The sequence below is a fragment of the Peribacillus sp. AS_2 genome (assembly GCF_026891895.1).
GTDB lineage: Bacteria > Bacillota > Bacilli > Bacillales > DSM-1321 > Peribacillus > Peribacillus frigoritolerans.
The window spans coordinates 1-57,671 of record NZ_JAPTGA010000017.1; the positions used below are offsets into that span (position 1 = coordinate 1).

At 39.0% G+C, this 57,671-nt stretch carries 55 protein-coding genes, 1 pseudogene and 1 riboswitch (1 of these 57 running past the window's edge); of the genes and pseudogenes, 8 read left to right on the top strand and 48 right to left on the bottom strand.

Annotation, left to right across the window (positions count from 1 at the left end; translation table 11 throughout):
• Nucleotides 1-301: 301 nt before the first annotated feature.
• Nucleotides 302-1,188, top strand: a pseudogene (locus tag OTG27_RS26850) (transposase); the annotation flags it as partial.
• An 18-nt stretch (nt 1,189-1,206) separates the two neighbouring features.
• On the opposite strand, the gene OTG27_RS22740 reads toward OTG27_RS26850, so the two are convergent.
• The 26 genes from OTG27_RS22740 to pdxS all read right to left on the bottom strand — a co-directional run bounded on the left by OTG27_RS22740 (nt 1,207) and on the right by pdxS (nt 25,966).
• Nucleotides 1,207-1,485 (bottom strand): HNH endonuclease, encoded by a 279-nt coding sequence (locus OTG27_RS22740; protein WP_268938228.1) that lies wholly within the window; start codon nt 1,483-1,485, stop codon nt 1,207-1,209.
• Nucleotides 1,486-1,501: 16 nt separating this feature from the next.
• Nucleotides 1,502-1,906 carry a hypothetical protein gene (locus OTG27_RS22745; protein WP_034306917.1) on the bottom strand — a complete coding sequence of 135 codons (405 nt, stop codon included), beginning with the start codon at nt 1,904-1,906 and terminating at the stop codon, nt 1,502-1,504.
• A 63-nt stretch (nt 1,907-1,969) separates the two neighbouring features.
• Nucleotides 1,970-2,725 carry an exodeoxyribonuclease III gene (locus OTG27_RS22750; protein ID WP_268938229.1) on the bottom strand — a complete coding sequence of 252 codons (756 nt, stop codon included), beginning with the start codon at nt 2,723-2,725 and terminating at the stop codon, nt 1,970-1,972.
• 74 nt (nt 2,726-2,799) lie between these two features.
• The gene (cls, locus tag OTG27_RS22755) at nt 2,800-4,305 is read right to left on the bottom strand and encodes a cardiolipin synthase (RefSeq protein WP_268938230.1); all 1,506 of its coding nucleotides are present in this window, start codon (nt 4,303-4,305) and stop codon (nt 2,800-2,802) included.
• 126 nt (nt 4,306-4,431) lie between these two features.
• Nucleotides 4,432-5,868: a glycogen synthase GlgA gene (glgA, locus tag OTG27_RS22760; RefSeq protein ID WP_268938231.1), complete on the bottom strand. Its 1,437-nt coding sequence runs from the start codon at nt 5,866-5,868 to the stop codon at nt 4,432-4,434.
• 23 nt (nt 5,869-5,891) lie between these two features.
• A complete protein-coding gene (gene glgD, locus OTG27_RS22765; protein WP_057277565.1) occupies nt 5,892-6,998 on the bottom strand; it encodes a glucose-1-phosphate adenylyltransferase subunit GlgD in 1,107 nt (368 codons plus the stop codon).
• 17 nt (nt 6,999-7,015) lie between these two features.
• Nucleotides 7,016-8,182 carry a glucose-1-phosphate adenylyltransferase gene (locus OTG27_RS22770; protein ID WP_034306925.1) on the bottom strand — a complete coding sequence of 389 codons (1,167 nt, stop codon included), beginning with the start codon at nt 8,180-8,182 and terminating at the stop codon, nt 7,016-7,018.
• Nucleotides 8,182-10,122 carry a 1,4-alpha-glucan branching protein GlgB gene (gene glgB / locus OTG27_RS22775; RefSeq protein ID WP_241636245.1) on the bottom strand — a complete coding sequence of 647 codons (1,941 nt, stop codon included), beginning with the start codon at nt 10,120-10,122 and terminating at the stop codon, nt 8,182-8,184. The genes OTG27_RS22770 and glgB overlap by 1 nt, the downstream gene beginning before the upstream one ends.
• A gap of 246 nt (nt 10,123-10,368) precedes the next feature.
• On the bottom strand, nt 10,369-11,382 hold the full coding sequence (locus OTG27_RS22780; RefSeq protein WP_098936436.1) for a glycoside hydrolase family 15 protein: 1,014 nt from the start codon (nt 11,380-11,382) through the stop codon (nt 10,369-10,371).
• A 448-nt stretch (nt 11,383-11,830) separates the two neighbouring features.
• Complete coding sequence (locus tag OTG27_RS26795) at nt 11,831-11,998, bottom strand: AzlD domain-containing protein (RefSeq protein WP_374941284.1); 168 nt, start codon at nt 11,996-11,998, stop codon at nt 11,831-11,833.
• A gap of 131 nt (nt 11,999-12,129) precedes the next feature.
• Entirely contained in the window at nt 12,130-12,648 is a 519-nt protein-coding gene (locus tag OTG27_RS22785) for a mismatch-specific DNA-glycosylase (protein WP_268938232.1), read from the bottom strand.
• A 944-nt stretch (nt 12,649-13,592) separates the two neighbouring features.
• Nucleotides 13,593-14,492 (bottom strand): sulfite exporter TauE/SafE family protein, encoded by a 900-nt coding sequence (locus tag OTG27_RS22790; RefSeq protein ID WP_098864581.1) that lies wholly within the window; start codon nt 14,490-14,492, stop codon nt 13,593-13,595.
• A gap of 152 nt (nt 14,493-14,644) precedes the next feature.
• Entirely contained in the window at nt 14,645-15,277 is a 633-nt protein-coding gene (locus tag OTG27_RS22795) for an NAD(P)-binding protein (protein ID WP_095679687.1), read from the bottom strand.
• Nucleotides 15,258-16,019: a sirohydrochlorin chelatase gene (locus tag OTG27_RS22800; protein ID WP_268938233.1), complete on the bottom strand. Its 762-nt coding sequence runs from the start codon at nt 16,017-16,019 to the stop codon at nt 15,258-15,260. The genes OTG27_RS22795 and OTG27_RS22800 overlap by 20 nt, the downstream gene beginning before the upstream one ends.
• Nucleotides 16,019-16,795, bottom strand: coding sequence for a uroporphyrinogen-III C-methyltransferase (gene cobA, locus OTG27_RS22805; RefSeq protein ID WP_057277558.1), 777 nt, complete (start codon nt 16,793-16,795; stop codon nt 16,019-16,021). The genes OTG27_RS22800 and cobA overlap by 1 nt, the downstream gene beginning before the upstream one ends.
• Nucleotides 16,796-16,814: 19 nt before the next feature.
• Nucleotides 16,815-17,030 (bottom strand): DUF3906 family protein, encoded by a 216-nt coding sequence (locus OTG27_RS22810; protein WP_268938234.1) that lies wholly within the window; start codon nt 17,028-17,030, stop codon nt 16,815-16,817.
• Nucleotides 17,031-17,050: 20 nt separating this feature from the next.
• A complete protein-coding gene (locus OTG27_RS22815; protein WP_034306938.1) occupies nt 17,051-18,676 on the bottom strand; it encodes a nitrite/sulfite reductase in 1,626 nt (541 codons plus the stop codon).
• A 16-nt stretch (nt 18,677-18,692) separates the two neighbouring features.
• On the bottom strand, nt 18,693-19,292 hold the full coding sequence (gene cysC, locus OTG27_RS22820) for an adenylyl-sulfate kinase (protein ID WP_048680807.1): 600 nt from the start codon (nt 19,290-19,292) through the stop codon (nt 18,693-18,695).
• A gap of 43 nt (nt 19,293-19,335) precedes the next feature.
• Entirely contained in the window at nt 19,336-20,484 is a 1,149-nt protein-coding gene (gene sat / locus OTG27_RS22825; RefSeq protein WP_268938235.1) for a sulfate adenylyltransferase, read from the bottom strand.
• A 52-nt stretch (nt 20,485-20,536) separates the two neighbouring features.
• The gene (locus OTG27_RS22830; RefSeq protein ID WP_057277554.1) at nt 20,537-21,253 is read right to left on the bottom strand and encodes a phosphoadenylyl-sulfate reductase; all 717 of its coding nucleotides are present in this window, start codon (nt 21,251-21,253) and stop codon (nt 20,537-20,539) included.
• Between the two features lie 169 nt (nt 21,254-21,422).
• Nucleotides 21,423-21,566, bottom strand: coding sequence for a YezD family protein (locus OTG27_RS22835; RefSeq protein WP_082609336.1), 144 nt, complete (start codon nt 21,564-21,566; stop codon nt 21,423-21,425).
• Nucleotides 21,567-21,722: 156 nt separating this feature from the next.
• Nucleotides 21,723-21,831: riboswitch (SAM riboswitch) on the bottom strand.
• A 279-nt stretch (nt 21,832-22,110) separates the two neighbouring features.
• On the bottom strand, nt 22,111-22,644 hold the full coding sequence (ssuE, locus tag OTG27_RS22840) for an NADPH-dependent FMN reductase (protein WP_268938236.1): 534 nt from the start codon (nt 22,642-22,644) through the stop codon (nt 22,111-22,113).
• Nucleotides 22,645-22,831: 187 nt separating this feature from the next.
• A complete protein-coding gene (locus tag OTG27_RS22845; RefSeq protein WP_034306949.1) occupies nt 22,832-23,419 on the bottom strand; it encodes a TetR/AcrR family transcriptional regulator in 588 nt (195 codons plus the stop codon).
• A 167-nt stretch (nt 23,420-23,586) separates the two neighbouring features.
• Complete coding sequence (locus tag OTG27_RS22850; RefSeq protein WP_268938237.1) at nt 23,587-24,333, bottom strand: SDR family NAD(P)-dependent oxidoreductase; 747 nt, start codon at nt 24,331-24,333, stop codon at nt 23,587-23,589.
• 144 nt (nt 24,334-24,477) lie between these two features.
• The gene (gene pdxT, locus OTG27_RS22855; RefSeq protein ID WP_063576142.1) at nt 24,478-25,077 is read right to left on the bottom strand and encodes a pyridoxal 5'-phosphate synthase glutaminase subunit PdxT; all 600 of its coding nucleotides are present in this window, start codon (nt 25,075-25,077) and stop codon (nt 24,478-24,480) included.
• Nucleotide 25,078: 1 nt separating this feature from the next.
• Complete coding sequence (pdxS, locus tag OTG27_RS22860) at nt 25,079-25,966, bottom strand: pyridoxal 5'-phosphate synthase lyase subunit PdxS (RefSeq protein WP_268938238.1); 888 nt, start codon at nt 25,964-25,966, stop codon at nt 25,079-25,081.
• Between the two features lie 135 nt (nt 25,967-26,101).
• On the opposite strand from pdxS, the gene pdxR reads away from it, so the two are divergent.
• Entirely contained in the window at nt 26,102-27,496 is a 1,395-nt protein-coding gene (pdxR, locus tag OTG27_RS22865) for a MocR-like pyridoxine biosynthesis transcription factor PdxR (protein WP_268565908.1), read from the top strand.
• 859 nt (nt 27,497-28,355) lie between these two features.
• Here pdxR and OTG27_RS22870 read toward each other — a convergent pair.
• From OTG27_RS22870 to OTG27_RS22905, 8 genes are all read right to left on the bottom strand, one after another.
• Complete coding sequence (locus OTG27_RS22870) at nt 28,356-29,687, bottom strand: D-serine ammonia-lyase (RefSeq protein ID WP_268938266.1); 1,332 nt, start codon at nt 29,685-29,687, stop codon at nt 28,356-28,358.
• A 101-nt stretch (nt 29,688-29,788) separates the two neighbouring features.
• Nucleotides 29,789-31,537, bottom strand: coding sequence for an aminodeoxychorismate synthase component I (gene pabB, locus OTG27_RS22875; RefSeq protein WP_268938239.1), 1,749 nt, complete (start codon nt 31,535-31,537; stop codon nt 29,789-29,791).
• Nucleotides 31,538-31,630: 93 nt separating this feature from the next.
• On the bottom strand, nt 31,631-32,653 hold the full coding sequence (locus OTG27_RS22880; protein ID WP_268938240.1) for an LLM class flavin-dependent oxidoreductase: 1,023 nt from the start codon (nt 32,651-32,653) through the stop codon (nt 31,631-31,633).
• 91 nt (nt 32,654-32,744) lie between these two features.
• A complete protein-coding gene (locus tag OTG27_RS22885) occupies nt 32,745-33,743 on the bottom strand; it encodes an LLM class flavin-dependent oxidoreductase (RefSeq protein ID WP_268938241.1) in 999 nt (332 codons plus the stop codon).
• A 280-nt stretch (nt 33,744-34,023) separates the two neighbouring features.
• Nucleotides 34,024-36,270: an AAA domain-containing protein gene (locus tag OTG27_RS22890; RefSeq protein ID WP_268938242.1), complete on the bottom strand. Its 2,247-nt coding sequence runs from the start codon at nt 36,268-36,270 to the stop codon at nt 34,024-34,026.
• A gap of 232 nt (nt 36,271-36,502) precedes the next feature.
• Complete coding sequence (gene pepF, locus OTG27_RS22895) at nt 36,503-38,299, bottom strand: oligoendopeptidase F (RefSeq protein ID WP_034311115.1); 1,797 nt, start codon at nt 38,297-38,299, stop codon at nt 36,503-36,505.
• Between the two features lie 117 nt (nt 38,300-38,416).
• Nucleotides 38,417-39,043 carry an FMN-dependent NADH-azoreductase gene (locus tag OTG27_RS22900; RefSeq protein ID WP_187049447.1) on the bottom strand — a complete coding sequence of 209 codons (627 nt, stop codon included), beginning with the start codon at nt 39,041-39,043 and terminating at the stop codon, nt 38,417-38,419.
• Nucleotides 39,044-39,221: 178 nt separating this feature from the next.
• Nucleotides 39,222-39,950: a YqcI/YcgG family protein gene (locus OTG27_RS22905; RefSeq protein ID WP_268938243.1), complete on the bottom strand. Its 729-nt coding sequence runs from the start codon at nt 39,948-39,950 to the stop codon at nt 39,222-39,224.
• A gap of 136 nt (nt 39,951-40,086) precedes the next feature.
• Here OTG27_RS22905 and OTG27_RS22910 point away from each other — a divergent pair, with 136 nt between their 5' ends.
• A complete protein-coding gene (locus tag OTG27_RS22910) occupies nt 40,087-40,341 on the top strand; it encodes an alpha/beta-type small acid-soluble spore protein (RefSeq protein ID WP_098864592.1) in 255 nt (84 codons plus the stop codon).
• Nucleotides 40,342-40,464: 123 nt separating this feature from the next.
• On the opposite strand, the gene OTG27_RS22915 is transcribed toward OTG27_RS22910, so the two are convergent.
• Both OTG27_RS22915 and OTG27_RS22920 read right to left on the bottom strand, forming a co-directional pair.
• Complete coding sequence (locus OTG27_RS22915; RefSeq protein WP_268938244.1) at nt 40,465-41,676, bottom strand: iron-containing alcohol dehydrogenase; 1,212 nt, start codon at nt 41,674-41,676, stop codon at nt 40,465-40,467.
• A gap of 127 nt (nt 41,677-41,803) precedes the next feature.
• Nucleotides 41,804-42,691: a R2-like ligand-binding oxidase gene (locus OTG27_RS22920; protein ID WP_268938245.1), complete on the bottom strand. Its 888-nt coding sequence runs from the start codon at nt 42,689-42,691 to the stop codon at nt 41,804-41,806.
• Between the two features lie 138 nt (nt 42,692-42,829).
• On the opposite strand from OTG27_RS22920, the gene OTG27_RS22925 reads away from it, so the two are divergent.
• A complete protein-coding gene (locus OTG27_RS22925; RefSeq protein ID WP_268938246.1) occupies nt 42,830-43,516 on the top strand; it encodes a helix-turn-helix transcriptional regulator in 687 nt (228 codons plus the stop codon).
• Between the two features lie 293 nt (nt 43,517-43,809).
• Nucleotides 43,810-43,947, top strand: a complete 138-nt coding sequence (locus OTG27_RS22930; RefSeq protein WP_156500305.1) for a hypothetical protein — start codon at nt 43,810-43,812, stop codon at nt 43,945-43,947.
• A 149-nt stretch (nt 43,948-44,096) separates the two neighbouring features.
• Here OTG27_RS22930 and OTG27_RS22935 read toward each other — a convergent pair whose 3' ends face one another.
• Nucleotides 44,097-45,185, bottom strand: a complete 1,089-nt coding sequence (locus tag OTG27_RS22935) for a branched-chain amino acid aminotransferase (RefSeq protein ID WP_268938247.1) — start codon at nt 45,183-45,185, stop codon at nt 44,097-44,099.
• A 643-nt stretch (nt 45,186-45,828) separates the two neighbouring features.
• On the opposite strand from OTG27_RS22935, the gene OTG27_RS22940 reads away from it, so the two are divergent.
• Both OTG27_RS22940 and OTG27_RS22945 read left to right on the top strand, forming a co-directional pair.
• On the top strand, nt 45,829-47,097 hold the full coding sequence (locus OTG27_RS22940) for an L-lactate MFS transporter (protein WP_268938248.1): 1,269 nt from the start codon (nt 45,829-45,831) through the stop codon (nt 47,095-47,097).
• Between the two features lie 528 nt (nt 47,098-47,625).
• Nucleotides 47,626-48,693 carry an AI-2E family transporter gene (locus tag OTG27_RS22945; protein ID WP_268938249.1) on the top strand — a complete coding sequence of 356 codons (1,068 nt, stop codon included), beginning with the start codon at nt 47,626-47,628 and terminating at the stop codon, nt 48,691-48,693.
• A gap of 240 nt (nt 48,694-48,933) precedes the next feature.
• Here the strand turns inward: OTG27_RS22945 and OTG27_RS22950 are convergent, their stop codons facing one another.
• Complete coding sequence (locus OTG27_RS22950) at nt 48,934-49,386, bottom strand: YueI family protein (RefSeq protein ID WP_268938250.1); 453 nt, start codon at nt 49,384-49,386, stop codon at nt 48,934-48,936.
• 225 nt (nt 49,387-49,611) lie between these two features.
• Between OTG27_RS22950 and OTG27_RS22955 the strand changes: the two genes are divergently transcribed.
• Complete coding sequence (locus OTG27_RS22955) at nt 49,612-50,355, top strand: L,D-transpeptidase family protein (RefSeq protein WP_268938251.1); 744 nt, start codon at nt 49,612-49,614, stop codon at nt 50,353-50,355.
• 620 nt (nt 50,356-50,975) lie between these two features.
• Here OTG27_RS22955 and OTG27_RS22960 read toward each other — a convergent pair.
• From OTG27_RS22960 to OTG27_RS23005, 10 genes are all read right to left on the bottom strand, one after another.
• Nucleotides 50,976-51,104, bottom strand: a complete 129-nt coding sequence (locus OTG27_RS22960; RefSeq protein ID WP_255256757.1) for a hypothetical protein — start codon at nt 51,102-51,104, stop codon at nt 50,976-50,978.
• A gap of 110 nt (nt 51,105-51,214) precedes the next feature.
• The gene (locus OTG27_RS22965; RefSeq protein ID WP_082201133.1) at nt 51,215-51,664 is read right to left on the bottom strand and encodes a nucleoside 2-deoxyribosyltransferase; all 450 of its coding nucleotides are present in this window, start codon (nt 51,662-51,664) and stop codon (nt 51,215-51,217) included.
• A gap of 297 nt (nt 51,665-51,961) precedes the next feature.
• Nucleotides 51,962-52,282, bottom strand: coding sequence for a hypothetical protein (locus tag OTG27_RS22970; RefSeq protein ID WP_053535156.1), 321 nt, complete (start codon nt 52,280-52,282; stop codon nt 51,962-51,964).
• A 110-nt stretch (nt 52,283-52,392) separates the two neighbouring features.
• A complete protein-coding gene (locus tag OTG27_RS22975) occupies nt 52,393-52,674 on the bottom strand; it encodes a DUF4190 domain-containing protein (protein ID WP_063577730.1) in 282 nt (93 codons plus the stop codon).
• 442 nt (nt 52,675-53,116) lie between these two features.
• A complete protein-coding gene (locus tag OTG27_RS22980) occupies nt 53,117-53,767 on the bottom strand; it encodes an amino acid ABC transporter permease (RefSeq protein ID WP_034307000.1) in 651 nt (216 codons plus the stop codon).
• A gap of 14 nt (nt 53,768-53,781) precedes the next feature.
• Nucleotides 53,782-54,420, bottom strand: coding sequence for an amino acid ABC transporter permease (locus OTG27_RS22985; RefSeq protein WP_034307002.1), 639 nt, complete (start codon nt 54,418-54,420; stop codon nt 53,782-53,784).
• Nucleotides 54,421-54,527: 107 nt separating this feature from the next.
• A complete protein-coding gene (locus OTG27_RS22990) occupies nt 54,528-55,355 on the bottom strand; it encodes a transporter substrate-binding domain-containing protein (protein ID WP_098866701.1) in 828 nt (275 codons plus the stop codon).
• 23 nt (nt 55,356-55,378) lie between these two features.
• Nucleotides 55,379-56,107 carry an amino acid ABC transporter ATP-binding protein gene (locus OTG27_RS22995; RefSeq protein WP_034307008.1) on the bottom strand — a complete coding sequence of 243 codons (729 nt, stop codon included), beginning with the start codon at nt 56,105-56,107 and terminating at the stop codon, nt 55,379-55,381.
• 437 nt (nt 56,108-56,544) lie between these two features.
• Nucleotides 56,545-56,955 carry a hypothetical protein gene (locus tag OTG27_RS23000; RefSeq protein WP_268938252.1) on the bottom strand — a complete coding sequence of 137 codons (411 nt, stop codon included), beginning with the start codon at nt 56,953-56,955 and terminating at the stop codon, nt 56,545-56,547.
• 265 nt (nt 56,956-57,220) lie between these two features.
• Nucleotides 57,221-57,671, bottom strand: partial view of an AEC family transporter gene (locus OTG27_RS23005; protein ID WP_268938253.1) — the 3' end only. The gene runs 452 nt beyond the window's last position; only the last 451 of its 903 coding nucleotides appear in the window; the start codon falls outside the window, past its right edge; its stop codon occupies nt 57,221-57,223.

Genomic DNA, 57,671 nt, shown 5'->3' on the forward strand with positions numbered 1-57,671 from the left:
CTCGATGAAAGTTGAGTTTGTCTACAGTTTTTTATGGCTTGTACAATTTGGACGTTGCTTTCCACTCCAGGCACTCGCTTTCCGCGGGCGGTCCGGGAGCCTCCTCGGCTTTCGCCTGCGGGGTCTCCCCTGGACACGCTTTTCCCGCAGGAGTCTCGAACACCCGTTCCAATCAACTTTGTTTTAACTTTTAGATAGAACACTTTTGCCTAGAGTCATTTTTGTTTTAAAATAGAAGTATTAGAACCTGAGGTAATGAGGATGCTTTCTAAACATGATTCTATTCAGCGAGATCACTTGAATAGAGGCTGCCATTGACTTCACTTTCATTTATGACTTGGTGAAAGATATGTAATCAGTAGGACGCCCAAGTTATTGATCCAGTTATTTTAATTAAACTGACTTTCATTCAATATTCCTTCGGTATTCGTTCCATGCGTAAAATGATTGAAGAAGTTGAAACAAATATGGCTTACCATTGGTTCTTAGGTTATGGTTTCCATGATAAAGTACCTCCTACTCCACGTTCGGGAAAAATTATAAGCGACGCTTTAAAGATACAGAACCTGTTTGAACAGATTTTCAATCGCATTTTAATGACAGCTACTAATAAAAAGTTAATAAGTGCTGAACACGTTTTCGTGGATTCCACACATGTGAAAGCCAGTGCGAATAAACGGAAATTTGAAAAGAAAACGTCTTCAAGAAGAAATCATTCCAGATCGTGAAAACCATGGAATTACAAGCTACCTATTTAAGAGAGAAATCATACCCGCTTTACATTATACACATCCTCGGACAAACTTCCGCAAACAGGACTATGTCGATGAATATATTGATTGTTACCTTTACCCTTCGGGAGAGCTATTAAAGTACTCAACAACAAATAAATAGGGCTATCGCGAGCATAAATCCCCAAAACACATCTGTGCAACATGCTCATTTTTATCTCGGTGAACAGAAAGCAAAGACGGTCAAAAAGTGGTGACTCGGCATATCTGGCATACATATGTGGAAGAAGCAGATCATATGCGTCATCATCAAGATGTAAAACCTATATATGCGAAACGTAAAGAAACGATTGAGCGTGTATTCGCAGATGCAAAAGAAAAGCATGGTATCCGTTGGACTTCTTTAAGGGGACTTAATAAATTGTCGATGCAGGCGAAAGGGGTTCGGAATTTTTAATTCCGAACCCCTTTTGCTTTATTTCGTTTTTGATTTTCTTATTTTCACTGCCCTTGTTACCGGTTGTTTTTTAATCCACTTTAAATATTTTTTTAATGCTTCATCATCTTTTAACAAAAGCACGGTATTTAGTCGGATGGCCAGTTCTCGGTTTGAATACAGTGCGTGAATCTGTTTGTGGCAAGATTTACAGAGATAGGCTATGGGTAAATGGCTTCCGCCAAATTCTCTAGGTGTTAAATGATGGATGGTCAGTTCTATCTCATACCTGTCACAAAGCTCACAAGTACCTATCATTACATTACTCGGCCAATTATGGCTTTACTGATTTTCCTTCTTCAACAATATGAAACATCAAATGGGCAAGATGATGGATTGGTCCGTACTCTTCATTGTCATCATCTTCTTCATCCTCCACTTCCACTTCATCCATCCCTTGTAAATAAAGTGCCATGAACTCATAAAAATCATTTTTAGTAAAGGAGTAACAATCACTTGGATCCTGATTATCTTCTTCATACTGTAAAACTAGATGGGATAAATCACCCTCATCATCTTCAGCATCAAAAAATACGAAATAACCGATATTTGTATCCAGTTCAAATAATCTGCGAAATCCGCGTGATGTTGCTTTTTCAAACTCAGCCGACGTCAATTTTTGCACTTGCATGCTGTCTACATTATCTTCTTGATGAAAGCCCACGATAAATGTGTTCATAATCAAACCTCCTGTTGAATATGGATAACCATTAGTATCCCCATTTAACCGAATTTATTCCATTTAGAGGTTTGTTTCTAAAACGACCGGGCAATGATCGCTGCCCATGACATCGCAGTGAATGTTTGCCTCTATTAAAGAATCCGCCAGACGTTTTGAAACAATGAAATAATCGATTCTCCACCCAATATTCCGCTCCCTGACTTTTGCCATATATGACCACCAAGTATAAGAGCCTTCCTGGTCTGGATAAAAATGGCGAAATGTATCGATAAACCCTGAATCAAGTAATTCAGTCATCTTTCCACGTTCTTCATTTGTAAAACCGGAATTCCCAATATTGGGTTTTGGGTTTTTCAAGTCGATTTCCTGGTGTGCGACATTGAGGTCACCACAAAAGATAACCGGCTTCACCAGGTCCAGTTCCTTAAGATATTTTATCATCTCATCTTCCCATTCGAGACGGTAATTCAATCTTGATAAATCCCTTTTTGCATTGGGGGTATAAACATTCACCATATAAAAACTCTCGAATTCCAGTGTTATGATCCTGCCTTCCGGCTCCTCTTCCAGCTCTCCTACACCATATTTCACTGAAAGCGGTTTTTCCTTCGTGAAAATGGCTGTGCCTGAATATCCTTTTTTCAGTGCATAATTCCAATATTGATGGTACCCTTCCAACTCAAGTGAAATCTGCCCTTCTTGAAGCTTAGTTTCTTGAAGGCAGAAAATATCTGCATCCACGTCTTTAAAGTAATCTAAAAATCCTTTTTTAACACAAGCCCTAATTCCATTAACATTCCAGGAAACCAATTTCATATTATCTTAAATTCTCCTTATGGCAATTAATTTCTTTACATTTCAACTATACTATTTATCTGCTTTTTTTCCCATTAGAGTACATTCGAAAACAATCTGGCAAATGATTCTTTTGAACGTTCCAGTAAACCACGATTGTTATACCCGATAGGATCTAGTTTGTCACTATCCATCATATCCTCTTTGTAATGAGTGATGAGATCTTCAATGGTACGGCTGCCCATAAGAAAGACATTCACTTCAAAATTCAGGTGGAAACTCCTCATATCCATATTTGCCGTTCCTATGGAAGCCATATCACCATCTACGATAATAATTTTCTGATGTAGAAAACCTTTTTTGTACGAGTATACCTCTACGCCGAATTGAAGCAGCTCACCGAAATAGGAGCGACTGCCGTATTGGGTTAAAAACCCATCATTTACTGCCGGAACCATAACCCTAACTTGTATCCCCTTAATTGCGGCATGTTTAATTGCTGCTTTAATCGCTTGATTTGGTACGAAGTATGGACTTGCAATCCAGATTGATTTTGTGGCGTTCGTGATAAGTGAATAGTAAAAATCACTCATGATCCCCTGTTGTGTATCAGGTCCGCTCGCTACCACCTGGACAGCTCCATCCCCTTGTACCACTTTATTCTTGAATTCTGGACGTCCTTGCAATACATCTTCGCCGCTGACATATTCCCAATCCAAAAGGAAAACGGTATGAAGCATATATACCGCTTCACCTTTAAGGATCATATGTGTATCTCTCCAAAAACCAATGCTTTTATTTCGGCCTAAATATTCCTCTCCTACGTTTAAACCTCCTACAAAGCCAACTTCCCCATCTATGATGATGATTTTGCGGTGATTCCTAAAATTGAATTTTTGATTGAAAAAACCGTGTTTCAATGGCGAAAAGGGATAGGCTTTAACCCCTGCATTTTTCATCCGTTTAACCTCATTATTTGAGAGGCTTAAACTTCCTGCCGCATCAAAAATGAATAAAACCTCCACACCATTTTTTGCTTTTTCAATAAGGATATCTATAATTTCAGTACCAAGCCTGTCGGACCGAAAAATATAGTATTCAATATGGATGAATTTCTCAGCTTTTCTTAATTGTTTTATGATTTCTGTAAACGTTTCGTTGCCATTTTTCAATACTTCCGTTTTCGATGATGTACTAATGGTGGTCTCAGATGCATTTTTGGCAAAAGCTGCGAATGATTTCTGATGATCATTCAAGAACGATAAATCTGGAGAGGATACCTGTGTAACAAGACTCTTCCATTCTTCTCGATCTTTTTTCCTTTTACTTCGGAATAAATACCCCTTTAAATAGAGCTGACCTGAGAAAAGATAAAATACATATCCAAATACCGGGAAAAACAAAAGCACATACATCCATAAAAGTGTCTCGTGGGCAAATCTATTTTCGAGCATTAGTGAAAATAGGGTGATAAACATGACCAAAATATATAATCCAATAAAAAATAGCTTCACGTCGAAGCTAACTGAAGTGAACAGGATCATATAAACTGAAGCAATTAATATAAATAAAAATACAATTTCCATCCTTCTTCTTTTCATCTTTTCATTCTCCTACACAGCAATATTTTATATATAAATATCATATACCCATATTTGATGGTAAAAGAAACAAAACACTTACGAAAACCATGTTCGCAAGTGCTTTGTGTATTACCTATCCAGTTATCACTTCATGACAGGAATCAAACTTTCATACAGCTCCATATACTTTAATGACGATGATGTCCAACTGAAGTCTAACTTCATTGCATTTTCGGCCATTTTCCTCCATCTTTTCGGCTGGAATTTGTACAGGCCAACAGATTGCTCAATTGTATGGAGCATATCGTGTGCATTATAATTCGTAAAACTGAAGCCATTGCCTTCACCAGTAAATTGGTTATACGGTATGACCGTATCACGAAGTCCGCCAGTTTCCCTCACTAAAGGCAGTGTACCATAACGCAGTGCCAAGAGTTGGCCGATACCACATGGTTCGAATTGTGATGGCATCAGGAATAAATCAGAACCTGCATATATCCTTCTTGCTAACCCCTCATCAAAATATGTATGGACTGAAACCTGATTTGGATATTGGTCAGCTAAATGACGAAATGCCGATTCATATTGCTCTTCACCCGTACCTAAAAGAATGAATTGAACTCCTTGGTTCATCATTTCATGAAAAACATGGAGAACAAGATCTATTCCTTTTTGATCAACAAGCCTCGTTACCATTGATAAAATCGGGACGTCATCATTGACAGGAAGACCCAGCGATTCCTGTAGCTGACGTTTATTCTCCATCTTACCCTCATAAGAATCAAATGGAACAGCAAGATGTTCATCTGCTGCAGGATTATATTCCTCATAATCGATTCCGTTGATAATCCCTTTAAGTTCACCTTTTCTCTTACGTAAAAAACCATCCAGATTTTCCCCGAAATAAGGTATCTGAATTTCTTCCGCATAACTTGGGCTTACCGTTGTGACTATGTTAGAAAAAGCCAGGCCGGCTTTCAAATAACTTACATTCCCATGAAATTCAAGACCATCGATATTAAAATATAACTCACTCAAATCGAGTAATTCAGCTAATACAACTTTAGGATAAACTCCTTGATAGCGTAAATTATGTATCGTAAATATCGTTTTAATATCTTGATAGAATGGATGGTTATGATAATGGGCTTTCATTAAAACGCTGACAAGGCCCGTTTGCCAATCATGGCAGTGTATAACATCCGGTTTTTCTTCCAAATAGGGTAATGCCTCTAAAATGGCACGGGAAAAGAAGGCGAACCTTTCGCCATCATCGAAGAAACCATAACTACCATGCCTTTTGAAATAATATTCATTATCCAGAAAATAATATGTAATTCCGTTAGCAACAAGTTTTTCGATGCCGCAAAATTGCTGGCGCCAGCCAACAGGAACTTCAATACTCGTCATATGTTCCAATTCCTGTTTGAATTGGTTAGGAAGATCCCCGTATTTAGGTAGGATGACACTTACATGGACTCCCTGTTTTTTCAGCGCTTTCGGGAGCGCGCCTATAACGTCTCCGAGCCCTCCCGTTTTTATAAAAGGGGCGCATTCTGAAGCAGCAAATACAACATTCATTGCCGCACCTCCTCTATCCTCTATTAAATTACTTCCGCTTTTTTTATTACAGTAGGCTGTTTTAAACCAATGACTGATTTTTCACTAGTAACTCTCACTTCTTTATCAGTTATGATATTTTCAACGATGGCTCCTTCTTCAATCACGCCTTTTTGCATGATGATGCTATTTCTTACTATCGCACCCTTTTTCACCTTTACCCCACGGAAGAGTATACTGTTTTCGACAATCCCTTCAATATCACAACCATTGGCTATCAATGAATTGGTAACCTTCGAAGAACTTGAGTATTTGGTCGGTGCCTCATGTTTGATTTTCGTATAAACATCCCAAGTATCCCCGAAGAAAGAACGGATTACCGAAGGGTTCAGGAAATTCATATTACTGGCATGAAAGCTTTCAATCGAATGGATGAATGGCATATCACCTGTAAAGTTATAGCCTTTTACGGTAAAACGATGAAGATTTGCTTTCACAGCGTCTTTCAAAAAGTCATATTCCCCACTGGCAACACAGCTTTTGATCAAATTCACCAATAGCGATTTACTTATGATGAAAGTTTCTAGACAAACATGGTCACCAGGTCTAGGGATTGTATAAAAGCTAATGTCAGTTATGTCTTCATCCGAATCTACCGAGCAGGTGTGATAGATTGGTTTTTCAATCAATTCCCCTACATAATCCTTATATACCACCGTGATATCCGCTTTATGTTTTTTGTGATAATCAAGCACTTCATTAAAATCCAATTTGCATACATGGCTTCCTGGGGAAATGATGACAGTATCTGCCTCTGCACGTTCGAAAAAGCTGAGATGATCATAAAATTGCTTCATATCGCCTGTTACCGTTTCATCCGGATGGATAGGGGGCAAGATGTATAAGCCTCCTGAACGCCGATCCAAGTTCCATTCTTTACCTGAGCCAAGATGATCCATAACTGAAAGATACTTTTCTTTTGGGAAAACGGCTACTTTTGAAACATCTGCATTAATGAGATTCGACATAGTAAAGTCAATCAAACGGTAGCGTCCACCAAATGGCACAGATGCTACATTACGGTGAGCAGTCAGATCTTTTAAATGTTGTCTTTCATTGATTAAGTTTATAATACCCAACACATTTTCCATAGCATCTTCCCCTTTTTCTAGTTAAGAGTGATCTTTTTTTTGTTTGGATTGATAATGGTCTGATTTTCACCAATTAAGGTAATATCGGATGTCACCGCTGAATTGCCAACTACGGCACCATCTTCTATAACACAATTACTAGCTATGATGCTTCTTTCTATATGAACGTTTTCACCAATCGTGACATTAGGCATGATGACTGAATCTTTTATGGTTGAACCATAGCCCACCTGTACATTATAGGATAAAACCGAGTGTTCAATGTTCCCATGTATCATGCATCCTTCATTGATAAGCGACTGACTGACCTCGGCATCCGGTGATATATATTGCGGTGGATGATTTGCATTGCGGGCAAAAATTTTCCATTGCTGATCATTCAACTGGAAATTTGGCGTATCCTCCAATAAGTCCATATGTGCCTGCCAAAGGCTTTCGACCGTCCCAACATCTTTCCAATAATCATTAAAACGGTAGGCATATAGCTTTTTTCGATCTTCAAGCATTTTTGGAATGATGTTGCTGCCAAAATCGTTGGAAGAATTTTCGTCTTTTTCATCATTGATTAAATACCGTCTTAGGGTTTTCCAATTGAAAAGGTAAACTCCCATGGAAGCAAGATTACTTTTTGGGTATTTTGGTTTTTCGTCAAATTGTGTGACTTTATCATCATCATTGGTATTCATGATTCCGAAACGACTTGCTTCCTGCCACGGCACTTGAATGACCGCTATTGTTGCCTCTGCATTTTTTTCAATGTGATAATCCAGCATCTTACTGTAGTCCATCTTATAAATATGGTCACCAGAGAGAATCAGTACATGTTCCGGATCATAGTTATCAATGTATTGGATATTTTGATAAACAGCATTTGCCGTCCCTTTATACCATTCACCGCCTTCTTTCCCTTGATAAGGGGGAAGTACGGAAACTCCGCCAACATCCAAATCAAGGTCCCAAGCTTTGCCATTACCAACATAATCATTTAGAATCAATGGCTGGTATTGGGTCAGTACCCCAACCGTATCTATACCAGAATGAGTGCAGTTACTTAATGGAAAATCGATGATTCTATATTTACCGCCAAAGGGAACAGCTGGTTTTGCCAAACCAATTGTCAATTCGCCTAACCTTGAACCCTGGCCTCCTGCCAATAACATTGCTATCCATTTTTTCGCTCCCATTATTCGGTCACTCTCCCCCGTCTTTTTTTTGTTTGCTTCATAAAAATAGAAATGCCTAATGGAGGTACAGTTATTTCCATGCTGTATGGTTGATTATGGTATGGTATCTTTTTGACATTAATGGGTTCTTCATTGATCTGACCCGATCCTCCGAAAGCTGCTGAATCACTGCTGAAAACTTCAATATATTTGCCTTGCGATGGTACACCTATTTGATAGTGAGCATGAGCCTGTGCAGAAAAATTACAGACAACAATGCAATAATCGCCTTTGCGTTTACCTTTTCTCATAAAAGTAATGATACTTTGTTCACTATTGTTCGGATCGATCCATTCAAAACCTTCCTGGACATGATCCAGTCTCCAAAGGGAGGAAGTTTGGCTGTAAAAGTCCTGAAGGGTACGGAAGTAATATGCCATCTTTTCGTGGGATTCATATTCCAAAAGCAGCCAATCCAATTGTTCCTCATCTTTCCATTCTATGAATTGGCCAAATTCTCCTCCCATAAATAGAAGCTTCTTCCCAGGATGCGTCATGAAATACCCAAAAAGTAACCGTAAATTTGCAAACTTCTGCCAATAGTCACCTGGCATTTTATTCAATAATGACTTCTTGCCATGAACCACTTCATCATGTGAAAAGGGCAAGACGAAATTTTCTGAAAAAGCATAGAAAAATGAAAATGTTAAGAGGTTATGATGATATGGCCTTTCATTTGTTTCAAGTTTCATATAACGAAGGATATCGTTAGTCCATCCCATATTCCATTTGTAATTAAAGCCCAGGCCGCCTATATCGGTAGGTGAAGTTATTAGTGGCCGGTCTGTCGCTTCTTCAGCCATCATTAATGCATTGGGATATTTCTTAAAAACCACTTCGTTAAGTTTTTGTAAAAATTGTATGGCTTCAAGGTTTTCCTCACCGCCAAACTGGTTTTTCAGCTTGACCGGCAATGGATTATCATGATTCAAGTAAACCATTGACGATACCGCATCGACACGGACCCCATCAATATGGTATACATCCATCCAAAACATTACATTTGATATAAGGAAACTTATTACTTCTGGTTTAGTAAAATCAAAGTTGTATGTCCCCCATAACGGGCGATCTGCTCTCGTGTAATCAATTGGTTCATAGAGAGGCGTACCATCAAAACGGGAAAGTCCATGCGCGTCTTTACAAAAATGGGCGGGAACCCAGTCAAGGATTACACCTATGCCCTTTTGGTGGCAAAGGTTAATTAAATATTTAAAATCTTCCGGTGAACCGTACCGACTGTTTACGGAATAATAACCTGTGACCTGGTAACCCCACGATTTATCAAAAGGGTGTTCCATTATGGCCATGATTTCAATATGTGTAAAACTATTATCAATCACATATTCAACTAATCTATCAGCCAATTCACGGTACGAATAAAATTCACCATCTTCTTTCTGTTTCCATGTTCCTGGGTGCACTTCATAAATGGACATGGGTTTTTGATAAATATTTTCCTTTTTCCTATCGGCTATCCACTTCGAATCTTGCCATTCAAAATTATCCAGCCTTTTAATGACCGAAGCAGTATTTGGTCTGACCTCAGAATAAAAGGCATATGGATCGGCTTTTAGGATACGTTTATTTCCGGGTGTATGTATTTCATATTTATAGATTTCCCCTTCTTGTAATCCTGGTACGAACAACACCCAGATACCTGAACGCTCGATCCGTTTCATCGCATGATCTTTTCCGTCCCAATTATTAAAATTACCGACTACTGAAACTTGCTTGGCATGGGGGGCCCAAACGGTGAAGCGTACTCCTTCATTACCTAATGTTGTCACAATGTGTGCACCAAGCATTTTATAGCTTTCATAAAGGGTGCCTTCATGAAACAAATACAAATCGAAATCGCTTGGATAAATCTCTTGTAGCTGGTCAATAATTGTACTCAATAAAACCCCTCCATCAGTATTAACTCGATAGTATTTTACCCATCCTTCCCCAGTTATTATATATATTCGATGAAAATGATATTAATCCTTCAAATGGAGGTGAAGTTATTGTTATAAATAGCCGTTTTTTTGTAAATCTAAACACTTTTTTAAAGAAAAAAGACATTTATTGTAAAAAAAATATTATACCAAGAAAAACTCTTCCCTTTTTTTAGGAAGAGCTTTAAGGTATCCAGTATGAATGCTTCATGTTATTTGTTCATTTCGAATCATGGAAGTCTTCGTCAAGAATAAATAGGATAATGAGACTGACCATGCCAAAGGAGTATTCCCGTTTGGTAAATTACTGCCTCCAATATATAACTCAGGAACTTCCCAATTTTCCGGAATGATCATTTTTGTTTTATCTATATATTCATTAACTTTGTTCATCATGCCGAGTTCAAGGTAGCATAAGCCCAACCATGGAAGCCCGAAACACCATTCCGCTTCTTGACCGTCATTATAATAAAGGTCCTTCTCATATCTAATGCAACCATTTGTTCTTTCTAGTCTTTCTGTGACATTCTTCAATATTTCAAGTGCTACTTCACGGTCTACCAGCCGATACGGATATATCAACGATAAAAGGGCTAAATCCGTCTCTTTTGAATAACTTTCCCTTGGAAGCAGGAAACGAAGTGTTTCTTCTCCCTTTTTAATCAGTTCTTCCTTGACGTTTACCAGCATTTTAACTGAATTCAATCCAGCAACACATGCACCTATGCTTGAAGCGTGGATTTCTATATTTTCTTCCCACATCCCGTTATCTTCCGACTGCCAATATTGCAGGCATTCCAAGTAATTGACCAGCTTTTGGACAATTTCTAAATCACGTTGGTTTCTTATCACCTTTTTACCATGCCTATATCCTTCACCGACACCCCATAAAAAGGCACCTACCGCATCATTTTGGGCATGCCCCCACTCATCGGGCAGTTCTTTTAGCTCAGTGGAATACCTTGCATGGATATGTTCAAATAGAAACTGGGGTTTTTGCACCGTATGAATATCTATCTTCCACTCATAGGTTTGAAATAAGTCGAATAAAGCATGATATGCTTTTTCGTAACGATTGGACGGATCATTTATAAAAGGTATTACTGTATAAACGACATCCCTTATCCAGACATAATTATAATCATCGGAAACGCTTGCAGTATATGCACCATTAGGAAGCCGCATGCGATCAAGAACCTCTAGGGCACCATTAACATTCATCAATTGAACACCTCCATAGTTATTTGCTTATTCCCATTGTAGACAGACTCCCGTTTTCTAAACGTTGGTTGTTTCATTTTCAATTAGAAGCGCTTTCATTTCTGCTAACCAAAACGACCATTCAGAAGTACATTCACCCTAGTTTATGTAATCACTGGCCATTTTGATAATCAAGCTTCCAATGTTCATTAAAAAGCGTCATTTGCCTAACCGTAATGAACGAACTCAAAAAGGTGCGGTTTATGAAATATGTTCTTGGGAAATAAAAACCCAGTAATGGCAATCCATTACTGGTTATATCGGCCTATCATTAAAATGTTTAGTAATCATTAAAAGAAATTTAGTAATTTCATCAAGGAAAGCAAGCCAATCATAACCGTAGCCAATCGTCTTCTCGTAAAAACGGCAGCCAGGAAAGCTGTAAAAAGATTCGGCCAAATCCAACCCATTATCCTAAAGTGAAAAGACCTGTTCTATATGCAAAAAGCGCCGCCATTAAGGCTACTTGCTCATGCTTTAGCCAATCGATGCACCATTCAGGAATCTGCATATTACTAAGCAACGCCAAAAGATCGATTCTAGGTATGAAAGTCCCTATCGACGAGCCTGTTAGCAAGACCGATACTTAGGTATCCCATAAAATTGATATACAAAAAATTCACCATCTTTGACCTCAGAAAAGCCACGCTTTTCCATTTTAGCATTATCCTGACTCATATAATTTCACCGTTGTTTTAATAAGTTTCTTCAATTGCTTTTCAGCTGGCGAAGCAGAATGGGCAACTCACTATATATTTCGATGATCTCATTTATCGGCATTCTAACTAAACCGCTGGAAGAAGGGGCAACGAATTCCATGGTCTCATTGGATGTGGTTTCTTCTTGCAGCCCCCATGAGATTTTTCGTAATTGACGATATTCCTGATAGACACCCTTTCCTACAAAACAGACAAGTTTAGGTTTATACTTTTCTATTTTCCTTTTTAATTGTTTCCTTCCTTTGATGTACTCTTCTTTAGTGATATCGTCCGCTCCTTTTGTAGGCCTGGAAACGATATTGGTAAAACCATAACCTAAATCCAGCAATGACGAGTCTTCAGTCGGTTCATATTTCCTTGGTGTCAGCCCGGATTCGAAGAGGATTTTCCAAAAGCGATTATTTGGATTCGCATAATGATGACCAGTCTCACCTGAACGAATGCTTGGATTGAAACCTACGAACAAAATATCCAAATTTCCCTTTAAATGATCAGAGATGCCTTCCATATTAAAACTCCTTTTCAAATTTGCTATTTAATCATTGTACAAAACTGAAAAATATTTAACTACCTTTTGAACGGTGACGGCTCCATAGTATGGGTGCATACCTGACAAATTGTATTTAGAAGACCTATTGCTCCTAAAACATTATGTTCGCCTTCACTGGACACACTGCCAGACATTAGATATGAATAGGATACCATAGTGGAGGTAAAGATTTTTTTCCAAGGAATAAACCGGTTTTTCCGATGTCCCGGCATAATGCAAAAACCTGCATGCTTTTCAAAGCTTGCAGGGATTTAAATTAAAGGATATCCGCGATTTTTTTTCATGTACTCATCGTCGGAAATGACAGAAAGCTAAAGGACATTAAGAATATGGCTGAGTGCATTCAATTTGCCCAGTCATTTACTAGTAGTGATTTGAAGACCAATTGTAGGCACGGGGAGGGTTATTGGGGAAACCAAGACAAGCGAAAGACCCGTTATTTCTGGTGAAATCACGGGAATTTTTGGACGCTGAATTAGCCTCCATCAATCAAAAGCCGATATCCAAACAGGCAGGGATTTAAATTCGATAGAGTAAAAGAAGTAGTTCCTCCTATTATATTATGTGAAAGTGTAAATCACTCATTTGACCAGTAGGAGCTATAAATTATTGATTCTGCTTCTGTTCTAAAATCATTCAAATCTCTCCGATGGCTTACTTTAGTAAGGGGTACTATGAATTCTTATACATTGGAGTGATAAGTCTCTCGATTTTTAGGAACCCTTAAAAATGGTAATGAATCTATTAAATAAGATCAAGATCCTTTATTAAAACCGCAGCAACTTTATAGTCGCAATTCCATTTGGCAAACGAATTTACTCGTAGGCACATACATACCTACGAGTTTATTTACGCATCGGAATTTGCAACTTGTGTACATTCGCTTCTTTCAAACTCGGAAATCAGGAAACATTCTGGCGGTGTTCGATATGATCATCTTTTCTCGCATTGGCCATTTTATTGATGGTAAGGAGAATTCCAGAAAACCATATTATCACGATGCCAGTATAGATGTATATATGGGCTTCAATCGGAATCCATGCAGCTAATAATGTTCTTACATTGATTAAAATAATGAAACCGCCCACTAAAACACCCATTAATTGAGCAGGAAGCATCCTGACGAGCCAGGCTGCAATTGGTGCGGCAACCACTCCTCCAATTATCAACGCTACGACCCAAAGCCAATTGACAGCTTCCCATCCAAGAGAAATGATAAAGCCAAGACTTCCAAAGAAAGCAATGGCAAATTCGCTCGTATCTACAGTTCCTACAGCCTTTCTTGCCGTCATTCCTTTTTTTGACAATAAAACGGGTGTTGCAATGGGTCCCCAACCGCCTCCGCCTGTTGCATCACAAAAGCCTGCAAAAAGGCCTAACGGAATGGATTGTTTTGCTGTCAATGGCTTTACGGTTTCATTTTCCTTTGACGGTTTAAAAATAAATAAAAAGCGGAATAAAACGTATACACCAAGACCAAATAAAAATATGGCAATATACGGTTTTGCTAATTCGGCTGGCAGGTTACTCAGGAAACATGCACCTACAAATGCACCAACAGAACCTGGAATGATCAAGCGATAGACCATATTTTTATCAACGTTCCCAAACTTTATATGTGAGGCTCCGGATACTGCTGTGGTCACTACTTCCGATAAATGAACGGATGCTGATGCTACTGCAGGGGCAATCCCGAATGTCAACAATAAGGAAGTGGAACTCACTCCATACCCCATTCCAAGCGAACCATCGATTAATTGGGCTAAAAACCCGATAAAGGCCAAAACGATTAACTTTTTCATGACATTCCCCTTTTTTCACTAAAATAGAACCTATATCATCGACCCGATGGTACCGTTTGCCTGTATACATCATTTAGATTTCCTTTAAGGCACAAAGAGGCACCTAACCAAAATGAAATGACATGTTGGTTAGGTGCCTTCAGTTTTTCTGATCAGCCCAATGATATATTTTCTTCAGCTTCTACTGGTAAAAGCCTAGCTAAAAAACGATATCTTTCTTTTAAGGAATATTTATAAATATCCTCTATTGAATCTTTCAATAATTTAGATTTTTCTTCTTTTGAAAATGACCCATTCTTTATAATCATTCTTGCTTCAAAAAGGAATTCAAGATATTCTTCATATGATTCATCATATACTTTACCTAGGTCATTCCGTATTTTTTTTGCGAGCGTTGGACTTGCTCCATTGGTAGAAACACTTATGGAAAGCATGCCTCTATTCAATGTGGCCGGTATATGAAAATTTCCCAACTCATGATTGCTGATTACGTTAACCAACTGACTTTCGGATGCATTCTCGTAAACTCGTTCATTTACTTTAGTAGAATTGGTAGCAACAATGATTAAAAATGCATCATTATAGTCAGTTTCTTCCACTTCTTTAAGTAAAACCCGAATCTTACCTTCTTTCTCCAACACTTGAAAACCTGTGCATATTTCGGGGCTTACGACGGTAACTTCAGCACCAGCTTCCAATAAGGGGCCCGCTTTAAAGTAAGCTATTTTACCGCCGCCGATGATGACACACTTTCTGTTCTCGATATTAAGCGTAATTGGATACATAGGCTCCCTCCCCACTCACTTCATGAATTCGTTCTGATATTGCTTGTTCAATCTTTGGGTGATAACCTAAATATCGGCAAAGTATGATTCTTTGCTTCCCCTTTTTTTGGATCTTTTTTATACTATTTTCAATCGACTGCATTAAGAGACCTGTAAACAATAAGTAAGGAATGATAAATACTTGGTTTGATCGAGATTCCACCGCAAATTCCAACGCTTCTCCAAAGCTTGGTGTGGCAGCTGTCAAATAACACTCTTGCACCCGGATTTTTGGAAACCTGTTCCTTAGCAAAACGGCCAATCGAGATAAATCCCTTTTCACGTCGGGGTCACTGCTGCCCCTTCCAACCAATAATACCAAGGAATCCTCTGTAACACTTACATTTGTTTCCTCCAACCGTTCCACTAAAATGTCAACCATTTTCTCGCTGACACCAATCGGCCTTCCGTATTTCAAGCCAACAGCGGGGTACCGTTCTTTCATTTTATTCAATATGACTGGAATATCATGTTTTGCATGTACAGCTGTCAGCAATAGAACTGGAATGGCCAATATGCTCGTCGCACCTTTTTGGACGCATCGTTCGTAGGCATCTTCAATCGTAGGAGTTTCCAATTCCAAGAAGCAATACTCTTGAATGGAATATGGCTGTGCTTGCATACAAACTTTAATAAAATCAATGGCTTGGGCTGAAGCTTCTTTAACACGGCTGCCATGGCAAATATATAAAATGGCTTCCATTAAAAGGCCTCATTCGCCAACAAATTTTCGGTTTGTTTTCCTTCAAACCATTTGATTTTTTCCCGTAAATTAACGACATCCCCCACGACGATCATGCAAGGATTCGAAATTTGTTCGTTATTGGCGGTTTCCACTACTTTAGCCAACGTACTGACAGCTGTTTTTTGCGTTGTTAATGTACCCCAATGAATAAGGGCTACCGGAGTCTCTGGGCTTTTTCCATGTTCCAAAAGTTTTCCTTGAATATATGGCAGGTTTTTAACACCCATATAAATGGCTAATGTATCGATTCCTTTTGCAAGGGATTCCCACTTGATATTATCCTCTTCATCTTTTTTCCGATGACCGGTAACAATTGCAAATGATGAAGCATGGTCCCTATGTGTAACGGGAATTCCTGCATAGGCTGTAGCAGCGATTCCAGCTGTAATTCCTGGTACGATTTCAAAGCTCACGCCACTTTTGGCAAGGGCTTCCGCTTCCTCACCGCCTCTCCCAAAGACGAATGGATCGCCGCCTTTCAAACGGGTGACTATTTTTCCCTTTTTTGCATATTTAACGAGGAACCGATTGATTGTATCCTGCTGCAACAAATGATAATCCGGCAGTTTACCGCAATTAATCAGCTCGACACCGTCTTTTGCATGATTCAAAAGTTCTTTATTGACAAGTCGATCATATAAAATGACATCAGCTTCTTGGATGCATTTTAATCCTTTTAATGTAATTAAATCTGGATCTCCGGGACCGGCTCCTACTAGATATACTTTCCCCATTTTTGCATCCTGCCTTCCCTTAGAGAATTGTTTCGAATTCCGATAAAACGAAACCTGCTCCATTTTTAATTTTCCTTTTTTCATATAATGAGATGTCAACCACTTCAGGCATTTTCAAATAATGCTTTTCCAGCTCGATATCAACAAGATCAAACGCCTTTTCATCTGAATCGGCAACAATGATGACATGAATTGGTCTTTCCTTGATAGTGACTTCAAAACGGTATAGATTCATGGAATGCTTACCTTCCCCAATTAAACGGCCACTTCCGCTAATATATCATCAAGTTTACTTTGTAATTCGTCTACCCCTACCCTTTCCACAAAATCGAGAAAGGTTTCGGAAAGAAGTTTAGTTTCTTTGAAAAATAGGATCATTTCTTTCAGAACATGATGGAGCTTTTCAGCTTCCACTTTTCCTTTAAGCTTTTCATTGAACTTCCCGCCCTCATTCAGCGTTCCTCCAACGTATATCTCAAAAGCCTCGACCATCTTTTTATCCTGGTTTTTCATTTTTATGCCTTGCAGCCCTATTTCGGCGATGGCTCTTTGACCGCAATTATTCGGACAGCCGACCATATGCATCCTTACAGGCACATCGAGATCTATTTCCTTGTCCAGTGATTCAGAAATGGTCCTCATTCGGTTTTTCGTTTCAACTAGAGCCAGGTTGCAATACTCGATGCCTGTACACGAAACGGAGTACCCAATGAATTTCTTTGGTTGATATGGAAATCTTTCGAAGATGGATTCCTGCTTTAATTCCTCAAGTTTTGCATCCGGCACATTAGGAATGATTAGATTTTGAGAATTACAGTTGCGGATTTCACCATTTCCATATTTTTTTGCAAGTTCGGCAAACTCGATCACTTCGTCTGGGTTTAGACGACCAACTGGTATATTGACGCCAACATAGTTCAAACCATCTTGCTTTTGTTTATGGATGCCGTAGAAATACCCTGCATTCCATCCCTTCACCGCACTTTCTCCCTTTTCAGGAAGCGGACCGGTGTATTCCAGCAATTTTTCCTTGAATTGTTCAGGACCCCAGTCAGCGACAAGGAATTTTAAACGTGAGCGATGACGCTTTTCACGGTACCCAAAGTCACGGAATATCGTCGTGATGGCGGCAGCCACTTCCACAGTTTTTTCAGGTAAAATGAATAAGTCAAGTTCTTCTGCCAGCATCGGAACGGAGGAAAGCCCACCCCCTACTTTTACGTGAAAACCGACTTCCGTTACTCCATCAATTACTTTAGTTGCTGGATTGAATGAAACACAGTTGATTTCAGCATTTGAAGCATTATGGATATTGGCACTTATGGACATTTTATATTTCCTCGGAAGGTTCGAATAGTCTTCGTTAAGGCGGAAATACTCAAATACATCATAAAGTACCTCGCGTGTATCAAAAAGTTCATCAGGATCGATGCCTGCCAATGCATTACCGATGATATTACGGGTTATATCACCACAAGCTCCAGCCGTAGTCATTCCAACCTTTTCTAAACGATTCAATATATCCGGGACCTGTTCGATGGTCAGCCAATGGAATTGAATGGCTTGACGGGTTGTAATGTCATATACGTCCCTCCCGTAATCTTTAGCGATGTTAGCTAGAGTTATTTGTTGATCATAAGTCAGGATACCTCCGGGAATAACGACTCGCATCATCCAATAACCAGCTTCTTTTGGCCGTTGCAGATATAAACCTGCCCACTTGAACATATCCCATTTCTCTTTAGGGATGGAATCAAACCCATTTGCTGCGTAATGTGGAATATCATCAAATATCTTCAAGCCGTCTTTTTCCAATTTCCAGATTTCCGTTTTATTTTTAGCGATTAGTGGATTTTCCGACCAAAATTTCTCGTAAACCATTACATTTCCTCCTTGATTAAATCGCTTTCTTTGCTGTTAAATAACCGATTACCTGTTCAACGCACTCTTCAATGCTGTATTGGTCGGATTCTAAAATGATTTCCGGTTGTTCAGGTTCTTCGTATGGAGAGTCGATTCCGGTAAAATCTTTAATGATGCCTTTACGGGCCTTGTCATAAAGCCCTTTTGGATCACGCACTTCGCACTCTTCGATCGGACACTTTATGTATACTTCAATAAACTCCCCTTCTTCGAGTAAATCACGTACAATCTGCCGATCTGCCCTGAAAGGTGATATGAAAGCGGTCAATACGAACTGCCCACTATCCACGAATAACTTGGAAACCTCACCGATCCGCCTAATATTCTCGGTTCTATCTTCTTCAGAAAAACCTAAATCTTTATTTAAGCCATGGCGGATATTATCACCATCCAAAACATAACTTCGAATATTCCGATTGTATAACTCTTTAGCGACCGCGTTTGCAATCGTTGATTTTCCGGAACCCGATAGTCCTGTAAACCATAGAACCGTGCTTTCATGCCCGTTCTGCTTCCGTCGGTGCTCCTTGGTCAATGACGTCTCATGCCATGTGACATTCGTACTTTTACTCATTTGATAATCCCCCTCTTCATGTGGCCCTTCCATTTATGTCCAATCAGTTATAAACTTCATTTTTTTTTAGACCTTCTATCAATACCTCGATGACTTCCTTACGGCTAAAGGTAGCTGGAGGAATTTCTCCATTACGCAACATTTCCCTTACCTTCGTTCCAGACAGTATGACATGGTCTTCCTTGCCATGCGGACAAGTTTTAGCGGAAGCCATATTGCCACATGCTTTACAGTAAAAACTATGTTCAAAGAATAATAGCGTAATTCCTAACTCATCTGCGTTAAAGTTCCCGAAGATTTTTTGAGCATCGTATGTGCCATAATAATCGCCCACACCCGCATGATCACGTCCGACGATAAAATGGGTGCAACCATAATTTTTACGGACCATCGCATGGAAAATGGCTTCTCTAGGTCCTGCATAACGCATGGCAGCAGGGAAAACTGCAAGGGAGACGCGATGCTTAGGATAATATTTGTCAAGCAGCACTTTATAGCTTTCCATTCTTACATCTGCCGGAATGTCATCTGATTTAGTGGCACCGACGAGAGGATTTAAGAATAAGCCGTCGACGATTTCCAATGCTGTCTTTTGAATATATTCATGTGCACGGTGAACAGGGTTCCGCGTTTGGAAACCGACAACCGTTTCCCATCCTTTTTCAGCGAAAGCCTTCCTTGTCTCGACTGGGTCCAAATAATGAGCTTGAAATAGCGGACGCTCTATTCTCTTGATCAACTTTATTTCCCCGCCGACATATACATCCCCGCGGTTATATAAATTTTTCACTCCAGGATGCTTCTCATCATCTGTTTGATATACCAATGTCGCTTCCAATTGCTTATCTGGAGTGTAAATATCAGAAACGGAGAGAACCCCGTATGTTTCACCATCATGGGTTAATGTTACTTCTTCACCTATAGTAAGGTTTCCTGCAGTTTCTTCGGTCAAAGGCAGCGTAATCGGGATGCTCCATACATGTCCGCTGCTAAGCCTCATATCCTTTACCACTGTCTCATAATCACTTTTTGTAAAAAATCCTTTAATCGGGCTGTAGGCACCAGTCCCTATCAATTCAAGATCGCTTAAAGCAATTTCATCGATTTCGATTGACTTCGTTATTTTACTAAGATCATATTTTGGTTCCCAAAGATCGATTAATGTTCCTCCGTGCGGTAAACTGATTGTCATGCTAATTTCCCCCTATGGTTTCTATTTATTTAAGCCTATAATTTCTATTTATTTAAGATAAATGCAATCCGCATTCCGTTTTTTGAGCCCCTTGCCAACGGCCTGAGCGTAAATCATCTGCATTGAAGGCAGGTGCAGTACACGTTTTACATCCAATGCTCGGATATCCATTATCATGCAGGACATTATATGGAAGTCCATTTTTGTGGGCATAACGCCAAACATCTTTCCATGTCCAATGTATGAGCGGGCATATTTTAACTGATTTGAACTTATTATCCTTATTGATATACTCGGTCTTAGCCCTTGTTTCGGATTGCTCCCTCCGCAGTCCCGAAAGCCAGGCTGTTGCCGATGAAAGCACATCTGTAAGCGGAACGATTTTACGGATGTTACAGCACTTATTGGAATCACTAAGCCATAATTCATCGCCATATTCCGCCGCTTGTTCCTCAAGCGTCAAGTCAGGTTTCTTCATTTCGATCAAAAGCTTCGGATATCGCTTCTTCACTTCCTCGATCAATTGGTAAGTTTCCTCAAAATGAACATCTGTATCAAGGAAAACTATTTTTGCCGAAGGATTGACCTTCGCCAATAAATCCGTAAGCACGATGCCTTCAATACCAAAACTGCAAGCATAAATCAGTTTGTCTCCATAATGGTCATTCGCCCATTGCAGAACTTCCAAAGCACCTTTTGTCTCAGTGTCTTCAGGAAATACAGGGAAGTCCCCTGTATTGAAATTTTCATAGTTTATTAATGCAGCCAACTTTGTAGCCCCCTCTAAAAACTTGCTGTATCAGGTTAGAGTAACTGTTGATCAATTCCCGTTGTAATCTTCCCCGGGTTATTTGAATCTAGGAAAAAGAGACGAATCTAACCAATACTCTCTTTATATCAGTTAAACCCGCCTCTAGTTTTTCTAGTCAGCAGATACCTTATTTAATTCTTAGTTTTTCATTTCTCTCCATTTGAATGATTTTACCATCCTGGACAATAAGTGTAATGGATCCATATTTCATTGAATTAAGCATTTCTTGAAGTCGTTCAAAAATTTCTTCAAGCTGATTCTCTTTATTCAAACCAGTTCCTCCTTTAAGAAAACCCGCGAATATTTTATTTTAAATTTTTTTGATTTATATAATTCCATACAACCTTACATTGTTATGGTCTGCCTAAAATTTTCACAAAAAACAAAAATCTTTCCATGATGGAAAGATCGCAAGGTAAATATCTTTACCTTATCTTCCAAAATGATCAACATTTTGTTGGAGTTAGCACCTTGCATCCATCATGCAGGTTGCCGGACTTCAAAGGGCCAATTCCCTCCGTCGCTCTGGATAAGTTTTATTATTTTAAATATTAACATATATTTAATCCTTGTCAATGGAGTTTTCTTATAAAATAACTTGGTTTAATATTATGGATGAACTGTTATTTTTATACACACTATTCAATTTATGATTTTTTGTTCATATAAATACGAAAATAGACTCGTTTTTTTAGATAAAGTCTCCAAAAAAATGAGTCTATTTTCATTAATAGGCCTATTATTGACGCGTGTTATTCTAAAAAAATTTCTAAGGTTCCAGTCTTTTTATAAAAGGAATTAATTTATTGAAGTCATTAATTTCTTAACTGTATCGCTTCTACAAATTCTTGAACCTGACTCTGGACGCGATCAATTAAATGCAAATCATTGATCGGATTTTCTGAATTCTGTTTATCTATTTCTTTATCAACAAAATAAATCCCCTGCAGCGGCTCGCCTTTTAATATTGAAATTAATGGTTTAAGCGCATAGTCAATCGCCAATAGATGCCTGTTACTTCCACCAATCATGATTGGCAGCACCGGCTTACCCTTAAAAGCACCTTCTGGCAGCAAATCAATCAATGCTTTCAATACACCTGTATAAGAAGCCTTATAAACCGGTGAACCTATAATGACTCCTCTGGCTGCTTGAATTCTCTCTGAAAGCTTTGAGATATCCTCGCTATTATATTTCCCTTGGAATAAATCATCTGCTGAGAAATCCGTAATCGAGAAATAAGCTGTAGTAAATCCTGCATTTTCGACTAATGATTGAATATGTTTTAGTGAAATGTCCGTTCTTGATGGAATAGCCGGACTTCCTGATAAAATTACGATATCGCTCATTTGATACCCTCCAATGTTACAAGATTTCCAGATATAATTTTCTTAAAGCATTTCGTGAAGTATACATTTATCGTAATTGTCTGAAAAATATAAGTCAAATCTTACACTCTGGACATCTACTCTGAATGAAAAAAGAAACGGTCATATTTACGGCTTGATGCTCATGCCCTTAAATATGACCGTTTCATTATGTATGATTTTGTTTCCCATGAATACCATATACCAAAAGTTGAGCAATGCTCTTAATTCGTTCAGAAGTAAAATATGGCTCCTTTTTTTGTTGATGGATCTCATAATGTGTAGATAAAGCCAATGTGAAAGAAATGATCCCTACATTAAATAAAATAATATCAGAGATATATTGTATCTCTCCGCTATCTATTCTCTTCTGTATTTCAATATGCCTGGCATTTGGCTTGAAAATCTGATCTACATATTGCTTTGAAATATCTTGATCGAATTGTGTTTCCCTAAATAATATCGAAAACTGTTCTTTATTTTCAAGAATTTTTTTTATCATGGTAGTAACATGATTCTCCACTAGATCATCCGTGGATAGATGGCTAGTCCCATCTTCAGATTCCTCTTTTTCATTAGGGGTAATTGTAGCCAAAAGCAAATCTTTTTTGCTGTCAAAGTATTTGTAAATTGTAGCTTCGGAAACATTGCATGCAGAGGCAATTTCATTCGTTCTTGTCATGTCAAAACCTTTAGTGGCAAAAAGAGTCCGGGCTACATTTATGATTCGTTCTTTGGTTTGCTGCCCTTTTTTCAAAAATATCAACCTTCTTTTATAAAGATAAGACCGGTTTCACCCATCTATTTCCCATGATATATCGCTGGTATCAATCGGTCAATATTACCTTTGATCTATTAGAATTCAATATTCCCATATATCATAAATAGAAAACATCATCTGGTTGGGACGATGTTTTCTTAAAATCACTTAAAAGATGCATAGCCATCATCGACCATGACTACACTTCCATTGATCGCATCCGCTTCCTCTAACGATAATAGATAGACGGTATTTGCAATGGCTTCTGGCTTAATCAATTCACCGCGCATTTGACTTGCATTCAATTTATCGATGATTCCCATGTCTTTATAACCTTGTATGATAGGAGTGTCGACCCCGCCCGGCGCAATGCCCACAACGCGTATCCCATGAGCACCCAATTCCAAAGCTGCTGTCTGTGTCATCATTCTTACAGCGCCTTTAGTCGCCTGATAGGCAAAAGTCCCATGGGAAGCTAAGTAGCCAAACACGGAAGCGGTATTTATGATGACTCCCTTGTTACCCAGTTCCTTCATTTTCCGTCCTGCTGCCATGATTCCAAAGGCCACTCCGTGCTGGTTCACCCCAATCGTTTTGTAGTAACCTTCCATATCTTGGTCTAGGATCATACCGCCCGCACCAATGCCGGCATTATTAAACATGATATCGAGCCTTCCGTATGTTTCCACTGCTTTATTGATTAACGATTCAACATCTTCCTGCTTAGAAACATCCGTTTTAACATAAATGGCCACTCCACCATTAGCTGTTATCTGATCAACGGTTTCCCGACCCATTTCTTCATTAAAATCCGCAACAACGACCTTGTCCCCTTTTGCTGCGAATTTCAGGCATGTGGCTCGGCCTATACCGCTTGCTCCCCCTGTGATAACTGCAACTCTTGCTGTCATATACATTCCCCTTCCAAGTAAGTAAGTAAATACTTACTTTTTATTATAAAAGTAAAGAATAGTAAATTCAAGCAATATGTATTTTTATAGAGTTTTGAGCTTTCAAAAGTAAAGCTGTCCTATTAATAGGACAGCTTCATTTGTTTAGCAGGTTTTCAATTCGGCCTTACTTACGGATGTCTTCACCATTTCAATGAAAAGTTGAAGGAAGCGATCATCACCTGTCAATTCTGGATGAAATGCACTTACGAGGACATGGTCTTGTCTCGCAGCCACTACATTCTCTTCATAAACAGCCAATACTTCTACACCTTCTCCAACTTCATCAGCAAATGGCGCCCGGATGAATACTGCCTTATATGGGGCTTCCATTCCTTTGATGGATAGGTCAGCCTCGAAACTTTCCCGTTGACGTCCAAATCCGTTCCTTTTCACAGAAATGTCCATTAGTCCGAGATAGGCCACCTCATCGCCAGTCAATTCATTTGCCGCCAATACCATCCCAGCACATGTACCGAAAATTGGTTTTTTATCTTCGAAGAAAGTTTTGATCGGTTCCATAAATCCATAACGATCCATTAGCTTCCTCATCGTCGTGCTTTCTCCGCCTGGAATGATCAAGCCATCGATTTCCCGCAACTGTTCCGGTTTTTTTACTATAATCGCTTGTTCGCCGGCAGCTTTGATTTGGTTCAAGTGTTCTTCAACCGCTCCCTGTAATCCCAAAACACCAATCGTTATCATATTACCATCCACGTTCCTGCATCCGTTCTGCCGGAGCTAGTTTGGAAATATCAATGCCCTTCATTGCACTGCCCAATTCTTTTGACAACTTGCCAATCAATTCATAATCGGTGAAATATGTAGTCGCTTGAACGATTGCGGATGCGAATTTTTCTGGAGTTTCAGATTTAAAAATACCAGACCCAACGAAAACGCCATCTGCTCCCAATTCCATCATCAATGCAGCATCTGCTGGAGTGGCAATTCCGCCCGCTGCAAAGTTAACTACAGGCAATTTACCTGTGCGTTTGATTTCTCTTAAAATTTCAAAAGGGGCTCCAAGATTTTTTGCCTCTGTCATTAATTCATCATCACTCATGATGCTCACTTTGCGAATCTGTGACTGTACCTTTCTCATATGGCGCACTGCTTCCACAATATTACCTGTTCCTGGTTCTCCTTTTGTACGAAGCATGGATGCTCCTTCACCAATACGGCGCGCAGCTTCGCCTAAATCACGGCAGCCACAAACGAAAGGTACTGTGAAATCACTTTTTAGAATATGGTATTCTTCATCCGCAGGAGTCAGCACTTCACTTTCATCAATATAATCCACTCCCATGGATTCCAGGACCCTTGATTCAACGATATGGCCAATCCTTGCTTTAGCCATGACCGGGATTGAGACTGCATTCATTACTTCCTCGATAATTCTCGGATCTGCCATTCTTGCTACTCCGCCAGCCGCACGGATGTCGGAAGGAACCCTTTCCAATGCCATGACAGCTACCGCACCAGATGCTTCTGCGATTTTTGCTTGTTCTGCGTTAATGACGTCCATGATTACGCCACCCTTTTGCATTTGTGCCATTCCTCTTTTTACTGTGTCAGTTCCTAATAATTTTTCCATTTTTTTCTTCCCCCTAATATTTTCATTTTTTAGATTTGTTAGGCTTAGTATAAAAAAGAGTTGACCACATTGAAAGTGTCAGTTTTAATAAGTTTAATGAGGTCAGTAAAAATTTATCAAAAAGGTGGCAACAAAATGAATATGCTTTCTTGCGATTTAAATCGGTTAAGTGAAGTACCTTTGTACGAACAATTATATTCATATATTAAAAAAGAAATCATTGAAGGCCGTCTTCTTTACGGCACAAAACTGCCTTCCAAGCGGAAATTGGCAGAGTTCCTTCAAATAAGTCAAAATACCGTGGAGACTGCATATGAACAATTGACTGCTGAAGGATACGTAGAAGTCATACCAAGAAAAGGGTACTATATTCAAACTTTCGAGGATTTAGAGTATACACAAACTAACCAAGTATCAGTGGAACAAATCAATCATAAACAAGGGGAATTGCTATATCATTTTCATCCCAGCCAAATTGACACGGAACATTTCCCATTTGAAAAATGGAGAAAATACATGAAAAGCAAAATCGATGAATCACATCAAGATCTTCTTTTACTTGGGGATTCTCAAGGGGAATATGAATTACGATGTGAAATTGCCCATTATTTGTATCATGCACGTGGTGTTCAATGTGTCCCAGAACAGATCATCATTGGTGCAGGAATGGAAATTTTATTACAGCAGCTAGTCCTTCTATTCGATAAAAATGCCATCTATGGTGTTGAAGATCCCGGGTATCACTTGATTCATCGGATTTTACGCAGCTACCCAAATGAAGTCCATCCACTGCAAATTGATGAAGAAGGCGTAAAGGTGAACCAAATTGAAGATTCAAACATCGACGTTGTGTATGTCACTCCCTCACATCACTTCCCCAATGGGACAATCCTATCCGTTAACAGACGGACCCGATTGTTGAACTGGGCTCAAGGGGCAGCAAACCGCTATATTATCGAAGACGATTATGATAGTGAATTTCGTTATAGTGGAAAAACAATTCCTTCCTTACAAAGTATGGATGCTGGTGATAAGGTGATTTATTTAGGGTCATTTTCAAAATCATTGATGCCATCAATTCGGATCAGTTATATGGTTCTTCCCGCTCCATTGTTACAAATGCATCAACAGGAATTGTCTTTTTACCATTCAACCGTTTCACGGATTGATCAGCACGTGTTGACACAGTTCATGAAGAAAGGGGATTTTGAAAAGCATTTAAATCGGATGAGGAAAGTGTACCGTCGGAAGCTGGATAAAGTGATTGATCTATTTAAACCCCATCAACAAATAAAAATCATTGGAGAGCGGTCAGGATTGCATATCGTCCTCATCGTCAAGAACGGCATGGATGAACAGACACTTATTCAAAAGGCAAACGAAGACCAAATTAAAATTTATGGATTATCAACATATTCAATCGAGAAAATTGACGAACATCCTCCAAAAATTATATTGGGCTTTGCAGGGATTCCTGAATCCGAATTGGAAAAAGCCATTCACCTTTTATTGAACTCATGGGGGTTATAAATATAAAGAAGTTCACTGTCGTGAACTTCACGAACTGTAGACAAACTTTCGCTCGAGTTTGTCTACAGTTTTTTTAGCTTTTACATATTGAACGTCGATTTCCACTTCAGGCGCTTGCTTTCCGCCGGCGGTCGGCCCTCCGCTTTTCGCCTGAGGGGTCGTCTCCCCTACGCGCTTTTAGTAGTGGCACGGCATTTCTGACAAGCATATCGTGGAAGATTCAGATCATCTGCGTCATTTTTAAAACCTATATGCGAAACATAAAAAAACGATTGAGTGTGTATTCGTAGATGCAAAAGAAGCAGGATATGCGTAAGACTGCTTTAATGGGACTTAAAAAGAGCCGATGCAAGCGATGCTTACTTTCTCTGCCATAAATTTTAAGAATATGGCCAATTGGACATGGCTAGGTCCAAAAGTGGCTTAACATAGTGGCTCATAGAGCTCCATTTTTTTAACTTTAGGAGATATTTCAATGAAAATGTCAAAAGAGGTTCGGAATGGTCTCATCCTGATTCCCTCTCACGATTGTATCGGGATGATTACCCTGATTTTAATACAAGACTTTTCTTTGTGATGAAATTCGGATTGAATGTCTGGAGCCCAGCCACTGCTTGAAGCTTGCGGTGAGGAGTATTTGGCAGGACGCCGACCTTAAGGGAACGGAATCATCATCCGGACCGCAAAATTTATGCTCCGGGGTTCGAATAATTCGTTGTCGGTCAAATAAAGTGCGGTTTGGACGAAAAACGGCTTCGCTGAAAACAACTGAGAGGTTTTTCAAATAAAAATAATGCAGGCAAACTCATTTTTCTACGAGTTTGCCTGTATTCTGAAAATTTCACTCTTGTGGATTTTTTTAACTTTTAGATAAATACAGTTCCATCATATCTTTTGGTACCATGCTCCCGCCGGTAGCCCAGATGACATGCGTCGACTGGTTCATTTTATCCAGCAGTTTTTGATCCATAAGATATTCCCTTCCTTCTTTAGCTGAAAAAAGTTGTATCGGACCAAATGCTCCTGCTAGGGCAGATGGCTCTAAATAATGGCCTTCCGTCTCTGCCATTTCCTTGAGCAGTTCGAATAACCTTCTATCCTCTATGGTATAGCTCCCGCTTAACATGGTCGTCATTATACTGGAAACCAATGCTGAAGGCCTTCCTACTGCAAGACCATCCGCTTCCGTCTTATTATCGATGCCAAAGTCCTGAACCGAAACTTTGTCATGAAGTCCTGTCATCAATCCGAGCGTCATGCATGGTGAATGTGTCGGCTCTGCAAAAAAACAATGTACATCATCTTCAAAGGCTAACTTGAGCCCATATGTTATGCCGCCTGGCCCGCCGCCGACACCGCATGGTAAGTACACAAACAAAGGATGATCTTCATCTACGGCAATGGACATATCTTTCAATTGTTTCTTCAGTCGCGTTGCAGCTGTCGCATAACCTAGCAGCAGATCCATGGAATTTTCATCATCAATAAAGTGGCAATCGGGATTAAGTGATGCTTCTTTACGGCCTTCTTCTACAGCTTTACTATAATCATCTTCATATTCCTTTACAATGACACCTAGACTTGTTAATTTATCCTTTTTCCACTGTTTGGCATCTGCAGACATATGGACCGTTACTTTAAATCCCAGCTTCGCGCTTATTATCCCAATACTCATTCCTAAATTGCCGGTTGAACCGACAGCAATCGAATATTTTGAAAAAAGCTCCTTATATTCATCACTCGCAAGTATTCCATAATTATCAGTCCGCTTTAAACCGCCATGCTTCATTGCTATTTCCTCAGCACGTTTTAAGACCTCATAAATACCTCCGCGTGCCTTGATTGAACCTGATATAGGTAAATGACTGTCACATTTCAGCAAAAGTTTTCCCGCAATTTTAGTCCCATAGGATTTTTCCAAGTTTTTTTGCATGAAAGGAATCTCTACTAGAGGTGATTCAATGATCCCCTCCATTGGTTCAGTTTCTGGAAATGCTTTAATTATATAATCAGCAAAACTATTTAATCTTTCTTCAGCCGATTTAACTTGTTCAGCTTGGACGATTGGATTTTCTTGTTTGCTACCGTAATCTGGATTCTTCCAGAAGACTTCATTCATCTTTATCACATTATTAAGTATAGGATCTTTCGCTTTCCATTCGTTAATCGATAATCCTGCGATTTTATGCATCTCCTCAGCAGTCCCTCCCCCAAATGTAGTATTCATCATCTACTATAACTCAACAAACGGTAATAAAGATTACACTTTTCACTTTTTTACGAATTATCAGCTTAGAAAGTTAAATTCACTTTTAATTTCCCTCGCACACTATTAATGAACCAAATTTCCTCAGCGTTATTGAGGTCAGCCTTTGAAATGTTTTTTACCTTGATTTCCTTCTTCCTGATCAATTCTTGACGAAATGTTCCTGCAAGCAAACCTGATTCCACCGGAGGGGTATAGAGGTCACCATTTATCTTTACCACTACATTTCCGTTCGTGAATTCCGTAATGTATCCTTCTTCATTCCAAAGCAGAACATCCTGGAAGTCGGGATTATTCATTTGAAAGCCTTCATAGACATCACGATTGGTGGTCTTATGAAATAGAAATGGATTTGCCCTTGATATTGGAGCTTCAGCTAGTATAGCCTTGAATTCTGGATCAAGGGGCTTGATTGCTTGTCCCAAGACTTCAATTTCACCATTTTCATGTAGTAGTACCCTTACTTTTTGCAACGTCCCATTGTTTATTTCCGCATACTTTTGGAGTCGATCTCTAAGATACAATTCAGAGAATCGATAATCGAAGTACTCAGCGGATTGTTTCATCCTGTCGATATGATCATTCAACAAATAATATTCGCCATCGCTGAGCTTTATCGATTCCAATAGTTTGTAAGCAGGCCGTTCAACCGTTAATAATTTGGCTTTTAAAAAGGCTTCGTCATATTCTTCCGATAACTCGGAATCCCAAGTGATCCCCCCGCCAACCCCATACTCGGCTTTCCCTGTTTCCTTATCAATCACGACCGTACGAATCGGCACATTAAAAACGGCTTCGGATTCAGGAGTGATAAACCCGATTGCACCGCAATAAACTTCACGCGGTGAATTCTCGATATCAGCGATGATTTCCATCGTTTTAATTTTAGGTGCCCCTGTTATCGATCCACAAGGAAAAAGGGCCTTGAATATATCAATGATTGTTGTTCCTGGATTCGTATCGGCTGTAATCGTGGATGTCATTTGCCAAACGGTCGGATATTTTTCAATTGCCTTAAGTTGTGGAACTTCGACACTTCCTGGTTCCGCAATCATTCCCAAATCATTTCTTAGCAGGTCCACAATCATGTAGTTTTCAGCTTGATTCTTTTCCGAGGCTGCCAACCATTCAGCATTGAGCTGATCCCCTTTTAGTGTCGTTCCCCGCTTTACCGTTCCCTTCATGGGCCGAGTAATCAGCTGACCATCTTCCCAACGAAAAAACAACTCGGGTGAAGCCGATAGGATTCGATGTGAACCCACGTTCAAATATGCACTATAGTTCGAGCGTTGGGCTCTCTTCAAACGTTCAAAAAAAGCGAAGTCATCTCCTTCGAACTGAGATTGCAAACGCATCGTATAATTGACTTGGTATGTGTTGCCTTTCTTGATTTCTGATTTTATTCTTTGAAATCCAGAACGATAGGCATTTGAATCCGTTTCTGATTGCCATTCAGCTAAATGAAAAGCCCCGGTCACTTTTTCAGGTATTTCCGCTTCCGGTTTATCAAAAATCCCGAACCATAATAATGGCATTTTGGCTCCATCTTTTACTTTAAAGGATTGTTCAAAAGCAGGTGCCGCTTCATAGGAAACATATCCCGCTGCATAATTCCCCTGTTCGATCGCTTCCTGGACTTTTTGGAATTGGGGAATGACATCCTCAATTGAATGGGCGGTGATCACTTTTTTCGGATTCGCAAAATATAGTGGCCTGCTGTCACCTTGTTTATCTGTGAAGTGAAATATTAAGGATAAAGGATCTTCTCGTTTCATTACTCTCTCCTAACTTTGTTTATGAAGCCAATCGGTATGTATTTTTATAAAAAAGCTTGCAGACACGGGATCTGCAAGCTCATTCTTTAACAATTATTTCATTCCAGTAACCTCTGCAATGATTTCATAAGAACGAAGGCGTGCATCCTGATCATAAATGGCAGAGTTTATAATCATTTCATCCGCCTGTGTTTCATTTAAAAATCCCTGCAACTGCTCTTTTACCTCTTTTGGATTACCTATAATGGAAGCGTTCAGCTGCTTCATGACAATGGCTTTTTCATATTCTGTCCAAAGGCCATCCATCGTATCAACTGGAGGAGCTAGTTGACCGGGTGTGTTCCGTATCAAATTCAAAAACTGCTGTTGATAAGATGTAGCATTCCTTTGCGCTTCTTCCGTAGTATCGGCTGCAAAAACATTGATACCAACCATGACATAAGGTTTATCTAGAACGTCGGATGGTTGGAAATTATTGCGGTAGCGGGCTAAAGCCGGTTGAGTATTTTCAGGGGAAAAATGGCTTGCAAATGAAAATGGCAATCCCAGCTGTGCTGATAATGCTGCACTGAACCCACTTGAACCAAGCAGCCAAATCGGGATGTCCTGCCCTTCTCCAGGAATGGCACGAACACGATTATGTTTAGAATCCGCATCTAAATAGCTACGGAGCTGCGCCAATTGTTCAGGGAAATCCTGACCGTTATTACGTACATCACCCCGAAGTGCCATGGCTGTATATTGGTCGCTTCCCGGAGCACGCCCCAGTCCTAAATCTATTCTACCAGGATACATTGCTTCCAATGTTCCAAATTGCTCTGCGATAACCAGCGGTGCATGATTCGGTAGCATTATGCCTCCAGAACCTACCCGAATCTTTTCCGTCCTGCCTGCAACATAGCCTATAAGCACTGACGTTGCAGAGCTTGCAATCCCAGGCATGCTATGATGTTCTGCAACCCAGAAACGGTTGTAATTCCATTGCTCTGCATGTTTAGCTAATTCTACTGTATTTTTAAAAGCTCCCGAAACTGTGCCACCTTCAACAATAGAAGCCAGGTCCAGAACGGAAAAAGAAATGTCGCCAAGTTTTTTTGCATATTGATCAGCATTCATATCTTCATCTTCTTTCTTTCAATTATGATAAATCGGACGCAAAGCCATCATATAGAAAATACACAAAAAATGCACATAAAATGCTTAAGGATTAACTGTTAAGAATTTCCCTGGCAATCAATCGAAACGAATTAAGCCGATCCTCCAACTTATGAGTGATGGTTATCAACATGATTTCATCTGCCTGATATTTCTCCTGAATCGTCAATAGGCGATCCTTAACTTGTGAAGGGGTACCAAGAATCAGTTTTTTATGCATGGTTTCCATCTGTGTTTTTTCTTTTTCAGTCCATTCATGATTCCTTACTTCTTCTATGCTTGGAACTTGCTTTCTTTCCCCATGTCCACTTTGAATTTTCCACAGGGTGTTGCTGAGGGAGATTTCTTTCGCATATTCTTCCGTTTCAGCACAAATGGCCGATACCGTAATAATCGTTTTAGGTGCTTTGAGTATCCCTTTTGTTTGAAAGTGCTCACGATACTGTTTAATACTTTGCACGCCATCATTTTCGCTCATGAATTCCCCAAACGCGTATGCAGTTCCATTCTCAGCGGCTAGTTTTGCACTTTTCCCGCTTGTTCCCAATATCCATGGTTCAGGGGATAGCATGGGGATAGGAGCAGCAGAGACATTTGAAAACGGATGTTCTTTCGGAAATTCATCTCTTAGAAAATTCAACAATTCTTGAACAAGTTCGGGCATTTTATATACATTTTGAAGGAAATTATCGGATAAGGCCATCGTTGCTTCGGCAGATCCACCAGGAGCACGTCCCATTCCGATATCAATCCGGCCTGGAAAAAGCGTGGCTAGCATATTATATGTCTCTGCTATTCGGTATGGCTTATAATGTGGAAGCAGTACTGCCCCTGATCCAATCCGGATATTTTTTGTTTGTGAACCAATATAGCTTATCAAAACCTCTGGAACAGAACAGGCCAAGCCAGGCAAATCATGATGTTCAGTAAACCAGATTCTGCTATAACCCAGCCTATCTCCTTCTTGAGCTAGTTGAAGTGAAGCCTGCAAAGCTTCTTGTGCTGATTGCCCGGATGCAATCGGGGATTGATCCAATATGCTCAATTTCAATTCGTTACCTCCTTTCTTGGCTTTCGTAACTTAATCGTAAATCATAACCAGCCGAAAGTCGCCTGAAACGCTTGCTTTGTTGTTTAGTTTGCAGCCTTTAGCAGAAAATATAAGGAGTTGAATCCAAATTAGGGAGTATAAGTGAATTTTATATTCTAGCGAGGTGTTTGGTTTAATACACTAAGGACGCAAGTGGCTCAAATGGTCATCATTTATTCTAGCGAGGTCCTTTTAGGGATTTATGTAAAAAAGAAAAGCCCTTATAAGGGGCTTTCCAAAGCTATTCACTTTTTTTGAATTGAGATAGTAATTCATCTGCCATGATTTTTGAATCCAAACGAGCCGCTATATATGGGGGCTGAACCCGATTATTGGACTCCACGGGCAAACCTAGCCAAATAACTCGATGATCAAAGATGATAAAGGCAAAGGAAATAGGGGAACAAATAAAATGATCCGAGTTGATATCAGGATTTCTTTTTGCTGATATGATCGTCAATTTCACTGCAGGGTTCCGTTTCATTAAATATTGCTGCCATTCTTCTGACAAACTGTTCAAATCCGGTACAGCGATAACCATGTCATGTTTTGTTGTTTCAATATCTTCCTGAAAGTCCCCCAATTTACGGGCATGCATCCATCGTAATTTCGGGTGCTGGTGGTTAACCCATTTTCCAATGTCTTTCTTTGATACAATCTGATCATTTTGAATTTGATGATCGACAAGCTGACGAAGTGTTTTACTGCGATAAACGTGTTTGTTAACAAACGAAGTGTCACATACATGTACGAACTTACCTTTAGTCCTTGTTATTGCCACGTTAATCAGCCTTTCACTTTCTCTCCCTGTCAATAACATTCCAGCCCTGTTTTGCGGATAACTATCTACTGTGTCAAAGATCATCATCTCACGTTCACTTCCCTGGAAACGATGAACAGTTGCAGCGATGATATCCGCAGTTTGCCGTTCTTTTTCATATAAGTCATCCAATAGCTTTTCCATCAATTCTGCCTGAGCCCGATATGGTGCGACATAACCAATTGACCTTGAACCGCCCACATAAGCTTCATGAATCAACTGAAAAGATAAAAGCAATTGCCATAAATTCATTCTCGAGTGGGATGTCCGTTCAGTGATGCAATATTCCCCTGCTAAGCTAGTATCAAGAAGTGCCGATGCCCTATTGGCAAACGGTTCCGCCAGCATTATGCCCTCCCTGCTAGTTGCAACACTTTTATGATCGCCAACAAAATTGTTATAGACGACACGATTAGTGAATGCTGAAATATCCGGATGCATGCGGCGTTGTTCCTTTAATAGGAATAGATGGGGATGGAGTTCTCCTTCTTCAACAGACTGGGCGACACCGGCCCGATGAAATATGTCTTCCTTCAGCCAAAGTTTCACGAGGGAATCACGAGCCGAAGCAATGGGCGGCAATTGTTTGAAATCACCACAAACGATAATATGCTTGGCTAACGCTGCAGCAAAAGCCACCTGAGGAACGTAAGCCATACTCGCTTCATCCAAGATGACCAGATCATACTCCTTTTGATAAACCGTTTCGTCATTTGCGGCTTTAGCTAAGGTCGTCCCGATTACTTTTGCTTCTTTTACGAATTGAATCTCTTTTTGGCGGATTTTCTCCAATACTTTGGCCAGCTTTTTCTCTATCTCAATTAACTGATCCGTATCCCTTTTACTGAAGGAACCTGCCAAATCATATTTTAATAGACGTTTTTCTTCGCCAAGTTCTTCTTTTTCTTTAATTAATGTCGGTTCATGTTTACCTAATAATTGCCCCGTAACAATATCATCATGGATAGCTAGTGATTCACCGATTTGAGATCCATAGCGAAGCACATCGCCTTCTTTGAAACGATCTTTCTTTTTTATGAATGATGAAATTTCAGCCATCAAAACATCTACAGCCTGGTTGCTATGGGACAAAACCAGAACTTTTTTAGCTTGTAAATAATGATTGGCTACTGTACGAGCCAAAGTATAGGTTTTTCCTGTTCCAGGCGGTCCCCAAACAAAAGTGACAGGATTGAACTTCGAGCGGGAATATAATTCTTTCACACTGCTTTGTTTTTCAGTTAAAGGATGTTTTTGCGGCATGGACGGATCCATCAGGCGCTTGATTCGAAGCCTTTTCCTTTTACTCCTCTTGATTTCATCCAAGCGGATAATCAATTGCTCCAGCAATTCCCAGGGATCATGGTATAAAAAGGCTTCACTGATGATATCGCCTAACGAGCGATCAAAAACAATGATTATACTTTTCCCTTCCGATGAGAGGATCCTTCCATCCTGTTTAATCCCTCCCCATTCAAGTCGAACGAGGGAACCGACAGGGATTTTTACCGATGAACCTGTTTCAAAATAATAGTTGAAGGAACCGTCGCTTGTAAGCAGATGGCCGTTCGAAACCAAGTATTTTGTGCTGCCATATTTTTTCAAATGCAGGATTTCAAGTTGAAGTGCCTGCTGCCATTCTTTTATATAATTAACTGTCGAATTCATTTTTCACTTTCCTCACAAAATATGCCATTGTAGTACGAAGAAACTGGCCCATTGGCTAGGCTCCGATGTTGAAAATAACGCTGTCATCATGACTTTTTTCGCGAAATACCTGTTTCTTTTGCATATAAAATAAGGCCCAATCTATTGATTGGGCCTTTCATACGCCAATGTTTTAACTATAGCATTTTTTATAACATCATACCATGGGCTCTTTTGGAAAAAATGGTTTAGATTAGCCTTCTGTCAACTCACTGAATTGGTCGACGAGATCACTGAAAATCTTCATTGCATTTTCGATCGGCTCAGGTTTCGTTAAATCCACTCCTGTTTTCTTAAGCAGCTCCAATGGGAAATCGGAACTCCCGCTTTTCAAGAAAGTCAAATAACTTTCAAGTGTTTTTTTGTCCCCAGAAAGGATCTTATCAGCGATCGTAATGGCTGAAACGTAACCAGTAGCATATTTGTAGACATAAAACGGACGATAAAAGTGTGGGATGCGTGACCAGCCATACTTCACTTCTTCATCGAAACTTATTTCATCTCCATTATATGCACGAAATATCGTTTCATAGGCTGTATTAAAAACCTCGGCATTTAGAGGTTCTTCATTTTCAGCTTTTTCATGTACAATCTTTTCGAACTCCGCAAACATCACTTGTGTGAAGAATGTCCCTTTAAAACTATCTATGAAATGGTTAAGTAAATGTTTTTTCTTTTGTACGTCTTTTGTTGTCTTAATTAAATGGCGAATCAAAAGGATTTCATTCACAGTGGAAGCAACCTCAGCGACAAAAATGGAATACCCAGCACTTATTTGCGGTTGGTATTTTGAGCTATAGTATGAGTGCATGCCATGTCCAGATTCATGTGCAAGTGTAAATACACTGTCTAAATCATCACGATGATTTAATAGGATGAAAGGGTGAACACCATAAAGTCCTAAATTGTAAGCACCTGAACGTTTTCCAGGTGTTTCCCTGACGTCGATATACCTGTTTTCCTTAAAGGTTTTAAGGATTGTGATATACTCTTCGCCAAGTGGCTTTAGTGCCTCCACCATCAAAGCAAAACCATCATCGTAAGAAATCTCCTCTTTAGCCCCTTCGACTAATGGTACACTTAAATCATAAGCACGTAATTCTTCTACACCCAGCAATTTTTTTCTTAAATGAATGTATTTATGCATGGGTCCGATATTTTGCTTAGTAGACATAATCAAATTATCATAAACCTCTTTTGGAACTTGATCTCCAAATAAGGATTTTTCCAAGGCAGATGGATAATTTCTCAGCTTTGAAAGATTCACATTATTTTTGATTGCCGTTGCAAGTGTGGAAGCGATTGTATTCTTCAATTGTACATATGGCTGATAATATGCGAAATAAGCCTCTTTTCTTTTATCCCGATCATCATCTTCAATCAATTTGGAATACATTCCTCGCGTCAGCTCTACCCTCTCGCCGTCTTCATTCGTAACTTCCCCAAATTTTATATCCGCATTGTTGATCATTCCGAACGTTTTTTGTGGAGCTGAAAAGGCTTCGCCTATTTGCGAAAGTACTTCTTCTTGTTCTTTCGTTAATACATGGGCTTTATAGCGGAAGGAATCCAATAAATCCTCTTCAAAATATTTCAAACCCTCGACTTCTTTTATGTACCCTTTTAATGTTTGTTCTTCCAGGCTTAGAAGAAACGGCATGAAGAATGCAGATGCATTACTTATTTTCTGCCCTAACTTACCAGCTCGATCCAGCAATGCTTGTGATGAGGTGACCCGTGTATCCAAATCGGCTTGAAGCATGGCAAATACATATAGCTTGTTATAAATGTAGCCAACTTCCTCACTTAACCGTAAATACTCGAATAAATCTTGGGCTGACTGAATATGGCCATCGTAAGTTTTTAATTTTTCTGTCATCTTCAGGACTTCTTGATAATCTTTTTCCCAATTAGCCTGATCTTCGTAAATATCCTTTAAATTCCAAGTTTCTTCTATCTTTAATTCGTCACGTGATTTAAACGTTTGCATATCCTCTGCACTTCCTTTCATGCTTATAGCTTACCCTTTATTATAATCGACTTTCAGAAAAATCTGCATAGAAAAACCAGTATGCTAAAAATACATACTGGTTTTCCTTTTAAAAAATTAGAATCTTGCTGCAGTTTCAGCAACTTTCGCCAATCCTTCTGCAACGATATCCTGTGAGCGATCTGGATATTGATTATGTCCCTCGATTACGACCGTTTCTGGGTTTTTAATGCCCCATAAGTTTAGATTCATCGTTACGTATTTCTCAGCCATTTCGCCAGCTTCCATTCCAGGCAATGCATAATCGGATCCGCGTGCATTAAGTAAGGCCACTTTTTTATCTCCAGCTAAGCCAACTGGGCCTTCAGCTGTATATTTGAATGTTGTTCCCGCTTGGGCAAGATAAGAAATATAAGTTACCAATGGTGCCGGAACCGTTGCGTTCCATAGCGGGAAGGCAAATACTACTTTATCGGCAGCAAGGAATTGATTCAAGTATTGTTGCACGATATCAGCAATTTCCACTTCTTCTTCAGTCAATTCCATGCCTTGGTTGCGTTTATATAAGGCAGTGATTGCAGTATTTCCGTAATAAGGCAAATTCAATTCAAATAAATCCAATTCAGTTATTTCATCGCTACTATTAGCTTCCTTATATGCGTTCAAAAACGTTTCATACATTTTGACACTGATAGCTTGATCCGCTGGGCGGTCATTTGATTTAACAAACAATACTTTAGACATTTTCGTTCCCCCAATTGTTAATTTTGTATATTTAATAAAAATAGCATTTAATCCATATATCTCGAATTAACTGCAATTGCTACTTTCACATTATAAAACTGAAAATCCAATAAGGCAAGGATTATGTTTTTTATTTTCAAACGCAAAAAAACCGGGAGCAATTTGCTCACGGTTACGTTTATTGTTTATGATGGAAGGGACACTTACCTTTTATCGGTTCTATATCATCCCCTATGAAAAATTGTTTCCATTCATTATGATTTACATCGCCAAAGTGACTGATATCAGGATGCTTCGGGAGATTATCCCATTTCTCCACCCGTTCCCGGACCTTTTCCCGTGACATGATTCCTCCTTTTTCCGTTCCTTCCAATCCTTCAAAGATCATCCTGGGCTGGAAACCAAGGACGAGGCTATTTCCTAAATCGCGAGTTTTACGCTGTTTATAAGCAGGTGCATTACCAAAGACAAAGATTGGTTCCCCGGCAAAATGATAGTCCCATAAATAATGATCCGGATCTTTCGGCTTTTCAATTGGCCAAGGTTTTTCATCCGCTTGATGCAGGTATTGAAGGATCTCCCAAAACCTTTTACGGTAAAATTCTATATCACCCTCTATCGGATCAGGCTCCATAAAAACGAAAAGTCCATGCCTTATATATGGTGGTTCCTGAAATAAATCAAGAAAGCTTTCCACTGCTTTAGGGAGATTGGACCAATCTTCCTGTGTGATATAAGCATAACGAAGTTCCCCTTTATTTTCAGCTTTCATACCAAAATAACAAGGAAAGGTTTTATCGGTCACTGTTTCATGGAATGTTTGATATTCCTTGATTAGCCATTGCGGCACTCGATCGGGATTTGTCATATCTTCTTTTGTTAACAAACTTGAATTCGCAGTCAGCATCATTTTCTCCTTAAATCGTCGTTTTAATATATGTTACCCGCTTTAAATAAACTAAAACTTCTTCGAATTGCAAATCAGGTTTATCATTTTCATTTCATTAGGATAACCTAAGAAAAAAATAGGAGGAGGTTGCTAAATGGCAAGGAGAAGGAGAATATTGGTATCTGAAGCACGACAAGGCCTTGATGATTTAAAAGCCAAAATCGCTGGCACAAAGAATCCCGAAGAGGCAAAGTTTGAAGTAGCAAAAGAAATGGGCGTACCGTTGAAAAAAGACTATAACGGTGAACTGACATCCAAGCAGAATGGAAAAATAGGCGGAAAGTTAGGCGGAGGCATGGTCAAGGAACTTATAAAGATGGCACAGGAAAACTTAGGAAAAAAACATTAACCAGAGTCTATCACTGTAGTTCTTAGACATCAGATAAAGAAATGAATTTTTGAATGGTGAAATTCGGGACTTAACACGTTACAACGCATTAAAAGCCAACCTTTACGGGCTGGCTTTTTTAGATCAGTTAATTCTTACGGGTGAAACTCTTGAAACAACTGACATTATTAATTCTTCCGACATCGGGTAATTAGCGGCAGCTGGATCGGTCATTACTGCTTTCAGAATTCTTTCCATATCCGACTGGTTAATTTCATAGGCGCTGAAGTCGGAGGGCAGCCCAAGATCAGATAGGAAAACACGTAGCTTTTCTACCACTTTCGCTAAGATCCTTTTTGAATCTTCATCCTGTACTTTCACACTAAAGGCTTCAGCTATCAAATGGGCCTTTTGAAGATATAAATCCGGGATTGATTCCATGACGACCGGTAACAATACGGCATTGGCCAGTCCATGCGGAATACGGAATAACGCCCCATATGCGTGGGCAAAGTTATGAACAGGAATCGCATTCAATGCACTACAAAATGCAGTGATTCCCATCATGCTTCCATGCAGCATTTCCATTCTAGCCTCAATATTCGTTCCATCCTTTACGGCCCTCGGTAAATTTCTTTCAATAACTCGAATGGCCTGATATGCATATGCATCGGTTATTGATGTCGCAGCAGGTGAAATGATCGCTTCAATCCCATGTGTCAATGCATCGGCACCAGTAAACGCCGTAATGTCAGACGGCAGTCCGACTGTTAACTCGGGATCTAGAATCGCAACATCCGAACTTAAAAAAACATTGTATATATTCATTTTGACATTTTTATGTTCATTATATATGACTGCGATCGGGGATACTTCAGAACCGGTTCCTGCTGTTGTGGCTACGGATATATGCGGGATATTCATGGATTGTGCATTTGGAAAACCCTCATATAGAAAACCGTTTGGTATTGAATCATTTATATCCGTAATTCCTTTATATAATCCGTATTTCAATGCTTTTGCGGTATCGATGACACTCCCTCCACCAATGGCAAGGATGGCATCGGCATGAACTTCACGTGCATATTTCAATGCTTCGTTTACACATTTACTCGCTGCGTCTTGTGTTACACCCAGAAACTGTCCAACTATTTCAGCTTTGGCACCCAATTTCTGCTGCTCAAAAGTTTCGGCAACTTTTTTAACGACGCCCGCATTTTCCAAGCCAGCATCGCTCACGAGCAGAATCCTTCGTGCCCCCAGACCATTGAATAGGCCCGGTATGAGTGAACGAGTGTTAGTGCCACTGTAAACCGAAGACCTTAACCAAAAATTCGAATGAGCATTTACCTTCATATCGTTTCACCTCGGATTTAATAGTCTATATTCGCAGTTAAGACTCGTTCATACGTTGCATTCAAGTTCCCATTGGCCATCCATTAACGAATGTAAACTTACAGTATGCTTGTATCTTATTTCGGCATTATAACACCCCATATTCCTTTTCATTGCTTTGATAGATTTCTTCAATCCCTTTCCCTTTTGCCCTGGATAATATCTCCATCCGCACTGATAATTGTTTCAGGGTAAAATTCAATACAGCTTGTTGGTCATTACCAAAGGGATTTCCTAACCGATCATATCCCTCCGTATTTAACGTGATGGCCAGTGGTGAAAGCTCCTCCATCCTCTTTTCAACCTGTTTAAAGATATGTGGATGTTCACTGATGATTCGCTGCAGCAGGAAAGTCCCATATGCAATATGGCGTGATTCGTCCTTTTTCAAAAAACCCACACCTTTTAATAAACCAGGCATCATTTTATTAGCTTCGAGAGTCTGATAGAACCCGAAATATCCAGTTTCTGCGAGAACGCCTTCGGTAAACATATTATAAACAGTGGCTGCTTCTGCCAAGGCTTCTGGTGATTGATCGGTTAAAAGTTTCTCCATCGTTTCAGGCAAAATTTCATAAAAAATCGATTTATAAGTGTCTGAGTGATAACCCGTCAAATCACCCGTTTCACCAATTTGATCTAATGTATAGCGAAAGAACTCCATATGCTTCGCTTCCTCGAACAGAAATGTCGTTAAGTACATTTCTTCTTCGATCCGGCCTTCTTTGGCTATTGTCATTATGAGCGGCAGCAAATCCAAAGTCACGGCTTCTTCCCCGCCCTGAAAAAGGGAAATGATCCGTAATAACACTTCCCTTTCAATGTCAGTAAATGACTTCCAATCTTCTTTATCCTGGCTGAAATCAATGTCCCGAGGATTCCATATACCGAATTTCTTTGCCTTTTGGTAAAGTTTAAATGGTAGGGCATCTTCTCTAAAACTCCTGCTTGTGGTCGTTAAACTCTTTCTTTTCATGGTAATGCCTCCTTGAAATTATGAACTTTAAACTTTTGAATCTCTAAAGATTTTTAAATTTGTAAGAGTTTTCATTATATTGTAAGATATTAGTAGCTTTTATCCTAGTACTGAAAATGTAGGGAGGAATTAAGTCGAATGCTTGAGGAAACTCTGATGAAACATGTAAAAAAGATTTCCCAACAAAAAGATATGGCAAATAAATCACAAATGATCGTAAAGGGCTGTGTGGATTTTTTTTCATTTCAACGAGCATCTTTATTCAGTTACTCAAGTTTAACAGGAATGGGTGAAGGAATTTGTGCATGTACAAGTGAAGATACTTTTTCATTACATAATGTTAGGGAAAATATTCATGATATATACCCGATCCACCAAGCAGTCATCCATAACAAGCCCCTATACTTAACCATCCAGCATGCGAAATCCTCCATCCCTGCAAAATACGTTAAAAGATTTTCCATCTCTTCATTGGCAATCATTCCGATAATTGTGAATGACTTGGCCATCGGTTTAGTGTTGGTTGACCCCATTCACACCAACGAGCCCGTTACCAAGAATGATTTAATGAAGCTTTCCCATTATTTGAAGCTGGCTGTCAGTTCAACATTCGATTCCGCCCCTCCCACTTACCTTCTAAGCAAACGTGAAGTGGAGGTACTTCAATATTTAGCGAATGGGATGGGATTAAAGCAAATGGCACCAAAAATGAGCGTTAGTGAATTTACTGTCAGAGATCATATTTCTTCTGCCATCAGGAAATTGGGAGTGAATCACCGGACCGAGGCCGTCGCAGTTGCCATAAGGCACAAAATGATTATCTGAAAGTAAAAAAAAACCTTCAAAGAAGGTTTCAGACTGTAGACAAACTCGATGAAAATTGATTGTCTTTTTTATGGCTTGTACAATTGGGACGTTGATTGGAACGTAGGGCACTCGCTTTCCGCGGGCGGTCGGCCCTCGGCTTTCGCCTGCGGGGTCTCCCCTAGACGCGCTTTTCTAAGCAGGAGTCTCGAACACCCGCTCCAATCAACTTTGTCTTACCTTTTAGATAGAACACTTTTGCCTGGAGTCATTTTTGTTTTAAAATAGAAGTATTAAAACTTAAGGTGATGAGGATGCTTTCTAAACATGATTCTATTCAGCGAGATCAACTTGAAATGATTACTTTAGATCAACTGGTGCCACCGAACCATTTGGTTCGTAAAATGGAGGCTGCCATTAATTTAAAGAAGATGGCCAATTGGACATGGTGAGGTCCAAAAATGGCCTAACATGTGGGCTCGTAGAGCCGCAATCTCTTAACTTTAGGCGAAAATTCAAAGGGAATTTCAAAAGAGGTTCAGAATTTTTTAATTCCGAACCCCTTTTGTCTACAAACCTTCAAAGAAGGTTTTTTTAAGTATCATTGAGTCACTTTTTCTTCAACTTTCGTAGTCCAGCTCAACTCGTCTGTGACTTTACCTGTTTGGACACCTGTCAGTGTATCATAAAGCTTTCTGGAAAGTTCGCCCGTTTCTCCGCTTTGAACAATCATTTCTTCACCATTCCACAAAAATTCACCAATTGGTGATATGACCGCGGCTGTTCCCGTTCCAAAGGCCTCTTCCAAGTGACCCAATTTATAGGCTTCATGGACTTCCTCCATCGAGATGCGTCTTTCCGACACGGGAAGACCCCAATGTTTCAGCAATTCTATAATGGAATCACGAGTAATACCCGGAAGGATGCTTCCATTTAAAGCAGGGGTGATGATTTCACCATTAATTTTGAAGAAAACATTCATGCTTCCAACTTCTTCGATATATTTTTTCTCCAATCCGTCTAACCAAAGAACTTGAGCATAACCCATCTTTTCGGATACTTCCTGGGCTTTTAGGCTCGATGCATAATTACCGCCCGTTTTGGCTTCACCTGTACCTCCATTAACTGCACGTGTAAAAGCTGACTCCACTGCAATTTTAACTGGATGGATGCCTTCTTTATAATACGATCCCACTGGTGACATGATGATGATGAACTGATACTTATTCGATGGAGATACTCCAAGATAAGGCTCAGTAGCTATAATGAATGGCCTGATATATAAAGATGTCCCTTCTGCCTGGGGAACCCAATCCTTATCAACGCTAATTAAAGTCTTTAAGGCCTTCAACGCGAAATCAACGTCGACATCCGGTATGCATAATCGGCTATTCGAACTATTTAAGCGTTGGAAATTCTTTTCCGGACGGAATAAGATAATTTCATCCTCAGGTGTTGCATATGCCTTCAATCCTTCAAAAACGGATTGACCATAGTGAAAAATCATAGCTGATGGCTCCAATGAGAGCGGTTGATAAGGAACAATTCTTGGATCATGCCACCCTTGCCCTTGTGTGTAATCCATAATAAACATATGATCGGTAAACTGCTTACCGAACTCAAGCTGGTCCGCTTGTGGTTTTTCTTTCTTTGTTGTACTAAGCGTGATTTGCATGTCATGTTCCTTCATTACCAAAACCCCTTGTTGATTAAATTTACAAGATTTCACTTCCATAAAATCTATCTTTCATTAGTTTACTCCTATAAGGAATCATAGTTCAAGCCTTTAAGACGAAATTTTCGGAATTTTTTAAAATAAATTGGTTTTTCTTTGATTTCCAGACTATGATTCCTGAAAAAAGAATCAATTATTCCTGAAACCACTAAAAATATCAATTCCGAGTGGTACGCTAATATGTCTTGAATATTAGATTAATTTTATCAAAATAATCACTATAAAGCCAATGAGAATAATTTTGGTTCATCGCACCTATAGAGTAAATTCAATCATTTGCCTTTTGTAACCAGGAAAATCGATAAATGAAAAGACTTTTGGCAGATTCGTGAATAATACACCAAATCAATACCCTGCAAGCCTTATATGTATATTAAAATCCTTAGAATATATAACATTTTTAATCCGAATCCATAAAGTGTTTTTTCCCAACTCTAAGCACAGAGGAAAATTTTACATGAATTACAATTTAGTAGTTTACTACTAAATGATATTCTTATATACTTATCCCACGAGATAGATAAAACGCATGCAAACCGATATATTATAGACAAAACGCATGCAACTTTCTAATTCTTTAATGAAAAGGGGTAACAACATGACAAAAAACAGATGGTTTATCGCTTTATCCGCTATCGCCATTCACCTATCCATTGGCGGTGCATACGCATATAGCGTTTACAAAAAACCATTAGTCGAGACCATGGGGTGGTCAGAAACTGAAGTAACGTTAGCATTCACAATAATGATGGCGCTTGCAGGAACTTCTGCTGCCTTCTTTGGCAAGTTCGTAGAAAAAAATGGACCACGAAAGTCAGCTATGGTCGCGGCTGTATTATTCGGATTAGGACAAGCCGGTTCCGGTTTAGCGGTAATGGTCGATTCACTTCCGCTCTACCTATTGACTTATGGGGTGTTAAGTGGACTTGGAATGGGGATCGGGTACATTTCACCAGTATCCACTTTAGTCAAATGGTTCCCAGATCGCAGGGGATTGGCAACAGGAATGGCAGTATTAGGTTTCGGTGCCGGAGCTCTCATTACAGCCCCAGTCGCTGCGACCCTTATGGAATCCGTTGGCATTTATACTACATATTATATTTTAGGCGCAGGCTATTTCATACTGATGTTCTTAGGGGCATCCTATATTGCACCTCCAAAAGCCAACTGGCTGCCTGAAGGAATGAAGAGAGATATTGAGTCCGGTAAGAAAGAACTGAAGAAAGACCTAAGGCAATTAACTGCAAAAGAAGCGGTTAAAACTAAACACTTCTGGATGTTATGGTCCATGAAATTGATCAATACAAGTGCAGGGATCATGATGATTTCGGTTGCTTCTCCTATGGCTCAAGACGTTGTCGGACTGTCAGTGGCAGGTGCAGCAACATTAGTCGGAATAATGGGAATCTTTAATGGCGGAGGAAGACTTGGCTGGGCAGCGGCATCTGATTATATGGGCCGTCCAAATGTTTTCGTCATTTTCTTCATCATTCAAATCGGTGCCTTCCTTTTACTTCCAACGACTACAAATACACTATTGTTCCAAGGACTCATCTTGTTGGTCGTTAGTTGCTATGGAGGAGGATTTTCTAATCTCCCTGCATTTGCCGGGGATTTATTTGGCACTAAGGAAATTGGTGCCATCCATGGTTATCTTTTAACTACATGGTCTCTAGGCGGGGTTTGCGGCCCAATGTTGGTTACTGCAATCAGGGAAAGTACGAACAGTTACATTCCGGTATTCTACGTTTTCGCAGCATTAATTGCGATAGCATTCGTCATTTCCATCTGGTTACGTCTGGACATCAAAAAAATGCAAAAAGAACAGAAACAAGGTGCAACGAACACATTAAGTAAGATATCCTAATTAAATAACCTTTAAAAAGGGCATGATCAAGTAAACTTCCATAACCGGAATTTACCTTGATGATGCCTTTTTAGTATGTATATGGCCGTATCGGTGCTTTTTGAACTGTAGCACATTGGAATATCATATGGATTAGGTCATATCACCTGCAGTTGTGAGCATAAATTCAGATTATCGACTTATGCACGTAAAGACAGGTTAAAGTCAAAATGGCCGATATATTTTTTTAATATGTCCTTCTTTTAACAGTGAAAGTCTTGTTTTTGTTTCCATATATCAACTTCGTTTGTTAAGGCTATAGCTATTTGAATTCCAAAAATGTTTAAAAAATACGAACTTCCATTTAATAAATAGCTGGTCAGTTAGTATTGCTTTTAAGATTCAAAATTGAAACACAACCGAATAAAAGCTGAATGACAAACGTTCATCCATCTAAAAGTTTTGCACCGAACATTTAATCAAGTTATTTAGTTTAACATTAAGCTAAATCAGGGAATCAAGTAAGAGATGGAATTAGGGGGGATTGTCTTGTGGATCAATAAACCGTTTTTCAAATATGCTTGCGCGATCATTTTGATCATTTTAATTATTTTTTTACTGGGTAAGATTGATTATGTTCTCCTACCGCTGCAAAAAATCATTGCTGCCATGTTTTTTCCTATTATTTTGGCTGGGCTTTTATACTATATATTACGGCCGGTCGTTAACTTGTTAACTGAATTTATCCCGAGGTCAGCTAGCATCTTCACCGTGTTTTTGATTATATTTAGTATGATTGGAATGGGAGGTTACTTTGGCAGTCCTGTAATCGTTGACCAATTTCAAAAATTATCTGATAACCTCCCCAGCAAAGTCAAGGAATTCTCTAAAGAATCTGAAGTCATGATTGAAAAAAATGATTTTGGCATGGTAAATATGGAAGAGTTAAAAGAAAAAGCGGTCACGCATTTGAAAGATTATTCGGAAAAACTCATCGTGAATGTCAATACCATTTTATCCACGATAACTAGTGTATTAACAGTATTGGTCATTACACCATTCATTTTATTCTATTTCTTGAAGGATGGAGATAAATTACGGCCATTTCTATTAAAATACATACCGAATGATGTAGAATCAGAGGGGAACACAATTTTAAAAGACGTCGATAAAGCCCTTTCAACTTATATTATTGGTCAATTCATCATATCAATTGTCATAGGGACTTTGATGTATGTTGGCTACCTTATTATCGGTCTCGATTATGCACTCGTATTGGCCTTATTCGCCATGATTTTTACCGTTGTACCATTCCTTGGTCCATTAATAAGCATCATCCCCGCCCTTTTCATTGCCTTACAGCAAGACATTGGGCTGGCAGTGAAAGTACTTATTGTCCTTATTGTTGTTCAACAGGTCGAAGGGCACTTGGTTACACCGAATATTATGGGGAAACGGCTTAACATTCACCCGCTTACCATTATCCTATTGCTGCTAGCTGCTGGATCAATATACGGATTCATTGGCATTTTAATCGCTATCCCTACCTATTCCGTAGTAAAAACGATTATAGGGAATTTCAGGAAGTTTTATAGGTTACGGAATAGGGTTACATAAACAGGAAAAGTTGTCTACACACTTAATTAAAAGAACGATTAAAAATAAAAACAAAAAGCACTCGTTTCAGACTGTAGACCAACTCTTAAGAAAGAGAATTTGCCTACAGTTTTTTCTTTCAAAAAAATTCCCAGTTCATTTCATAAAACCATTATGGAAAACCTATTCTTACTATCATGGTTCGGAATACACCATCCCCCCCCTTTTTTTGTAAACAAACTAAAAACGTTGATAGTTGCATCAACGTTTTTTTAATAATTTTTTAACACAGCGTTTAAAAAAGGCTGTGAAGCTTTTCTTTTTGATGACTTGCTGGGTATGAATTTGCTTCTGTATATAAATTTCCTCTTTGTTTATGGCGTTACTTTCCGCTAACACCAGACCCAAATCGGAGTTATGATCTTTGTTTAGGACGATTTTGTAAGGAATATCATGACTCATTGCCAATTTAATATATTTTCCTAGATATTGATAGTCCATCTGACCATTTAAAAACAAATTTGAACGGGGATACTGCTTCATCATTTGCTCTATCTCCGGGTATACATTCGTTTCAAAGACTTGGCTTCTTTTTAAGACGACGACTACGCGTTCCCTTAATGTGCCCAAAAATTCCCTTCGTTCACCAGCCTTGATTTCTTTTGGACCATGGATGCCTTGTTCTAGATAGTCCTCCACCTTTAGGCGTGACAATTCTTTCCCACCTCCGCTTTCCCTTCAATAATGTATGTAATATGGCCAAAAATAGTGCCCATCATTCTTTTGATATGCATAAAAGTGAAATTGGATCTAAGTTTGACTTTTCCCATAGTTAATTAGTCTACCCTTTTTTTAAAAAATTGTCACTTTAGCCTCGCTTCATGCATAGGATAGTATATGTGTAAATGTAGGTTGCTTAAATGAGGGACGGGGAAAAACATGAAAAAATTAATTGTATTTGTATTGATTTTCGCCTTTAGTTTTTTGGGGTTCAGTAATGCTTCAGGTGCGGCAGCAAGACAACTGATTATCATCAATAAAGCCAATAATCAGCTTGCCTATTACGAAAATGATAAATTGGTGAGGGTATTCATCGTGGCGACAGGTAAGAAAGCCTCCTACACTCCTGAAGGAAAGTTTAAAGTAGTGACAAAGATTGTGAATCGTCCCTATTATAAAGGCAACATTAGAGGCGGAGACCCAAAAAACCCTCTAGGTAAAAGATGGCTGGGAATCAATGCAAGGAATACACCAGGAAATACGTACGCAATACACGGCAATAATGATTCTTCAACAATCGGGAAATATATAAGTGCCGGTTGTATCCGTATGTATAACAATGATGTACAATGGCTTTACGATAGGGTGAGAATGAGCACTGTAGTCTTGATTGCCAGTTCAAATAAATCATTTGCCAGCATAGCTGCCACAAATGGATTCAAAGTGAGCGGATCTGTGAGCCTGCCGGTGAATACAAACGCTACCCTAAAGAAAGGAAGCAGTGGCCCTCAGGTTATCGAACTGCAAAAAAGATTAACTAAACTTGGATACAGCACTAAAGGAGTAGATGGGTCATTTGGAAAAAACACCGAAACAGCCGTAAAGAAATTCCAAAAGTCCAAAAAACTTACTTCTGATGGAATCGTCGGACCAAAAACAAAAAAAGCACTAGGACTTAAATAAATTTCTCAATGATATCCACTGATTAGAGGATATCTTTTTTATATTTTAACTGTACAACCTATACATTATTACCCATATCGCCTTTAATTTCCCACCATCAGATATTGACTTTATGTTATAATTTATACATCAACAGCTAATCATAATCGCACTGTCATTACATACAAGGAGGTAATACAAATGTACGATGAAATTCTAGTGAATTCCATTAAAGCAATTTTTGTTATCGGTACCATTTCAATGTTTGTGATTTTAGGATTCGTAAAAGGACGCAGGTTTTAACTTTATCCAATCGTTAAAATATCTCCACGTGCCTGGTTTCTTGTATTATTTTCATACAGGTAATCAGTATTTTCTCTTTAAAAAAGGCTCTTTTCGTAAAGATAGTTGTTTTTAAAACGAAACTATTTAAGGTGATTGGAGCGGAAGTGCGAGACTTCTGCGGGAGCAGCGGGACAGGTGAGACCCCACAGGCGTTTACGCCGAGGAGTTTCTCCGCCCGCCCTGCGGAAAGCGAGCATCTGGAGGGGAAATCAACCACAACTCACTACCTGGTAAATAGCAACAAAGTATGTGAAAACAGCCTAAAAAAAGCATATCCTCTATGGGCATGCTTTTCTTTACCAATTCCAATTATCCGTATTATCTAAAAGTTGATCGATGTCAAATGTATCAAGATGGAATGGAACTGACTCTTCTGCTATCGCTTCAGTAGCTAACAATAATTGGTCGATATCAATAATGGCCAAAACAGCCCTCTCCCTTTTTTAATGGTCTTTACCCTCATTTTTAATACTTTAAACAATTCGTTCAAAAGAAATTTTATTAGAGGGTCTCCTTAAAATTTTACATTTGACATTTATTTAAGAGGCAGTGAATCTTTTTCAGATCCTTCCGGAGAAAGCGTATGTATCAATTTAACCAGCTTATAAAAGGTCCCGCTGCAGATTGTTACCTCGGGCAGATTATGAAATATTGATTTTTTATTAATATGATAATTTTCTTTCTCAGGAGAATACACAATTATTTTCTTATTTAATGATAAAGCATAGCCAAGCTCATATAGATTACCTTTTCCTGCCGTTAGGAAGATCAGCATGAAATCGGCTTCCTCTATCCCCTTTTTTTCATATTCTCCAATGTCGTCCGTTATTTGGTTTTTCTCATCATTCGTAATTAAATTCATGTCATTCACACAAGTAAATCCTTTTGAAGTCAATTTCTTGATCAATGATTTTACTTGCTTCAAATTTTTTTCGTCTGATGCTATATAATATTTCACACATACACCTCCAAAATATATAACTATTGATACTTTTTACCTATGTTACCTATACTATACATATTCGTTATAAAGAACGCAATATCCTTTCCCCAAAAATAAAAAATAATTAAATGGGGAATTTTTTAGCGAAACTAAAAACCATCATTCCTTTTACAGGTAATGATGGTTTTTTATATTTTATGAGTGCCACTATTATCCCCATCGACTTCAGCTTACTAAAAAAATAATAAAATAATATAGTATGTACTGGTCTGACATTCCGGGTTACAAATTCAAGTAATCCAAAATAAAAACCTTGTCCTTTAACCGGCAAGGTTTTTTTTATTTTTCATATGTGATATTTTCTATTTCAATTCTGAAGGGTGCAGCCTCGCATATATTAATTCCCCGATCCAGATTCACCTTTTCCATTTCGCTTGCATCCGGGATTGTTTTTTTATCGTGTATAAAATGTTCGACCATGGATTCCAACAGTTCTTGAGCACAAGCTAAGGCATCTAACCGATTCCTGCCGCTAACGGAAGAAATAATTCCTTCTCGCCTAAAATCCGGGAAACAAACTTGAACGGAAAAAGAGTCGATAATCAACGGGTGCTTTTCATAATAGAATACGGCTGGGTACTCAAAGATTTGAATGGTCAAAATATCATCCCTTCATACAATATTTAGATATTTATAATAATTATAACATGAATTTCCATTTTATATAGGTTTAAATTACTTTTCTTTGTTTGTCAAGTTAATACTTACATTCAATAGGTTGATATATCCGTATTGACTACGAAATAAAAAAACACCATGAAAATCAAAATCATGAGAACATTCAAGATTATTCCAATAATGCTGCACACCTTTCCAGCTGTCACTAAACCATTTCCAGATTCACCAGTAAGGTTCATTTCTTGTTTACTTTTCGATGCAAATATTAACCCTAAAATACCTAATATGATGCCGATGATTGGAATAAACAGGGATAATACCCCCATGATCAATGATACAATCGCTTTGCTATTGCTTCTTTTAATTTCCGACATATTTTCCACCTTCTTTCTTCCTTTATATATACGGTTATTAAAAGCAAAAGATTCATTTTTTGTGTACTCATTCATCACTATTATTCCATTTGATTAAGAAGTCCGCTCCCTTTCCGCCAGACTGTCTGCCATTCCTTCTCGGCACAAGCGCCTGCGGGGGTCTCGGCTAGCCAGTTATTCGGCTGGAGTGTTGCGAATTTCTTCCATTTATTAAGGATTACAGATATAAAATCAAGAGGATAACCTAGTTTCAATTTGTTCGGGATGAGTCCAGCCTACGGTTTCTTCTTAAAATAACATTCCAGTTAATTCCATAAATCCACTTCTTTTCCACCGACTGTATGGATCATGGAGTATAAACAAGCTTTAAAATAAGGTTGAGGGTGAGACACTTCCGAATCTCTTAGACAAATAGAAAACGACTCATTTCTGAGCCGTTTTTTTAGGTGCGTTTCAATTCAAGTCTCTGGGCTACCAAAGAAAGGCTATAGTTAACTATGAAATACATGAGAGCTACCAGGATCAAAATCGGTATTAAATACTTTTGACTTTGTCCATATATGATTTGACCATGATGTGTCAGCTCCGGCAAAGAGATGACAACCGCTAAAGAGGTATCCTTTAATAAAGAAATGAATTGGCTGACAATGGGAGGAACCATGCGGCGCAGCGCTTGGGGCAAAATAATATGTATCAATGCCTGTGTATAGCTCAAACCTGATGAACGGGCAGCTTCCATTTGACCTTTATCAATGGATTTCAGTCCACTTCTAATGACTTCAGAAAGCATGGCTGACTCAAAAATTGTCAAGGCAACTATGGCTGCTGGAATGATTTCCAGTTTAATCCGTATCTCCGGCAAAGCAAAATACGTAAAAAATATGATTAATAACAGAGGTAAATTACGTACCGTTTCTACAATCAAAGCTAGTATTTGTGATAACACCGGCACTTTTGCGTATCGGATTATACCTACAAGCCCGCCAATAATGAAACTTAGAATAATGGATATAAAAGCTACCTGGAGCGTTACCCAAAATCCTTCTAATAAAAACTTAAGATTATCTGGTGTATAGGCACCTGCAAAATCCATATCTTATACCTCCCTCAATTACTCTTAGCCAGACGTTTTTCCAAATAACCAACGCCAAAGCTTAAAGGAATGGTAAGAATTAAGTAAAAAGCTGCAACGAAAATGTACACATCAAACACGACAAATGTCCTTGAAGAAATCAAATCTCCGTGGTACATAAGATCGAGTCCTGCAACGACGGCCAATATGGAAGAATTCTTTACTAAATTGATAAATTGGTTCCCTAAAGGAGGAATGACGATTTTAACGGCCTGCGGCAGTATGACGAGCCTCATGGCCTGCCCATATGTCAGGCCTGATGAACGGGCAGCTTCCATTTGACCCTTAGGCACGGAGAGTATGCCTGCCCGAATTGCCTCAGCTATGAAAGATGAAGTGTAAATGGTCAAGGCTAATGTCCCTGCATATAGACCGCTTAGTTTAAGACCAAGAAAGAAGAAAAAGGTAATGATCAATAACGGTATGTTCCGAATGAACTCGACATAGGCGGTACCCAGCCAGTTTAGTGGCTTTATTGGCGCAATCCTCATGATGGCAATTAGCACACCAAGAATCAAACTCGATACCAACGCGATCAAACTCGACATGATCGTATTTTTAAAGCCTAATAAATACATATCCAGATTCTCTGTTAAAATGGAGAAATCAAGCACGGCATACAACTCCTTTAACTAGTAAGGATGAGCAATACGCTCATCCTCACAGACAAATGTTCAAATGTTATTCAAGGTCAGCTGCCCATATACATTTGCTAAAATGTTTAGTGTTTAATCCATTTATCATGGATTTCGTCGTACTTGCCTGAATCTTTAAGTGACTTAAGGGCTTTATTCAACTCTTCCACAAATTCAGTATTCCCTTTTTTTACGGCAATTCCATATGGCTCTTCGGTAAATGTACCGCCAACAAGCTCATAGCTTGGATCTTCATCTGCCATTCCATAAAGGATGGAATCATCCGTTGTCAATGCATCCCCTTGTCCGGATTTAAGTGCAGCGAACGCTTCGGAATAGTTTTCAAATTCCAGTACTTGTGCTTCAGGAGCTTTTTCACGGATATTTATGGAAGAAGTAGAGCCCTTGACAGCCAATACCTTTTTCCCTTTCAAGCTATCAATACCCTTGATATCGCTGCCCTTTTTGACTAACAAAGATTGTCCCGCGTCGAAGTAAACATCAGTGAAGTCAACTTCTTTTTTACGATCTTCCGTGATTGTCATAGTTGCTACAATTGCGTCGATATCACCATTATTCAATAAGGCCATCCTAGTTTTAGAAGTCACTTCTTTAAATTCAACTTTATTCTCATCACCAAGGATTTCTGCTGCAAGAGCTTTGGCAATATCAATATCAAAGCCTTCTACCTCTCCAGTACTAGGATTCTTCAAACCGAATAGCCTTGTATCATTTTTCACCCCAAAAACGATCTTATCCTTTTCCTTCACTTGTGCTAGAACATCTTCTTCTTTGCCTTTACCTCCACCCTCTTCAGCTTTGTCGGTATCATTCCCCCCGCCGCAACCAGCTAATAAAATGACGGCCAGTAATGATAGCAAAGATAATTTTAACCATTTCTTTTTCTTCAACATGTAATTCACCCCTGTTTTTTTATTTAATGATTTAATATACGGCTAAGGAATAAACGAGCCCTCTCTTCACGAGGATTGGCGTAAAACTCAGCCGGAGTTGCCTCTTCTAAAACCCTGCCTTCGTCCATGAATACGATTCGATCTGCCACTTCACGGGCAAATCCCATTTCGTGCGTAACAACCACCATCGTCATTCCTTCATGGGCAAGTGCTTTCATAACATCCAGTACCTCGCCTATCATTTCCGGATCCAAGGCTGAGGTAGGTTCATCAAAAAGCATGATTTCCGGTCCCATTGCCAAACCTCTGGCAATCGCTACCCGTTGCTGCTGTCCACCTGAAAGCTGGGAAGGAAATGAATTTGCTTTATCTCCAATCCCCACTTTGTCCAAATACTTCAGCGCAATCTTTTTTGCTTCCTCTTCGGATTGTCCCAAGACCTTCCTGGGGGCAAGCATTATATTCTCGAGCACGGTTTTATGGGGATACAAGTGAAAATGCTGGAAAACCATACCGATATTCCGACGGAGTTTGTTTATGTCCGTCTTTTTATCCGCTACATTCAAACCATTTATTGAAAGGGATCCTTGCGAAATGGTCTCTAGACGATTAATGCATCGAAGCAGTGTACTTTTTCCTGATCCGGAAGGTCCGATGACCACAACCACTTCCCCTTTCTTGATTGTTAGATTAATTTCTTTCAATACATGGAAATCGCCATAATACTTATTCACTCGGTCAAAAACTATCATAATTAGCACCCCGCCCATAATCAATCTTCAAAACTGAATATTTACAATAATCAGAATTATAAAAGCGTACTATAACATTCTCTTAACTCGATTCATATCTTATGTATAATCCTTTCTTCCAATATTATTTCCCAATATTTTGATAGTGTTAGGGAAGCGAGCATTTTTATTATTATTTTAAACTAGTAATTTAAATAATATATTCAATATTCACACTTTTTATTATATATAATATTTCTTAAAATTACCATATAAACTTTAAATTGTTAAAAACGTTATCATATTTCATGATATTATTGCTATATTCCATATAAATGTTAAATTTTAACTTATTCCCCCTCGGGAAAATTCCCTCTTATTATAAAAAATTATTTATTTCCCGAAAGCTGAATACGCTTTTAATAATACGAAAAGACAGCATTTGCTGTCTTTTCGTATTATTCCTTTATCGCATCTTCAAATGGAGCTGAATACAAACCCCTTGGCGCCAGCATATCCGTATCTGATTCATGAATTTCCCCATTGTGGGTATATGGACCTACTGGAAAAAAATCAAACAAATCACTTTCCTTATGTATGATCAAGAAATAATCGTATAAATCATCCATAAGTTCCTGATGTTCATCTATTTTTATGATTTCACCACATTCATCAATTTCAAAGTTTTCATTAATCGCATCTTGAATTTTCTCATTATTTGAATACGCGATATAAAAATCGACATCTCCGCACTCCATGCATAGCAAGAGTTTTTCTTCCAGTGCTTCTTCAAAGGTTTTCAGGACGATTTCCTTTAGTATGGCATCAATCTTTCCAGGATTAATCAATTTAATTTTAGTCTGGAACACAAAACCCCTCCAATCAAATACTGGCATTAAAATATCAAACGCCGTTTAATAAGCTACTCTTTAGTATTAAAATGAAATTGTTGAAATCATTTTTTCATCAACACTTAAATAAAGGCCATAAGTTCATGTACCGCGATGGGTACCCAGCCCAAGATTTGGTCATCAAGGGCAAGGCCTATAATTAGGCCGGATCTCGTTTATTGGATAGGAAACGTCCGATTCGTGTTTAAAATAAGTTTGCCCACATAATTAGAATCATAATCTTCTATAATACAAAGAAAAAGATGATGGGAAGCGTAATCAGGCTTAATGATGTACTGATGAATGTAGCACTTGAAACGAATTCAGGCTCCGTATTGAATTGGAGCGCATACATTGTAGTGTTGGCCGCCGTTGGCATGGCAGCTACGATGATCATGATATGCCTGACCATTTCACCCACTGGCAAGGCAAGTGATAACAGGAAGGCAATTGCTGGTGAAACGGCAAGTTTAAGGAGTAGCGAAACTGATAGCTTTCGATAGGCAATTTTTTTCAGGGAAATGTTGGCCAGCTGCATTCCCAGTGTAATCATGATTGTTGGGATCGCTGCGTTTGCAACAAGATTAATAGCTTCCATAACCGAACTGCTTAAAGGTATGTTCACGAACTGAAAGGCTGTTCCTGCAATAGCTCCATATACAATTGGCATTCGACATACCGCTTTAATTGCTGTT

Bases quoted from the DNA above. Each gene is read 5' to 3' on its own strand.
- OTG27_RS22740 (WP_268938228.1), bottom strand. From the start codon at position 1,485: ATGATAGGTACTTGTGAGCTTTGTGACAGGTATGAGATAGAACTGACC.
- OTG27_RS22745 (WP_034306917.1), bottom strand. From the start codon at position 1,906: ATGAACACATTTATCGTGGGCTTTCATCAAGAAGATAATGTAGACAGC.
- OTG27_RS22750 (WP_268938229.1), bottom strand. From the start codon at position 2,725: ATGAAATTGGTTTCCTGGAATGTTAATGGAATTAGGGCTTGTGTTAAA.
- cls (WP_268938230.1), bottom strand. From the start codon at position 4,305: ATGAAAAGAAGAAGGATGGAAATTGTATTTTTATTTATATTAATTGCT.
- glgA (WP_268938231.1), bottom strand. From the start codon at position 5,868: ATGAATGTTGTATTTGCTGCTTCAGAATGCGCCCCTTTTATAAAAACG.
- glgD (WP_057277565.1), bottom strand. From the start codon at position 6,998: ATGGAAAATGTGTTGGGTATTATAAACTTAATCAATGAAAGACAACAT.
- OTG27_RS22770 (WP_034306925.1), bottom strand. From the start codon at position 8,182: ATGGGAGCGAAAAAATGGATAGCAATGTTATTGGCAGGAGGCCAGGGT.
- OTG27_RS22780 (WP_098936436.1), bottom strand. From the start codon at position 11,382: ATGAATGTTAATGGTGCCCTAGAGGTTCTTGATCGCATGCGGCTTCCT.
- OTG27_RS22785 (WP_268938232.1), bottom strand. From the start codon at position 12,648: ATGGAAGGCATCTCTGATCATTTAAAGGGAAATTTGGATATTTTGTTC.
- OTG27_RS22790 (WP_098864581.1), bottom strand. From the start codon at position 14,492: ATGAAAAAGTTAATCGTTTTGGCCTTTATCGGGTTTTTAGCCCAATTA.
- OTG27_RS22795 (WP_095679687.1), bottom strand. From the start codon at position 15,277: ATGTATCCAATTACGCTTAATATCGAGAACAGAAAGTGTGTCATCATC.
- OTG27_RS22800 (WP_268938233.1), bottom strand. From the start codon at position 16,019: ATGGAAGCCATTTTATATATTTGCCATGGCAGCCGTGTTAAAGAAGCT.
- cobA (WP_057277558.1), bottom strand. From the start codon at position 16,795: ATGGGGAAAGTATATCTAGTAGGAGCCGGTCCCGGAGATCCAGATTTA.
- OTG27_RS22810 (WP_268938234.1), bottom strand. From the start codon at position 17,030: ATGAATCTATACCGTTTTGAAGTCACTATCAAGGAAAGACCAATTCAT.
- OTG27_RS22815 (WP_034306938.1), bottom strand. From the start codon at position 18,676: ATGGTTTACGAGAAATTTTGGTCGGAAAATCCACTAATCGCTAAAAAT.
- cysC (WP_048680807.1), bottom strand. From the start codon at position 19,292: ATGAGTAAAAGTACGAATGTCACATGGCATGAGACGTCATTGACCAAG.
- sat (WP_268938235.1), bottom strand. From the start codon at position 20,484: ATGACAATCAGTTTACCGCACGGAGGAACATTAATCGATCTTTGGGAA.
- ssuE (WP_268938236.1), bottom strand. From the start codon at position 22,644: ATGAGCGATATCGTAATTTTATCAGGAAGTCCGGCTATTCCATCAAGA.
- OTG27_RS22850 (WP_268938237.1), bottom strand. From the start codon at position 24,333: ATGACAGCAAGAGTTGCAGTTATCACAGGGGGAGCAAGCGGTATAGGC.
- pdxT (WP_063576142.1), bottom strand. From the start codon at position 25,077: ATGATAACGATTGGTGTTTTGGGATTACAGGGAGCGGTTGAAGAACAC.
- pdxS (WP_268938238.1), bottom strand. From the start codon at position 25,966: ATGGAAAAATTATTAGGAACTGACACAGTAAAAAGAGGAATGGCACAA.
- pdxR (WP_268565908.1), top strand. From the start codon at position 26,102: ATGAATATGCTTTCTTGCGATTTAAATCGGTTAAGTGAAGTACCTTTG.
- OTG27_RS22870 (WP_268938266.1), bottom strand. From the start codon at position 29,687: ATGCATAAAATCGCAGGATTATCGATTAACGAATGGAAAGCGAAAGAT.
- pabB (WP_268938239.1), bottom strand. From the start codon at position 31,537: ATGAAACGAGAAGATCCTTTATCCTTAATATTTCACTTCACAGATAAA.
- OTG27_RS22880 (WP_268938240.1), bottom strand. From the start codon at position 32,653: ATGAATGCTGATCAATATGCAAAAAAACTTGGCGACATTTCTTTTTCC.
- OTG27_RS22890 (WP_268938242.1), bottom strand. From the start codon at position 36,270: ATGAATTCGACAGTTAATTATATAAAAGAATGGCAGCAGGCACTTCAA.
- pepF (WP_034311115.1), bottom strand. From the start codon at position 38,299: ATGCAAACGTTTAAATCACGTGACGAATTAAAGATAGAAGAAACTTGG.
- OTG27_RS22900 (WP_187049447.1), bottom strand. From the start codon at position 39,043: ATGTCTAAAGTATTGTTTGTTAAATCAAATGACCGCCCAGCGGATCAA.
- OTG27_RS22905 (WP_268938243.1), bottom strand. From the start codon at position 39,950: ATGCTGACTGCGAATTCAAGTTTGTTAACAAAAGAAGATATGACAAAT.
- OTG27_RS22910 (WP_098864592.1), top strand. From the start codon at position 40,087: ATGGCAAGGAGAAGGAGAATATTGGTATCTGAAGCACGACAAGGCCTT.
- OTG27_RS22915 (WP_268938244.1), bottom strand. From the start codon at position 41,676: ATGAAGGTAAATGCTCATTCGAATTTTTGGTTAAGGTCTTCGGTTTAC.
- OTG27_RS22920 (WP_268938245.1), bottom strand. From the start codon at position 42,691: ATGAAAAGAAAGAGTTTAACGACCACAAGCAGGAGTTTTAGAGAAGAT.
- OTG27_RS22925 (WP_268938246.1), top strand. From the start codon at position 42,830: ATGCTTGAGGAAACTCTGATGAAACATGTAAAAAAGATTTCCCAACAA.
- OTG27_RS22930 (WP_156500305.1), top strand. From the start codon at position 43,810: ATGCTTTCTAAACATGATTCTATTCAGCGAGATCAACTTGAAATGATT.
- OTG27_RS22935 (WP_268938247.1), bottom strand. From the start codon at position 45,185: ATGAAGGAACATGACATGCAAATCACGCTTAGTACAACAAAGAAAGAA.
- OTG27_RS22940 (WP_268938248.1), top strand. From the start codon at position 45,829: ATGACAAAAAACAGATGGTTTATCGCTTTATCCGCTATCGCCATTCAC.
- OTG27_RS22955 (WP_268938251.1), top strand. From the start codon at position 49,612: ATGAAAAAATTAATTGTATTTGTATTGATTTTCGCCTTTAGTTTTTTG.
- OTG27_RS22975 (WP_063577730.1), bottom strand. From the start codon at position 52,674: ATGTCGGAAATTAAAAGAAGCAATAGCAAAGCGATTGTATCATTGATC.
- OTG27_RS22980 (WP_034307000.1), bottom strand. From the start codon at position 53,767: ATGGATTTTGCAGGTGCCTATACACCAGATAATCTTAAGTTTTTATTA.
- OTG27_RS22990 (WP_098866701.1), bottom strand. From the start codon at position 55,355: ATGTTGAAGAAAAAGAAATGGTTAAAATTATCTTTGCTATCATTACTG.
- OTG27_RS22995 (WP_034307008.1), bottom strand. From the start codon at position 56,107: ATGATAGTTTTTGACCGAGTGAATAAGTATTATGGCGATTTCCATGTA.